This is a genomic window from Staphylococcus sp. HMSC072H03, from assembly GCF_001809305.1.
Classification (GTDB): Bacteria; Bacillota; Bacilli; order Staphylococcales; family Staphylococcaceae; genus Staphylococcus; species Staphylococcus hominis.
In genome coordinates this window covers 303,136-360,806 of record NZ_KV796914.1, presented here as the reverse complement: position 1 = coordinate 360,806, position 57,671 = coordinate 303,136, and the positions used below count along the sequence as shown (strand labels likewise).

Sequence of the window (57,671 nt, the reverse complement as noted above, 5' to 3'; positions counted from 1 at the left end):
GTTATGCTTTAGTGGACCAAGAACAAATTAAAGCAGGGGCACAAGTCGCGACAGACCATAAAATTGGAACGTATTGTATTGTAATGAGTGGACGTGGTCCTTCGAATAAAGAAGTAAATCATATTTGTGATACGGTAGAAGATATTAAAGCTATTCATCCACAACTTAAAATTTGTGCGTGTTTAGGTTTAGTCGATGATGAACAAGCGACACAATTAAAAGAAGCCGGTGTTGATCGCTATAATCATAATTTAAATACAAGTGAACGTTACCATGAGGAAGTTGTTTCAACACATACATATGAAGATAGAGTGAATACGGTTGAAATTATGAAAGAACATAATATTTCACCATGTTCTGGTGTGATTTGTGGCATGGGAGAAACAGATGAAGATATTATCGATATGGCATTTGCGTTAAAAGAGATTGATGCAGACAGTATTCCAGTAAACTTCTTACATCCGATTAAAGGTACCAAGTTTGGTGGGTTAGACTTGTTATCTCCAACAAAGTGTCTACGTATCTTAGCTCTGTTTCGATTGATTAATCCTACTAAAGAAATTCGAATTGCGGGTGGTCGTGAAGTCAATTTACGTTCACTTCAAGCAACTGCACTTCAAGCAGCCAATTCTATCTTTGTAGGCGATTATTTAGTAACAGGCGGACAACCTAATGAGCTTGATTACCAAATGATTGAAGATATGGGATTTGAGATAGACGGGTAGTGAACATATTATAAAACACCTTCTAGCAGTTTTGGTTAGAAGGTGTTTTATTTAATATCTATTTTTCAGTATTTTTTCTTGCTTTATACGCATGAGTTGCTGCTGCACTTGCATTTTGAGAAGCTTCTGCGGCATTTTCATTGGCTGCTCTAGCGCTATGTGCCGCTCTTTCTGCCCATATTGCAGATGCTTGGGAATTGGATGCTGCTAATTCTGACGCGTATTTTGCTGCTTTAGCATCTACACTTGTTTGAGTAACAGTAGAAAGAATTTGTTGTTGTTGTCCTTCCATACGTGCTTGATGTGATTCTGTTTCATATAAATTAATAGCTTCTTTTAAAGTATCAGCGCGTTGGTTATAAAGATAACTAAACATTGAACGTAAAGAATGAATGTGAGTATAAGCTTTTGGAATACGTTGTTGGGCTTTAGAAGCTGCTACAGTGTGGTGTATATCAGTTAATGTGTGTTGATGACGTTGAATATTATGTTGATGCTGTTGAATATCGGGTTGATCTTTCAGCTCTTTTTCAGCTTTTTTATATCCTTTCGATTTAGTAATTGATTTGTTTTCAGGTCTGATATTTTTATTTTTGACGAACCAGACGATAAGTAAAATGAGTCCAATCATCATAAGGCTAGTTGAGTGATAGATAAACAATGATATGAGTATCATCACAAGACTCGGTAATAATAATATTAACATGTTTTTCTTTTTGACTTGTTTTAATGTTAAGTGTTTTATCTCTTGTTCTTCTTGACGAATGAGTTTATTTTGAAACTCTTTTTGATCATGTGCTTTAATTAATAATGCGATATCTGACATTAACTGTTCTTTTGTTTGATACATATATTAACTACTCCTTATTCCATATTGAAATCTGAGAATTTAACTTGTGTAACGTCTTTATCTTTAGGTGAGAGGTCAACGAGTTTTTGATGTTTATTATCTAATTTAATCATTGTATATTTATAATCGTCATCATCCGCATCATCTCCTCTAAGGGCTGAAGGATTTGCTGTAAAGGTTCCAATATACTCTACATTTTTAGTGGGATATTGAGATTGACCTGTTTCAACGCTTGTATAAAACATAAAACTATCTTTGTCGGTAGCGGATTGATTCATCGCCTTACCAATATCATTTTGGAAATCTTTTTTAGAAATGTTATTTGTAGTTAGTAATGTGAATAAAGGTTTTCCGTTATCTGTGGTTAATTCTATATAGCTTTTAACATCTTGATAAGGTGTTTCGTCATAGTCAACGTCTTTACTATCTAGTGTTTTTTTGACTTCGTTGGCATCTAACTTACTAATTAAGCTAGGTGGAATTTCTAAAGAATCATCGAATGCAATCATTTTCATCTTGCCGGCTTTCGTGAGGTATATCCAATCTACTTTTGATTCTCCATTGGAATTACTTACGGTATATAAAAAGTGTTCCTTTTTATCATTAATAATATCTTTAATAGAAATATCTTTTTTATGTTCGATACTTTGGCTACATCCTGTCAGTGAAAAAGTGAATATTGCTAAGCTCATTATGATGAGGAAAGGTTTGAATTTTTTCATAGTAACAGCTCCTTAATAAAATTTTTAAAATGAACATGTAGGATGTATATATTACAACCTACATGTTATGAGGTCATACTTCATTTCTTAGATAAATCATTTGTAGTTTGATAAGTTCTACGGTGAATTGTTTTAATAGATGATCAGGAGAAATCAATCGTAACGAGCGATGATATTGAAAACACAAGTCAATTGCTTCATTAGGATTTAAATTCATTTGAACGTCATATGTTTTATCGTTTTTATTTAAAATTTTAATGTCATCACGTATTTTTAACGTTTCGTATAGCTTAAATGTCACTTCATATGTCACTTGAACACGTAAGTCATCTTGATGTGAATATTTAGGAGAACGTTTAATAAAGTAGCTATTTTTACTTTGTTCAAATTGAATTTGTAACTCAAGATCTGAGTGCAGCGTTGATTCATATAGATAATGTCGAATATTATCTATATCTCGTTGAATCGTTCTAGGATTCACATTAAATTCTGTTGCAAGTTCTAATTTGTTGACTGTTTCATTTTTTAATAATTTATCGTAGATATTTAATACTCTAAATGCTTGTTCCATAGGCGAAAGCTTCCTTTCACAAAACCTAAATTTATTATAAGAAACGACCTTAGACATGATAGGTCATTTCTTTAAAAGTTTTTATTTTATAAAAATTGTATTTTTCGCTTTAAATGGCGTACTATTTAAATTTGAAAATTCAAGTTAGGTATATCGTGTCTAACCTAGTCATTTCCCAGGACATATGAATAAAGAATGAACCATTCTATTAATTCAGATGGATTAGTCGATATGAGTTTTAAATAAGGGCGTAGTGTATGATTTTGATTCAATTTGTGAAAGATTTTAGTGAAATAGCAGTTTAATAATGTTTCATCGTTAGTGCATAATTGACCAAATTCAATACGTTCATATTGAGCGATTATCGTTTGTGGTGTTTCATTTAGATTACTGAGTTCTGTAATGATTTCGTGATATATCATGTCATTCACCTCCATTTCTCACATTGGAAACTAAAGGCGCCTGACAAGGCGACTTCTTTTATTTTTAGACGGGCAAGGAGTTGTAAAAGAGAGAGGTAAGCATAAAGTAAAAAAACGCCCCCTTACCAATTAAGGTAAGGGGGCGCGATATTAAGGGTTGTTTAAAATGATATAAAAAAGTCTCTCGCAACTATGCGAGAGACTTTTTTATAGTTTTTTACATAAATCCAATCAGTTTCATCCATAATGAGCCAATGCCTAACCAAATAACAAGATAAACAAGTCCTAATACGATATTCATGAGCCACCAACGTTTTTGTGTAATGTAACCTGCTGAATAAAGAATTGGGGCAGGACCACTACTATAGTGTGTTGTTGATGCCATTAAGTTACCAAAGAAACCAAGCATGAGTGCACTAAATAATGGTGGTGCGCCAGCTGCAATGGCAACGCCAAGTAATGCTGCGTACATTGCACTGACATGAGCCGTTGAACTTGCAAATAGATAATGTGAATAGAAATAGAAAATCACTAATATCACAAGTACTATAGGCCAACTAAAGCCATGTAAACTATGCGCAATGGTTTTACTTAACCAAGGAATAAATCCGAGTTGATTCAATTGATCTGCCATCATGACAAGTACTGAGAACCATACCAATGTATTCCAAGCGCCAGTTTCATTTAAGATATCTTTCCAATTTAATACGCCAGTTAAAAGTAAAAGTGATAATGCGATAAATGCAGTAAGCGTCGCATCGATACCAATAAAGCTACCAGTTACCCATAGTAATAAGGCAATAGCAAAGATAGCCATCATAAATGCTTCAGCTTTTGAGATATGACCCATCTCAGATAACTCATGTTCCGCCCATTTTTTAGCATTTGGCGTCTCTTTAACTGTAGGTGGATATATTTTATATATAATAAAAGGAACTACAATGAGTGAAATTAAACCAGGAATTAAGGCAGCTATAAACCAATCTGTCCAAGTTAAATGGATATGTGCTGTTTTGGCTGCTAAGTCTTGTGCAAGTGGGTTACCTGCCATTGCAGTTAAGAACATTGCTGCGGTAATTAAATTTCCATGAAATTCTGTAAATATCAAAAATGCACCCATTTTACGTTCGGTACCTTCTTTTGGCGTTGAACCAAAAGAAGTTGATAAGGACCGAATAATTGGGAACATAATACCACCAGCACGTGCAGTATTACTTGGTGTAGCAGGTGCTAAAATTAAGTCTACGCCAACAAGAGAATAGGCTAATCCAAGGGTCTTCTTCCCAAATAATTTAACGAATTGTAAGGCGATACGACGTCCTAGCCCTGTTTTTACAAATCCTCTAGAAATAAAAAATGCCATAGCAATAAGCCAAATACTTGAATTACCAAATCCTTGAACGGCTGTTTTAATATCAACAACGCCGACAAGCACAGTAAGAGTAAATCCGAGTATAGAGACGGCACCAATCGTCATCGGTTGTGTGATACATCCGATAATGGTTGCGACAAAAATCGCAAACATGAACCATGCTTGTATATTTAAAGATTCAGGTCTAAACGGTGCAAGTAAGGCAATAATTCCTCCAACAATAATAGGAAGTATAAATTTTTTATACTTCATTGAATGATCCATATAGTAGCCTTCTTTCTTGAAAACACTTTTATACATGTCTAGAATAGGCCCATTCTTTAAGAATGTACAGACTAATATTTAAAAAAATAAATAGAAGAAAGTAGGGGGGAATTTAAGTGTACTTTAGTCAATTGGGCAGTAATTGGCTAAAGTACACTTAGAATAACTTTAATTATTTTATTCGCTATCTTTAATATCAGTAATGAACATATGGCCTGGCGCATGTGTAATCATAAGTTCTGGTTTAGCATCGAGTGCAACGGATTGTGGAGTTACGCCACATCCCCAAAAGACAGGCACTTCATTAGGATGAATAGTGACGGCTTCTCCATAGTCAGGGACATTAATATTTTGAATGCCAATATGTTCAGGGTTGCCGATATGGATTGGCGTGCCATGTACATGTTTAAAGTGTGAGGTTATCTCAGTAGCTTTAATAGCTTGAGACATAGTCATTGGACGCATGCTGACTGTAATATTTCCTGCAAATTGTCCACTTGGCTGAGCTGGTATAGTTGTTCGATACATTGGTACATTATGTCCTTCTTCAATATGTCGTACGGGAATGTCTGATTCTAACAACGCATGTTCAAACGTAAAACTGCATCCAATTAAGAAGCTCACCATGTCCTCAGTATATAAGTCAGAAATCTCATCACGTTCTTCAATAAATTTGCCTTGTCTATATACACGATAACGTGATACATCAGTGCGAATATCTGCTTGTTGACCATAATAAGGAAATGAAGGTGAACCGACTTCAGATACATCCAATAGTGGACATGTTTTTGGATTTCTAAAACAAAATTTCAAAAAATCATAAGCATATGTAGATGGCAAAATCACGACGTTTGCTTGGATATAGTCTTCAGCCATCCCACTTGTATGATGTGTTAATTGACCTTCACGGATTAATTGGCGTAAGTATTCTGGTGATTGATGTTTGGCATCCATCATGCATACCCCCTTGTTTTTTAAATAGTACAACATATGAGTTTTGAGTAATTGATGAAATGGTCAAATCGATGAATATGAATATATTAATTATTTACCAGTCTGTGACCCATTTGATGTTTCCTCGTCTTTTTCACGTTTTTCAAGAGGAATAGAGTAATCTTTATCGTCATTAACATATGACATTTGGAAATGTTTTGTATGTTCTCGTCGTAACGCACGCATAATAGATATCGTCATCAATAATAAAATAATTGAAAATGGTAAGCCAGTTACAACAGAGGCTGTTTGTAGACTTGTTAGTCCACCTGCAATGGTCATTGCGACTGAAATCGCACCAATTAATAAGCCCCAAATGACTTTGTGTTTTATTTTTGGATTCTCACTGCCTCCAGTAGCCATTCCAGCAACAATATGCGTTGTTGAGTCAGCACTTGTGACAATGAATAAAAAGATTAACAAAATGGCAAGACCGCTTGTAATATCAGATAATGGAAATTTTGATAATAATTCAAATAAAGCAACCGTATAATCTTTATCTACAAGACTAGCAATTTTATCGCCACCCATAGCAATTTTGACAGCCATACCACCGAAGCCACAAATCCAAACGAATGAAATGAGTGGAGGTACTATAAGCACACACATAATAAATTCTCGAATGGTGCGACCGCGTGACACACGTGCAACGAAACCTCCAATAAATGGTGACCAAGAAATAACCCATGCCCAATAGAAAACAGTCCATTGTTGAATCCAAGCATTGTTATTTGTATACGGATCAATACGTAAACTATATTCGACAAAGTGTCTTAAGTAGTCTCCGATAGCAAGTGTGTAAGATTCAAAGATAAATTTTAAATCCCCGAAGATAAGCATGAAGACAAGTAATAAAGCGCCTAATATAATATTAAGGTTACTCAGCCATTTTACGCCTCGTCCTAGACCTGTAATACCAGATCCAATGAAAATAATCATCATTAATACTGTAATCGAAATTTTAGTGATATTGTTATTTGGTACCTGGAAGACATGATTTAACCCCCCACTAATTTGCATAATACCCAGTCCAATTGATGTTGCTATCCCCATTACGGTAGCAATAATTGCTAAGATATCAATGATATTTCGAAAAGGACGTTTATAGGCTTCACCGAAGACAGGTTCCATAGCAGTAGAAATTAAACCATCTCGTTTTTTACGGAATTGAAAGTATGCGACGATAAGCCCAGCCATTGCAAAAATAGACCATTGTGAGATTCCCCAATGAAAAAAGGTATAACCCATAGCAAGACGTGCAGATTCTGGTGATTGATCTGGCACTTTTCCTGGGAAAGGAGAATGAAGATAGTGTGTCAGTGGTTCTGCAACTCCCCAAAAGACAATACCAACACCTAAGCCAGCAGAAAATAACATGCCAATCCATGACATGAAAGAAAATTCAGGTTCTTCATTATCGTCTCCTAATTTGAACCGACCATATCTAGAAGCAGCTAAAGAAATTAGAAAAATATCTAAAATAAATATAATAAGTAAGAAAAGCCAACCAAAAGTATTTGAAATAAAATCGTACATCGTTTGAGCGTGTGTACCAAATGTCTTAGGAAATATACCAGCAATTGCAGTGATAATAATAATAATAGACACTGAAATGATATAAACCAGTCTGTTATTTCTTTTACGTTTGTCATTCATGAATTAATTAAGTCATCCCTTTATAAAATAGTTGTTTTGATTATACATATAATTATGAATATTTTCAAAATTCATTTTAATCGTTTATAAATTAGTTTAAAGAAAGTTAACATTAAATTTGAAAATTTTTTCCAAAAGAAGAAATTGCCTAATGATGACAATATGAAATGATATAATATCTTTGAAATGATAAGAAATTTTATAGAAAAGAAGGGGTATCATGTCTCAATATGTCATTACAAATGGAAGAATTTATACGGAAGCACAAGTTATTGAAAAAGGGTATCTTGTCGTAGAAAATGGCAAAATTAGTGATATTCAAAAAGGTGATTATAAAGGTCATTTAAATCAAATAGATGTAGCAGGAAAGCATGTGTTACCAGGTTTTATCGATATTCATATTCATGGTGGCTATGGAGAAGATGCGATGGATGCATCGTATGATGGCTTAAATCATTTAGCTAAACAATTATTGTCTGAAGGTACAACAACATTTTTAGCAACAACGATGACGCAATCTGATGAGAATATTGAAAAAGCATTGAACAATATTGTCGCTTGTTATGAAAATCAAACGTTAGGTGAAGCGGCTGAAATCGGTGGCGTACATTTAGAAGGACCATTTATTTCTGAACACAAAGTAGGGGCACAAAACCCTAAATATGTACAACGTCCTACTGTTGAAAAAATTCGACATTTTCAAGAGGTAGCGAAAGGATTAATTAAAATCATTACTTTTGCCCCAGAAGTCGAAGGTGCTCATGAGACGTTAAATGAATTGCGTGATGATATCATCTTTTCAATGGGACATACTGTTGCCACATTTGAAGAAGCAAATGAAGCGGTAGAACGAGGTGCGAAACATGTAACGCATCTTTACAACGCTGCAACACCTTTTGAGCATCGTAATCCAGGTGTGTTTGGTGCCGCATGGACCAATCAAAGTTTAAACACTGAAATTATTGGTGATGGGATTCATTCACATCCTGCTGCTGTAGATATTGCATATAAGCAAAAAGGAGCTACTCACATGTATTTAATTACAGATGCCATGCGTGCCAAAGGTATGAAAGATGGTGAGTATGATTTAGGTGGACAAAATGTGATTGTTAAAGGGAAAGAAGCACGTTTAGAAAATGGCACACTTGCAGGCAGTATTTTAAAAATGAATGAAGGACTGCATAATTTAATTCAATTTACGCATGATAGTTTAGACCACTTATGGCGAGTGGCAAGTTTAAATCAAGCCATTGCACTTAATATTGATAAGCAAAAAGGAAGCTTAAGCATAGGAAAAGATGCAGATATCGTAATTGTAGACGACCATATACAAGTAGATACAACGATTAAATCAGGTACCATTCATCATTTTTAAGACTACTCGCATGGTGAAAAATGAATAATTTAGTATCTCTTTATCTTTTTAGGTTTATATATATGAAGTTTAGTGTATATACATAGTAAATCTACATAATATATGAATTCTAAGTAAAGGAGGGATAGATAATGCAAAATGATTTAAGATTTCCAAGTGCAAAAAATTTCTTTACTACTTTAGGATGGTTATCGGTCATTGCTTTATTAGCAGTTGTAGTAGTCAATGCGCTTTATAATAGTTCTTTTAAAAGTTGGTCAGATATCAGTGTGAATTTCACTCAAACGGATTTAATTTTCTTGATTACTTTCGCAATTATTGCGATAGTTTGTATTATTATTTCATTGCTTTTAAAATTATTTAAACATCCATAGGAAGTAAAGTTAATATATTAAAAGGGACAGAACTCGAACGTTCTGTCCTTTTTAGTGGTTTAAATAATTAAATATGACATCATCAATAATAATATCTACATTCGGATGCGTTTGTAAAATAGAGGCAGGTAATGTTTCAGTTTTTGAACCATTCACTAAACGCTCAATAGCTTCTTGTTTACGTTCTCCAAAAGCTAATAAAATGATACGTTTTGCGCGCATAATAGATTGTAATCCCATAGAAATGGCTTGTTTTGGAACATCATCAATCGTATCAAAATGAATACTATTTGCTTTAATCGTAGAATCAGTTAAATCTACAACGCGTGTTTGACTATCAAAAGATGTACCTGGTTCGTTGAAACCGATATGGCCATTTTCTCCAATACCTAATAATTGAATATCGGGTTGTCCTATAGAGAATAGACGCTGTTCATAAGCATATGCTTCGTCTTCAAGATCAGGTGCGTCTCCTCTTGGAATGTAGATATGATCTTCATTCCATTCGTTATGATTAAATAAAAGCTCATGCATATATGTGTAGTAGCTTTGAGGGTGTGATGAATTAAGACCCACATACTCATCTAAGTTAAATGTTTTAATATCATTTAAATTCACACGATTTGCCGTTAATAATTCAGATAATCGTGGATAGATTTCTGTCATCGTATTACCTGTCGCTAATCCAAGAGTAGCTGTCGGCGTACTTTGTATTAACTTTAATAACTCAACTGCTACATAATCACTTGCGATAGATTTGTTTTTTAAATTGATCAATTTCATCATCTAAACGCCTCCATATGTTTATGAATGATTTTTTACTGCTTCAACAAATCGTTCGGTAATTTGTTTAGGTCGTGTGATCGCACCACCAACTACTGTACAATGAACTCCAAGTTCGCTCACTTTTTTATACATTTCAGGTGTGATGACATTACCCTCTGCAATGACTTTTGTGTTTACTTGATTAAGTACTTCTTTTAAAAATTCAAAGTCATTTTCATATAATATGTGACCCTTTGTATAAGATGTATACCCTCTTAGAGTGGTTCCAATATAGTCAAAACCTAATTGATCTGCATAAATAGCTTCTTCAGTCGTTGAGATATCAGCCATAATTTCAATACCAGGCGCTTTTTCTCTAATATATTTCACAAGTTCTTCAAGAGATTCTTTTGGACGTTTTTGTTTAGTGGCATCTAAAGCAATAACTTCACAACCGCTTTCAATGAGTTCATTTACCTCTTTTGACGTTGCAGTTATAAATACACTTGAGTTAGTGTAATCTCGTTTAACAATTCCGATAACTGGTAAATTGATCTCCTTGCGAATAGCTACAATATCTTCTATAGAGTTAGCACGTATACCTACTGCACCGCCTTGATAAGCAGCTAAAGCCATTTTTGACATAATGAACGAAGAATGTAAAGGTTCTTCAGGTAAAGCTTGGCAAGAAACGATTAATCCTTGTGGTAACATATCATTCACTCCGTAACATTTATATTTATAAATAGAATATATCGAGTTTGTGGTTATTTATACAATACTGTTGAATTGATTTACTCATATCATAACATTAAGAAAATTATTATCAATTTAAAATTATAAATTGAAAAATATTTTCATTTATAATAAATTAGATATAAGCTATTTAATTGAGTAAAGAGGATGATTGTAAAATGAAATTTGAAAATAGAGTTCAGCGTTGTCGTCATTTATTAACAAAAACAGATAAACGAATTATAGAATATATACAAAAGCATCCACTTGATGATAGTTTCTCAACAATTAATTCGTTGGCTTATGCAATTGAAACATCGCCAGCTACAATAACGCGTTTCAGTAACAAATTAAATTACGATAATTTTCAAGATATGAAGTTTAGTTTGCAACATGAAAAATCAGAGAAATCTGTAGAAAATGCACCATTAGTACAACTTATACATCGTTATCATCAAAATATCATTCAACAAACTGGAGAGTTTATTTCTGAGGAAAAAATTAAACGCTTAGCACATAATTTAAAAACATGTAGACAGGTGAATTTCGCAGGTTTAGGGAGTTCAGGTTTAACAGCAAGTGAATTTTATTATCGTGCCATGCGTATGGGGATAAAAGGTTTAGTATCCACAGATGCTCATCAAATGAAGATTTCTGCGTCATTATTATCATCGAATGATATGTTTGTAGCAATTTCAAATAGTGGTGAAACAAGTGAGCTTATCGATGCGGCTAAAATAGCACGAAATCAAGGCGCTTATGTTGTTGTAATTACTAATTTTGAAGGAAGCACAATTACTAAAAATGCAGATTTAGTGCTGATTACGTCTGCGCAGTCCAATAATAATGATACAAGATTTATTAATTCACAAATTGCAACTCACTTTTTATTAGATCTTGTGAGTTACATTCTTCTTGGAGATCCTTACATGCATAAACTCTATCAACAAACACGTCAAGTTGTGCTAAACCATGGGAGCAAATAAATAAGAGGACTAGAATGCGTAGTCCTCCATGTTTATAACTACTATTGTATTGCACCGTACAAAGCTGCATTATTACCACTTCGAGTCGTCTGAAGACGTGCTATTCCATAATGAGGCGGAAGGTAATAATGAATTTTAGGCTTAATATATTTTAATAGTGTATCTTTTTGAGAAGAGATACCTCCACCAATCAAGATAAGTTCAGGATCATAGATAATTTGTAATTGAGCGATACCTTCAGCTACTGAATGGCTCCACTCTTCTAAAATATTGATTGCTACAGTGTCATTTTCTTCAGCTAATTCAAATAATTTTGGTACGTTAGTGTCATACTTAAAGTGATGTAATAGCATTAAATCTTTTAGCGCTGAAGTTGAAGCTCTTTGTTCAAATGTTTTGTCATCGGAAGAACGATAAAGCAAATAACCAATTTCATTTGCTCGATGACGTGCACCTTGATAGATTCCAATAGATTTATTATAAAATGCACCGCCAATTCCTGTTCCTAAAGTAAGACAAAAGATGTTATTTTCTTCATAATTATGCAAAGAAAGCTCCCCAAGTAATGCTGCATCTACATCGTTGTAAACAGTTATATTTGAGGACAATTCCTTGAAAACATTTAAAAAATTTGTACCATCAAAATTTTGAATAGTTGGTCCAGTGTAAACAATTTCTCCACGAGTTGAATCTACAACGCCAGCACTTGAGATACCAATGTGAGGATTTTTAAGCTGATATTTTTTTATAAATGCATCAATGATTAAGTATATTTCGTTCGTTATTAAAATGTGAATATTGTCTGGAGTAGCAATTGTTTTATAATCAATAATGTTTAATTCATTGTTAATTACTGCAAGTTTTATATTAGTGCCCCCGATATCAACTGCAATTTTATACATATAAAAAACCTCCTTAGTTTTCTTTATAACTACTATAAATCATTTTTAGTACTCTAGTTTTAATTTGAAAATTATTTTCATCAAATTTAGAATTATTTGTTAATATTTTTCATATAGTATTGTATAAAAATATGATAGCGTTTACAATTCGAAATATAAATAGAATATATTGCTGTTGAATTAATAATAAAATTATAAAAAATTCAGATCATATATTGGAGGATTTCGAATGGAAGAACAATTAAAAGGATTATATGCAGCGTTACTTGTCCCATTTGATGAAAATGGTCAAGTTAAAGAAGAGGGATTAAAACAAATCGCAAAGAATGCAATAGAAGTTGAACAATTAGACGGTTTATATGTAAATGGAAGTTCTGGAGAAAATTTCTTAATTAGTAAAGAACAAAAGAAACAAATCTTTAAAGTTGTAAAAGAAGCGGTTGGAAATGATGTGAAATTAATTGCTCAAGTAGGCTCACTAGATTTAAATGAGGCCATTGAACTTGGGAAGTATGCCACAGATTTAGGATATGACGCATTATCAGCAGTAACACCATTCTATTATCCGTTTTCTTTTGAAGAGATTAAGCAATATTACTTCGATATTATTGAAGCAACGCAAAATAAAATGATAATTTATGCCATCCCAGATTTGACTGGTGTAAATATTAGTATCAACCAATTTAAAGAATTGTTTAATAATGAAAAAATTGTAGGAGTAAAATATACTGCGCCAAATTTCTTCTTACTTGAAAGAATTAGAAAAGCATTTCCAGATAAGTTGATTTTGTCAGGATTTGATGAAATGTTAGTTCAAGCAGTTATTTCTGGAGTAGATGGTGCAATTGGTTCTACATATAATGTGAATGGCCGTCGTGCACGTCAAATTTATGACTTAGCTCGTGAAGGTAAAATTGAAGAAGCTTATAAAATTCAACACGATACTAATAATATTATTGAAACAGTTTTAAGCATGGGTATTTACCCTACTTTAAAAGAAATATTAAAAACACGAGGCATCGATGGTGGAGTACCTAAACGTCCATTTTCACCATTTAATGAAGCAAATCGTAAAGAATTAAATCAATTAATTGAAACTTATAGCTTGTAATTACGACACAATTTAAACGACAGAATATAAACAAGGGGTGATCCTTATGCAACATATAGGATTTGGGTTATGGAATTGGATAGCAGTTATCGTCTATCTTGTAGCAATGTTATTAGTAGGTGCCTATTTTACTAAACGTGCAAGTCAAGATACTGATAGTTTCTTTAAAGCAAGCGGACGTTTACCATCGTGGGCAATTGGCTTTTCTATTTATGCGACTACATTAAGTGCAATTACGTTTATGTCTACACCTGAAAAAGCTTTTTTAACTGATTGGGCCTATATAGCAGGAAATATTGCAATTGTAGCAATCATTCCAATATTAATTGCTTTTTATGTTCCATTCTTTAAAAAATTACATGTAACTTCAGCTTATGAGTATTTAGAAGCACGATTTGGACCAAGTATACGTTTAATTGGATCATTATTATTTATTATTTTTCACTTAGGACGTATTGCAATCGTTATTTATTTACCAACTTTAGCAATAACTGCTGTATCTGATATTAATCCATACATTGTAGCAAGTTTAGTAGGTATTTTATGTATTTTATATACATTTTTAGGTGGATTCGAAGGAGTCGTTTGGAGCGATTTTATCCAAGGTGTCATTTTACTTGGTGGAGCACTGCTTATCATTATCATCGGTGCTTTTGAAATAAAAGGTGGATTTGGCACAATTGTACATGATGCTATTGCGAATAAAAAAATTCTTAGCGCAGATAATTGGAAACTTAACTCAGCAGCAGCGGCGATCCCAATTATTTTCCTGGGAAATATTTTTAATAATTTACATCAATATACAGCGAGCCAAGATGTAGTACAACGTTATCAAGCATCAGAATCTATGGAAGAAACCAAAAAATCATTATGGACAAATGGTGTCTTAGCACTAATTTCAGCGCCTATTTTCTATGGCATGGGTACGATGATGTATTCATTTTATCAGCATCAAGAAACATTGCCTAAAGGTTTTAATACATCATCAATTGTTCCATATTTTATTTTGACTGAAATGCCCCCATTTATTGGTGGATTACTTATTGCAGCAATATTCGCTGCAACACAATCAACAATTTCATCAAGTTTAAATTCAATTTCAGCATGTACTTCTGAAGATATTAAACATCGCTTCTTTGGAAAAAGGGATGATAAATCAGAAGTGAAATTTGCTCGATTAATTATTGTGATAGCAGGTTTATTAAGCTATGGTATTTCGATGTATTTAATTGCAGCAGATTCTAATAATTTATGGGATTTATTCTTACTTATTACTGGATTATTTGGTGTGCCGTTAGCTGGAATATTTGCAGTTGGGATATTCACAAGACGTGCAAATACATTTGGTGTCATTGTCGGACTATTTGCAGGAGTAATTATCGCTTATTTACTTCATGGAATAGGTGGAGGAAACTCACCATTTTACGTATCAATTATTTCATTTTTAGTTGCTTTTATTTTAGGTTATATCGTAAGCTTGCTTGTACCATCTAAAAATGTAAAAGATATTACTGGTTTAACGATTTACGACAAAAATAAAGCTTCTACATATATATCTAAAATAGCAAAAAGAAATTGATTTTTAATATTAAGAGAGTAGGAAAATGAATTCATTGTCAATTCAATCTTACTCTTTTTTCTATGCTATGATAAATTTATATACATCACTTATATTGGAGAATAAAAATGAAAATAATAAAAATTGTTGGTATGTTTCTTTTAGCGATAATCATTATGGTTATTTCTCAAACGATTGCGCTATTATTTGATACATTGATACCATTTTATGGAATTGGAACAATTTTATCGAGTATCACTTATATTTTACTTACATTTTTCATCGTAAGATGGATAATTACTCATGTATTTAAAGAGGCGCTATCTTCATATCGAATTACAAAACCTGTATTTCATCCGATTTATTTGATTTTAGGGATTGCATTACCGTGCGTAGTATATGCGATTTACTTTATTTTTATACCGGGAGATTTTAAGATACATCATTTTAACTCAATCAGTAAGACGATACACGACTTGAGTTACATTATTTTTATGCAAGCTGCAGCTGGTGCTATTGTCGAGGAAATGGTGTGTCGAGGTCTTTTAATGGGCTATATTGAAAAGAAAACGAACATTCGAATCGCAATCGTTGGTACTTCACTGTTTTTTGGCGTGATTCATTTATTGAATGGTGCTCTAAATGTTACAAGTTTCCTTTTATTGTTAGCTAGTGGCACTTTAGTTGGTATGATGTTTGGTATAGCAACATATCGATTTAACACCATTTGGGCGAGTATCACTTTACATTTCTTTTGGAATGTCTTTCAAGTCGTTTATATCACTACAAAAGAAACTGACTATAACGTCTTTCAATATGTTTTACGTTTTAAAAATATGGTGCTTACGGGAGGACAGTTTGGTTTTGAAACATCTATCGTCTCTACCATAGGCTATACCATTGTGATTATTGTTCTGTTAATGTGCCGTAGTCCATATAAAGATAGCAACTTATAACGCATTCAAAAGTAGTCGTAATTGTTCTATACTTAAAGTAAAGATAAATAAACGTAGTTAAGGAGAAAAGTTATGAAAAAGATAGTGGTAGTAATGCTTATTCTCATATTATCTATTGGCTTAGTGGGATGTCATCGATTGTCTAAAGAGGATAGTGACCATTCGGACAAAGCGGATACACAAGAAGAACATTCAACAGAAGACAATAAGAGTTCTGATGATCAAGATATCAGTCTAGAATCAGATACAAAGGTACCGGATCATGTTTTTGAAAAAACATCAGTACGACATGTACAGATTTCTGAGAAAACGATTAAAAAAGATATTAAAAAGTATATTAATATTGACAAAAAGATTAACGATACGATCAATACATATAAAATAAAATTATATTCCAATCAAAAATTATCCAATACAGAAGCAAATAAATTAAAAAAACTTGTTCAATTAGAGAATGAGAATGATACAAATTTTGCACAATACATTCAAAATAATCAGATGCCAAATAATGACTATGCGATCTATACTGATAAAATAAGTCGTTATATTTCAACAGCCAATCGCATAGAGCAAAAAAGTTTAGAAATATCATTAAAATCAGATGATGATACATCTATTTTTAATGATATTGAGCAAGTGAATAAAGATCAAGATATTGTAAATGATCGAGAAAAACAAGATATTACAAATTTCTTGGAAGATAAAAATATTAAAACTGAAGCGTTTAATGAGGATTCAAATCATATTGATATAGATTAATCGAATGAATTAAAAAAGGAGTGGGCCGATGAATTCAAAATGAATTCCGATCCACTCCTTTTTTGGCGAGATAGTTGTCGACTTCATTTAACTGGTATACTTTTTTAGCTAAACATTGCGATAAAGTAACTCACAATAATCACAATACCCGTCACGCCATTATGAATCATATGAACCATCATACTATCTCTAACGTTATGACGACGATGATAAGCGAGATAAAAAATCATCGCCATTGTGATATACATTAAAACAGCTACCCAATTTGAAATACCATGTTGAGAAGCGAAAATAAGTGAAGATAAAATAAATGGTAACCAAAAACTGCTACGTTTAAATAGTGTCTCTTTAAAGATACCTCGATAAATTAATTCTTCTAAATAGGGAGCTACAAACGTAAGGGTAAGTGCAAATACTATGACAGGAAACGCTTGTCCAAGTTGATCGGGAGAAGGTTTCGCGCCTTGAAAGTTACCCAGTAATGCCTTATCATTTTCTGTCTGTGCTTGACCTGTTATTGCCATCATTAGAAAACTCATTCCAATGACAATAACGCGAAGTAATAGTGCCCATCCGATATTAATCATAATATCTTTGCGTTTAAACGGTTTAATTGGCTCATATGTATGCCGTTGATAATAACGTCTAACCAGCCAAATAACGACAGCGGCTAACAGCATAAATAATAATGTTGCTAGTGTTCCACTTGTAACATCCATTTTTGCAGAAAAATTAGTAATAAATAAAATAAGAACAATAGGAATCTGAGCAAGTAACATCCATCCTATAAAAATAAGAACATTTAAGAAGCGATTCCCTTTAGGATAACGTTCATCTTTTTTATGATAATGAGAGTCAAGATTTGAATCTGAATGCATACGTGTTTCTGTAATACCTTGTTGAGTCATGGTTGTATCACCTCTAATGTTTTTATTTGAACTATGTATATTGCAACTTGAACATAACATACTCTGATTTCAACCTACAACTTACTTTATAAAAGAATTGAACTGTTTATGAAAAGAGTGAGACAAAACTCGTTGTCCCACTCTTTATTTTGAATTAACCAATATTTAAATGTTTACCAGGTAAAGCTTGCAATAAATATGAATCATGCGTAATGATAATTAACTGTAAATGTTGAAATTCTCTTAACATTTGTAAGATGATATCTTCGTTCACCATATCTAAATTTGTTGTTGCTTCATCTAAAATCAAGACATCTGGTTCTACAAGCAAAGCTTTTGCTATCCATAGCCTTTGGAATTGGCCACCACTTAAAGTACTCACTTTTTTACCAAGTAATTGTGATTCTAACTTACATTGCAACATGACTTCTTTTATTCTGTCCTCATGTATAGCCTTAGGATAATGAAAATGAATTAAAGGTTGTTTTAATATCCAATGAACTGTTTTATTTGGATCAAGTGTACTCGAATGATATTGAGGCACATATTGGATATGTTTCATCCATTTGTGTTGTGAAATATGGCCAAGTTCTAAATCGTTATATATGAGTGTACCTTGATAATTTGAATCTAATCCTGCAATAATTTGAGCCAAAGTAGACTTTCCGCTTCCACTTACGCCACTTATCAATAAATGATCGTGTGTCTCTAATGTATAATTAAAATTTTTAAATATCTGTTTATTAGAAAAAGCTTTATTTAACTGTTTAATCTGTAACATATTGATATCTCCTATTAGCTAGTTCAATCAATTGCTTCGTGTAAGCATGCTGAGGATCACGTAAAATATCAGAAGCACGCCCTGTTTCTACAATGTTTCCGTTTAGCATGACACTAATATGCGTTGCATAGTTTAAGACTAAGTTTAAATCATGAGTTACAAATAGCACTGTCATATCATGTTCTGTCACTACATGATGTAGTAGAGCCATTAAACTATGACGATTGTGTTGATCTAGCGCACTAGTCGGTTCATCTGTAATTAAAAACTGTGCTTCTCTTACAATAGCCATGACAAGTGCAACTCGTTGTGCCATACCACCACTCAATTCAAAAGGATACTGATAATAAATGGATTCAGGTTGGTCCAATCCGAGATGTTTAAATTGACGTAATACAAATGCTTTTTGCTGATCACGTGTTAATGAAGATGACATAGAGTCAAACAATGCATCAAAGTGGCGGTTGATACGAACATTTTGGAAAAAATTGCGATTCGCATCTTGGAACATTGCATCCGTTTGTGTTAAATCGAGATGAATCTCACCACGATAGGTTAAATCATCTTCTTTCATATTCAGTACAGTACGTGTAAGTAAAGATTTACCACTCCCACTTTCTCCAATTAAACAATGAAAGCTTCCTTTTTCAATCTTTAAATGTATCTGTTTAAGTAATGGTTCATGTTTGTGATAAACAGATACATCATTGATATAAAGGACTGTATCTAATGAATGTGACGACGATTGAGTATTTGACATATGAGTGCGAACCCTCCTAATAAGACACCTGGAAAGATAAATAACCAGGGCGCAGAATAGAAATAACTTTTACCGTCATGTAAAATGGCGCCTAATTCAGGAATAGGGGGTTTTACTCCTAAACCAATAAAGGCGAGACCGGAAATACTTAACATTAACTTACCAAAATCTGCAGTAACAAGTGCCATAATGTCGCTGATGAGATGTGGCACAATGTGATGTATTGTAACTTGGAACTTCGACATCCCACTAAGTGGCGCAAATTTAACGAACGGTTGTGTCATCGTGTCACGTGCTAAATTTCTGAAATACCGCAAATAGCGACCGAGCCAGCCGATGATGAGTGCAAGACATAATCCTACTACAGAATTATTAATAAAACCAAGGACGACAAGCGCGATAATGATAGCTGGTAAAGCGATTAACATATCTGCAAGTGCCATAATGATAGAATCTAACCATTTACCTACTATAGCTGAAATAAGACCAATAATCAGTCCAAGCACGATTGTCCCTATCATAATGAATGCAGTAAGACCAAGTGTAATCAAGCTACCTACAAATAGTCGTGTTAGAAAATCTCTACCCAAATCATCCGTACCAAGTAAATGATGTAAACTTGGGGGACGTAATGCTTGAGATTGATGAATTTGATTTGCTTTATCATATAGGACATAAGCGAGTATAACTAAAATGACTATCGTAATAGGCCATATGAAACGTTTAATCTTCATACGTTACTCGCCCTCCTAACGTTTTCGACATATTCAAACGAGGGTCACTTTTTTCTAGTAAAATATCACCCAGGAAATTCAATATCATAATGATTGTAATCATCATCATTAGAATACCTAGAATGAGTGGATAATCCCGAAGATTAATACTAATAATAAGCAATTTTCCTAACCCTGAAATACTAAAAATGACTTCTAAGATAATGACTCGGCTGAATAAACGAATAAAATTATTAATTGTAATCGTAAGTAATGGCGCTAAGATGTCTTTAACTTGTACGTAAATACGATCTTTTAATTTAAACTGACGTAATGAGGCAAGTTGGTATGCTTCCTTACGAAGTGTACGTTCAAATAGATGACTGCTGAGTAAAACCATATGACTCCCTTCAACTAGGACTAAAATAGCGATAGGTAGAATAAAGTATTCAAAGCTATAACTTCCAACAAATGGTAGAAGATGCCATTTCACACCGAAGTAGTAAATAAAAATAATGGCTAACCAATATTCTGGTAGTGATGTCACCACTTGAGACGCACGTAATATGAATGTAGACCACTTTTTCTTAGGATAATTCCCACAGAGATAGCCAATAATATAGCCAAGTGGAAATAAGATGATAGCTGAGATAAAAATAAGTTTCAAGGTAGGAGCAACGGCTTTAGCAATACGGTCAGTGACAGGCTCGCCGTTACTAAAGCTCGTGCCTAAATCGCCTGTAAATGCATGGCCTAACCATTGTAAATAACGAATAGGCAATGCTTGGCTTAATCCAAGTTTATCTTGAGCCATCTTAATTCGTTCATCTGTGATTTGTGCGACACCATGTTCATGTAGATATTGAATCGCTGGATTTCCAGTTGTATGTTCAAGTAGCACAAATAAGATAAACGAAATAATAATGAAATATAATATAAGTTTAAGTAAATGTTTAATCATACTAATCATGATGAGATACCTTCAATTTATCGTAATTAATGGGTGCATCCGTTTGTCCTGAGAATTCGAATTGCTTAATTTTAGGACTTGTAACAAACACTTCGTTTGGATAAGCAATTGGCACTTCAAGATACTGTTGATTGATGCGATGTGAGATGTGATTAAATGCACGTTGTTGATCATCCTTATTGGTAATGGTTGAGAAGCGGTTAAGCATTGTTGTTAGCTGAACATCGTTTGCGAACATACCGGGCTTATCTCCGTCTTGCTTAAAGCGTGCATTTAAAAAGTTATATGGCATGAGCGCATTCGTATAAGAACGATAGAAAATAAGATCATAATCTTTTCGGATAGTGAGTGTTTCATAATACGTTTGGGCATCTAAAACGTTAATATCCAAATGAATACCTACGTTTTTCAAATCTTGTTGCATAATTTCTGCTTTTGTTTTCCATTCAGGAAATTCATCAGTTTGTAGCGCTAATTTTAAAGAAAGGTCTCGTCCATTTTTTTCAAAGTAGCCCCGATCATTTTTTTTATAGCCTAATTGTTCTAATAAGCGTGTCGCTTGAGTAGGATTATATGAATGGGTGTGTTGATTTGTATCATTCACGAATTCTACGCCGTCTTGGAATAATCCTTTAAGCTGCTTATTTGATGATAAGTGATCAGTATTAATCGCTTTACTGATTACTTCGCGCATCTTTTTATTTTGAAGTAATGAGACCTCTGGATTAAAGGCCATGAACTGTGTTTCTGTACTTGGATATTGTTTTACCTTTAAATCTTGATTACGGTATGATTCCTTGATTTGTTGAGGAGTCAAATGTCCTAGAGATCCCCCAGTAATATCGATAGAGTGACTTTCAATCGCAAGATGTCGTGAATCGCTATCTTCAATAGTTTGAAATATTAAGTCATAATCCAGTGGATGATGGTTGCGATAATATGGATTTGGTTTAAAAGACACAGTCTCATTTGTTGAATTTGCTACTTTGAATGGACCTGTACCAATCGCTTTTTCAAATTGACCTGTCGTTTTACCATCTTTGACGGCATTTGGACTCATGATACGAAGGGGGCGGACTTGTGATAACTCATTTAATACCTGATTAGATGGTGTTTTTAAATGAATGTCTACGGTATAGTTATCTTTAAGAGTGACCGATTTCAGTTTATCCAAGGTTTCCATAGGATTCGTTTTATCGGTTGCTTTCGCACGTTCAATTGAAAATTTGACTGCTTTTGCGTTAAAAGTTGACCCATCATTAAATTTAATGTTGTGTTTTAAATGGAATGTATAATCTTTTCCATTATTAGATACTTCCCAAGATTTAGCTAAACCAGGCTCAATCTTTCCATTTTCTCCATATGTAACAAGAGGTTGATATATTGCACTGTAGACAGGCATCGGAACATCAAACGCTTGTGCATCTAACTGGGTCGGGTTAAATTCTCGTGCAAGAGATACTTTCACTTCTTTGTGTTGATGTTGATCATGTGTACATCCAGTTAATAGTAGGGAGGCACACATTGCGAATGACAAAAGCAGATGCTTTTTCAAATTTAAAACCTCTTTCAATTTATATTCGTCACTTATTAATGATACATGGAAACATTTATTTTGAAAATAAAAATGTCTACAAAATTATATGTTTTGTAGACAAATAAAATCGTTTTAATTATAGAAATTGTATCTTACATATCACTAATCATCTTATTTTCTAATGTGTTTCTCCTAAAGCTACTTTAACATCAGGGTGGTCTGAAATCGCATTGATTGCTGCTGTAAGTCCTTTTGTAATCGTATCTAAAGACATCGAAGGTGTATTAGGTTTATCTATGACTTGTTCTGGAATAAAGGGCACATGGATAAAGCCAAATAGTAAGTTAGGATAATACTTATCTGCAAGGTAGCCTAATTGATAAAGCACATGATTGCAGACAAATGTGCCTGCGGTATTCGATAAACTTGCTGGAACACCCGCTTTTTTAATTGCTTCGGTCATTGCCTTAACAGGAAGATTTGAAAAGTAAGCTGGCGCTCCATCTGGATGAATGGCAACATCAATGGGTTGATGTCCTTTATTATCTGCAATACGTGCATCATCAATATTAATGCCTACACGTTCAGGTGTAATATTGAAACGTCCCCCTGCTTGTCCAATCGATAATACCACGTCGTAATGATGATGTTCTAATTCATGTTGAATCACATCTTTTGATTTGTGAAATACAGTTGGGATTTCTAATGTTGTAATGGTATGTGCCCCAATAGTAGGGTCCAGTTGTCTAACCGCTTCTAATGCCGGATTTACCTTTTCTCCGCCAAACGGATCAAATGCCGTCACTAAAATATTCATAAAGCCTCTCCTTTAATTTTTTACAGTTTAATACGTAAGGTATAAAACACTTATTTCTATCATTAAACAAATGAGGATATAAGGCAACGTAAAAGATATATGAACAGTTTGTGAATAATTTAAAATTAAGAATAAAATTAAACTAGAGGGGTAAAATAATTATGTAAAAGGAGTGGTATTATGACAAAAACAGCAGTCATTACAGGTTCAGCAGCAGGGTTAGGAAAAGGAATTGCTCAACGTTTAGCCAATGATGGGTTTAATATTGTTATTCAAGATATTAATCAAAAAGCTCTAGAAAAAACGGAACAAGAGTTTAAAGAGAATGGATACAACGTGGTAGCATTTCATAGTGACGTATCTAAGAAAAAAGAGCAAGAAGAATTAGTTCAATTTGCAGTGGCAGAATTTGGTCAAATTGATGTATTTGTAAATAATGCTGGTGTAGATGCGGTATCACCTATTTTAGATATTACAGAAGATGAATTGGATAAATTATTCCATATAAATGTATATGGCACGTTATTTGGAATTCAAGCAGCAGCAAAACAGTTTATTAAGCAAAATAGTAAAGGTAAAATCATTAACGCATGCAGTATTGCAGGACATGAATCTTATGAGGTATTAGGTACATACTGTGCTACTAAACATTCAGTACGTTCTCTCACTCAAACTGCAGCGAAAGAATTAGCTGAAAAAGGTATTACGGTGAATGCTTATTGTCCTGGAGTTGCTAAAACTGAAATGTGGGATCGTATTGATGCTGAAATGGTTAAACTAGATAGTAATCTAAAACCAGGTGAAGCATTTGAACAGTTCTCATCAGCAATTAAACTCGGACGTTATCAAGAACCACAAGATGTGGCATCTTTAGTATCATTCTTAGCATCATCAGATTCAGATTATATTACAGGACAAGCCATTTTAACTGATGGTGGACTAGTTTATAGATAAAATAAAGAATGATAAAAGTGAAAAAATAACAAGCCTCTCTTACAATTTGATGTAAGAGAGGTACTTTATTAGATTTAAAAATATGTTATCCATTCACCTTTTCAGTATACAACCCTTTATTCTTTCTCGAAAAGACTACCAAATTGTCACGATTTATTAAGTCATCGGTAAGTTGTAATTCTGTAATGGTATTAGAGTCATAATATTTAATATAGAGTGTTTTTGTCGTTAAATTAAAGACAGTTTGATATAACGTATAATAAAATCCATTGTCAGAAGGGCGAACAGCGCCTTTTGGTACACTCACATGGTCTAAAATTCTAAATGCATCTAAGATAGGATGATCATCGCTATCTGGTAATAAGTGATGAACAAGATAAGCTGCGCGAACAAAACGTTCGTCAGATGTATACCCTCCAGGTAAACCGAATGTGCCATCCATATTCCCTAAGTTAAATTGTTTTGAAAATGTATTATCAATTTTATATGGTGTCACATGCATATAGTGTTTCAAATTTTCATAATGCCAATTTAAATCTGGGTTATTTGTGAGTACGCCAATTGGATTATCAATCACTACGATACGTCCTTCAACAAATGTCACTTCCACAGTGCGCCCTGAAGCATCAGATAAATGATAATGTAAGGGAGGAACTTCGTTAATATCACTATATGAATAGGCTACAACGTTAACATGTTTCGCATTTTCAATAAGTTCTTCAATATTTCTGTTATAGCCGAGCGCCCACACAAGGACTTCTGTTTGCGAAATATTGATATAGCCGTCACGAATGTCTGTCGCATATGACGCATATCCACGATCGTATTGATTTGACATGGCAAGTCCATGTTCATTGACGCCATCTCCAAAAACAAAACCTTCCATATCAGAACCAGCACCTGCAAAGGCATATAACGTTTTCCCTTTATAGTCGACATGCGATTTAAAGGAGTATCCTCGAGGTTGAACTGCAGGAAAGCCATTCAAAGGGTAATCGTAATCCATCGTTCTTCCAAAAATAACATCTCCATTGCTGGCTCGAAATGTAATGCCTGTACACATATCGTCGTCTCCTCGTAAATTAATTTTTAATCGCTGTTTTAAAATATATACCTAAAATAAATGTTAACACATAAGCAACGCCACTAATTACATATGCCCACATCACTCCTTGATGATCTACAACAAGAGAAATACCTAAAGTACCAATTGAGAAAAATACACTGCTTAATAAATTATTCAGTATATAGGTGGAGGTCAGGATGTCTTTTGATACTTCACGTTGTACAACTGAGTTTAAAGAAATATAGCGTGAATCTTCGAAAATCCCCATTAATAATGACATGAGTAAAGCAAGTAACACAGATTTATGTAGGATAAAGCTGACATTAATAAACGCTAATATGAGCGGAATGTAAATAATAACAGGGTAACTTATTTTTGTGAAAAATTGATCTTTACCATTTATCCATAATCCAGCAATAATCGTCCCACTAAAGAAGGCAGCATTGATGAGTCCAAACCAAAAATCATCGACATGTAAAAATGTTCTCGTATATGTAAGAATAATTGCAGCAACCCAAATGGACGTTGCGACAGATTCGAAAATTGTAGATAGATTTAGATATAAACTCAGTTTATTGGAATAGTTATGATGTAATACAGTTTTAAAGCTATTTAATATATTTTCTTTTTCATTATTATAAATATGCCGTTCTGAAAGTTGAATAATAAAGAAGTAGGATAGGATTTCTAGTACAAGCGCAAATAAAAATAAATATTTAGCGCCAATCAGGCTCATCAGAAATCCACCTAATGCCCATGTCGACAATTGAACCATACTACTCATCATATTCATTAAAGCGTTTGCCGACGTTATGTATTCTTTCTTTTCAATAAAAGGAATCATCGCATTCTTAATTGGATTGGTAAAGCCATCAAATAGAGCATTTATAAATAGTAGAATAAAAATAAATATTGGAGATTCCTCGAATATAAGTAGACTTGCGATGATGGATAGACTCACAAGTTTAAGCCCTTGAAAAATCCACAATACTTGTTTTTGAGTAAAATACTGATAAATATAATTTGAAATAAAGCTACTAACAAAGAGTCCGGAAGTAAAAATAATTGGAATCATAGAAGCGGCAGTTGTTTTTGAGGTTATACTATATACTACCGAAATTAAACCGACAACGGTTAACACGTCTCCAGTATTTGCGAATAGCTGACTATAAAAAAGATGGAAGTAATCTTTACTGTGCTTCTTCATAACAAAATCACCTTATGTAAGTTTTAATTTAAGTTATTATAGCACAGTAAGTATGTAAAAGTACCCTTTAAAAGTAGGTTGATACTTATAAAGGGTACATGTCATTATGCGTGAATATGTTCAGGAACATCTTTAAAGTTTTCTAAACGACGATTCCATTCTTCATCACTAATATGGTGTTTTGCAACGTAGCGATTACGCTCATGTTTGGCACAGTCATATGAACATGCGCCAAGATATTTTGCTTCATTTTCTTCGGATACTAAAATTTGTTTATTACATTCTGGATTTGCACAGTTAATATAACGTTCGCATGGTGTGCCATCAAAGTGTTCTTTACCAATCACTGTTTTGTCTACATGGTTCACATCGACACTAATACGTTCATCGAAGACGTACATTTTGCCATCCCAGTACTCACCTTTTGTTTCTGGGTCTTTACCATACGTAGCAATACCGCCATGTAATTGTCCTACATTTTCAAAGCCTTCTTTTACAAGCCAGCCTGAGAATTTTTCACAACGGATACCACCCGTACAATAAGTCACAATGTTTTTACCGTCTAATTTTTCTTTATTTTCACGAATCCAATCTGGTAAATCTCTGAAGCGTGTAATATCTGGACGAATGGCACCGCGGAAATGACCTAAGTCAAATTCATAATCATTACGTGCATCTAAAATAACAGTGTCATCATCTTCTAATGCAGCTTTAAATTCACTAGGTGAGTAATATTTACCAGTTGTCACACGTGGATCAACATCATCTTCTAAACCTAAAGCAACAATTTCTTTTCTAGGACGTACGTGCATTTTTTTGAATGCATGACCCTCAGCTTCATCAATTTTGAAAGTCATATCTTTAAAACGTTCATCTGCATGCATATGTTCAATATATTTATCTGTATCTTCTTTTGTACCAGATAATGTACCGTTGATACCTTCTGTAGATACTAAGATTCTACCTTTTAAGTTATGTTCTTTACAAAATGCTAAATGTTCAGTAGCAAATGTTTCAGGGTCATCAATTGTTGTATATTTGTAATACAATAACACTCTATAATCCATTTTCTGATTCTCCTCTAAAAGTTAATTTATCTGTATGTTAAACGTATCTAAATTGTTATTTATATAAAAATCGACATTATAATATTTTAACAAAATTATAACTTCTTTCAATATTTGCGCTCATAAATCAGCCAAGTGACCTATACAAGGAGAAACATTTTACTTATTGAAATCGATTACATATAGTAAGCTTAAGTTTAGAATATTTCAAGCGTATAATAAACTATGTAAATGAATGACATAAGGAGGCTTATTTAATATGACAAATAATGAATTACCTAAATTAACGTATAGTGGTAAGTCTAAAAGTGTGGTTCCTATTGTTTCTGAAAGTGAATTACAAACAGTTACAGCTGAACCATGGCTAAAAATTTCAGATGAAGGACTTCAACTTGAAGGACTTAATTTTGATAGAGAACATAACTTATTTTTATGTGAAGTATTTGGTGGAAAGATTTTCAAAGTTAATCTACCAAGTAAAGATATTTCTGTAGCGTTTCAATCAGAAAAACAAAATCCAGCTGCAGTAAAAATTCATAAAGATGGACGATTGTTTACATGTTACTTAGGTGACTTTGAATCTACAGGTGGTATTTTTGCAACTGATGAACATGGAGAACACTTTGAAGAGATTATTTCAGAAATCAATACAGATTATTGTATTGATGATATGGTATTTGACAGTAAAGGTGGTTTTTATTTCACCGACTTTAGAGGGTATTCAACGAATCCTAAAGGTGGCGTCTACTACGTTTCTCCTGATTTTAAAACGGTAACACCAGTGATACAAAATATTTCTGTTGCTAATGGTATCGCACTTAGTACTGATGAAAAAGTACTGTGGATAACTGAAACAACGACGAATCGCCTTCACCGTATTCAATTAGAAGATGATGGTGTGACTATTGCACCGTTTGGAGCAACCATACCGTATTATTTTACTGGTCATGAAGGACCTGATTCTGTTTGTATTGATAGTGATGACAACTTATATGTTGCAATGTATGGACAAGGCCGAGTTCTTGTCTTTAATAAAAGAGGGTATCCTATTGGTCAAATCTTGATGCCAGGTCGTGATGAAGGGAAAATGTTGCGTTCTACGCATCCGCAATTTATTCCAGGTACAAATCAATTGTTAATATGTACCAATGATATTGAGAATAATTCAGAAGGTGGATCAATGATTTATACAGTAGAAGGTTTCGCTAAAGGACATGAAAGCTATCAATTTCAATCGTAAATAGCTATAAATTACAATTAAAAACATCCTTACTTATCGTAGTGAGGGTGTTTTTGAATTGTATTATTGTAGATAGGATTTTAATTAAAAAAAGATAAGTATCATGTGAAACATAAATAGATATCGATTATACTAAAGAAAAGAATAGGACATACATCATGTATGAGAGGAGTATTGGATGAAAGACAATTGGATAACACATAAAGCAGATAGTCTCGTAGGAACATTCTATGACCAACAATCATATCAATTTCAACAAGAAGGGTTTGAAACGACACTTTCCTTTGGAACAGCAGGTATTCGTGGTCAATTTGGTTTAGGTCCAGGACGTTTAAATCGATATACCATTCAACGTCTAGCTTTAGGAATTGCATATTATTTACAAGATAATATGGCACAACCTTCCATTGTCATTCATTATGACATTCGTCATTTATCAGCAGAATTTGCAGACATTATCGCACATATTTTAGCAACACATCATATAAAAGTGTATTTATCAGATACATATCAAACAACGCCTCAATTATCCTATGCAGTGAGGTTTCTTCAAACATCTGCAGGCATTATGATTACAGCCAGTCACAATCCTAAAGACTATAATGGCATTAAAGTGTATGGTGCTGATGGAGCACAGCTCGATGATATCGCCTCACTTGAAGTGGCTAATTATATTGAGCAATTAGATGATCCACTTCATTTAGAAATTGAATTAAATGAGGCGTTAATTAAAGAAAATATTTTACCCTTACCAGAAGAGATTAATAAATACTACTTTTCGGAAATTAGCCAATTGATTGGTGACATACCTCCATCAAACTTAAATGTGGTGTATACGAGTTTGCATGGTACAGGAACACCTATTATTCCGAAGGTGCTAAGCCACCTTCACTTTAATAACATTGAACTTGTTGACTCACAATGTAAAATTGATCCTGATTTTAGTTCTGTAAAAAGCGCCAATCCAGAAGAACATGAAGCGTTTGATTTAGCTATCAAACAAGCCCAATACTCTAAAGCTGATTTAATCATTGCGACAGATCCTGATGTGGATCGAATGGGATTCGTTGAACGAGATCATGATGGTCATATTCACTATTTTAATGGTAGTGAGATTGGTGCGTTAATGATTAAATATTTAGTTGATCATACGACGCTTCCTAAATATCCAGTCATGATTCAATCCATTGTAAGTGGTGAACTAGGAAAACGTTTCGCAAAGCAACATGGAGTCACTGTGAAGGAAGTCTTAATTGGTTTTAAATTTATTGCCAAGGCCATTCGCGAATTAAATAACGATGAAGCGTTTATCTTTGCTTACGAGGAAAGTTATGGTTATCTTGCGGGAGATTTTGTGAGAGATAAAGATGCCATTCAAATTGTGCCACTTGTGATCAAATATGCGTCAATTTTAAAAAATGAAGGCAAAACCTTACGCGATGCATTAACTGACATTTACGAAGAAATAGGATATTATTGTGACCAACCTATATCTAAAGTATTTGAAGGGCAAAAAGGTCAACAAGAGATTGCAACGTTAATGGAACATCTTCGTCAACACATTCCAGATACGTTGGGCGGATTAAAAGTGATAGCAGTTGAAGACTATCAAAGTCAAAAGAGAATCAATAAACGGGATGATAAAATTGAAACGATATCTCTGCCAAAGTCAAATGTGATTCGGTTGATCTTTGATGAGGGATTTGTTGCATTACGTCCTTCAGGAACAGAACCTAAACTCAAATTCTATCTTTCACTTAATGTTGACGATTTCGAACAAGTTTCGCATGATATCTATCAATATATATTTAATGATAATAAATAAAATAGAAAAATAAGTATAAAAAAATAACACCTTATATCGAGTCTTTATACTCATGATATAAGGTGTATTTTAATTAATATTTTCTTAAAAAGTCGAGTTGACGATGATACAATTTATCAGCAATATAAGCTTGGACGCGTGTAAGCACTTCTTCAATTTCTTGTGTCAGATTAGATAATACACGTACTGTAAAACCATGTGTAGGTAATTGCGTAATACCAATACGGCAATCGTATTGCTTTGTATAATCTTTAATTTCATCATACACATCTTCAATGAATTTTTGCGTTATATTAGGGTGTATACAATAAGCCGAACCAAGATGTGTATAGTTTTCCATATAGCCAATCGAACTCATTTTTGTTTCACTTGGGTGCATGCGTAAATTATCGTAGGTGATAAGCACATCATCTACATAAATTTCATTAATTAAATGCATGTAGTCGTAAGTGAATGGTGTGTCTTTTTCAGAATAGCCTGGGGTTAAAATATCGGTATAGAACATTGATGCACTTTTATCTAAATTAAAGACGTTATGTTGGAAAAACTTTGCTCTTTCATAAGCAATAATAGGATCTCCTACATATTCCATATAACCATCTTTTGCTATATTGAATGTTTGGTATTGTTTCACGCAATCGTTTAACGTCTTATATATTTTAGTTGCACCTTGAGAGGTCAAAGTGACTTTAGCATCTTCTTCAACATTAATATCCATACGATAACGATCGCCATCTAAATAACCACCGCCAACATTTACGATATAAAATGTTGGAATCGTAGAAAAATTTAAATAAATTGGACGAATAACCTTTAACGCTTTTTCGAAAAAGATATTACGGGCAACAGAACGCTCACCATTATTAAAAACAGTGAGATTCAATTGTCCAGTCCAAGAAGGTTTTGAATCGAATTGATGTTGTACCATTAAGCTAATCCTTTAAGTAATGCATCGCGTTCAATCCATTCAATGACATTATCTAAACCCTCGTCGGTTTTTAAATTTGTAAATGTGAAGGGACGATTGCCACGAAATGTTTTAGTATCTTCTGCCATTTGGTCAAGTGATGCACCAACAAATTCTGCTAAATCTGTTTTATTAATGATAAAGTAATCAGATTTAATCATACCTTGTCCACCTTTACGTGGAATTTTTTCACCTTGAGCTACATCGATGATATAAATAGAGAAATCTACTAATTCAGGACTGAAAGTAGCAGCTAAGTTATCGCCACCTGATTCGATGAAAATAAGTTCAATATCCTCATGACGATCTAATAATTCATCGATTGCAGCAAAGTTCATTGATGCATCTTCACGAATTGCTGTATGTGGACAGCCACCCGTTTCCACACCGATAATTCTATCTTCTGGTAAAACACCAGTATTCACTAAGATTTTTTGGTCTTCTTTTGTGTAAATATCGTTTGTAATCACGCCAATACTCATATCTTTTGATAGACGACGTACAAGTTTTTCAATTAATTGTGTTTTACCTGCACCTACAGGACCGCCTACACCAATTTTAATTGGATTTGCCATGTATATTACCTCCTATGAAATAAAGATTCTCACGTTTACGTTTTCATGCTCCATTTGATTCAGTTCTAAGCCAGGAGCTGTTAAACCGAAATCTTCTTCGCTTAATGTGAGAATGTGTTGTCGTGTCCGTTCGATATGTGGAATCATCTCCGTCACAACTTGTTGTCCTATTGTTTGACCTAAGGGAATTGCACGTACTGCATTTTGCGTTAAACTGGAAACATTCTGATATAGATAGTAATCAATAATCGTTTCAATATCGACGCCTAAATAATGTCCTAGCATTGTAAAACAAATAGCTGGATGCAGTTTTGCACGTTTATCTTTCATTTGTTGATGATACCAATTAATCCATGGACTATCATAAAGTTCTATAGCAAGTTTTACCATACGTGTACCCATTTGTTTAGTACCTACACGTGTTTCTCTTGGTAAACTTTGGACATAAATTAATTGATCAAGGTGTAATACTTTTTCTGTATCACCATTATTTAAAGCGTTATAAACTAAACGCATTGCAAGGCCATCTGAATAGGTTAACTGCTCATTTAGAAAGAGTTCTAACCATTCTCTAAATGATGTAGCATCATGAACTGTCTGACGTTGAATATACGTTTCTAGTCCAAATGAATGACTAAATGCGCCAGTAGGGAATTGTGAATCACAGAACTGAAATAGTCGTAAATGTGAATGATTAATCATGTGAGTGACCTATATGTCTGAAGGCTTTATTCACTTTTCGATCTTCATGGCTATAGGGAATACCTAGCGTTTTTAATAAATCTTCTACTAGGTAGTCATATTGTACAAGCATTTCAGTTTCTGTGAATTGCGCAGGTAAATGACGATTACCTAATTGATGCGCAATATCTCCCATTTCTTGTATGTTACGCGGCTTAATGACAAGTAAATCTTCCGAGTTTACATCTACTACAATCATATTGTTGTCATCTTGATATAAAATATCGCCATATTGTAAATCGATAGGTTGTTTTAAACGAATACCGATTTCATTACCGTGATCTGTTGTGACACGTTGAATACGTTTAACCAGATCAGAGTTTTCAAGATATACTTTTTCTACATGCTTTTGTTTTTCCTCTGCAGAAAGGTTAGCGATATTGCCTTGAATGTCTTCTACTATCATCTGAGTACCTCCTAGAATAAGAAGTATCTTTGTGCTAATGGTAATTCAGTTGCTGGTTCACTTGTGATTTTTTCACCATCTACAAATACTTCATATGTTTGTGGATCAACATCTAATTTAGGTGTTGCATCGTTATTTTTCATATCTTTTTTAGTAAGATTACGGATACCATGGACTGGTCGAACCATACGTTCTAAGTTTAGTTGGTTATAAATACCATTTTCGTATGCTGTTTTAGAAACGAATGTAATCGCAGTGTGTTGTTTATTTGCACCATATTGACCATACATTTTACGATATTTCATAGGCTCTGATGTTGGAATAGAAGCATTTGCATCACCATTCACAGCTGAGTTAATCAATCCACCTTTAACAACAAGTTCAGGTTTTATACCGAAGAAAGCTGGATTCCATAGAACTAAGTCAGCTAATTTACCTTTTTCGATTGATCCAACATAGTCAGAAATACCATGTGTAATCGCAGGGTTAATTGTATATTTTGCGATATAACGTTTAATACGATTGTTATCGTTATAGTCAGTATCACCTTCTAGAGCACCACGTTGTTCTTTCATACGATGAGCTACTTGCCATGTACGTGTAATGACTTCACCCACACGTCCCATAGCTTGAGAGTCAGAACTTACCATGCTAAATACACCCATATCTTGTAATACGTCTTCAGCTGCAATCGTTTCTTTACGAATACGTGAGTCTGCGAAAGCAATATCTTCAGGGATAGATGCATTTAAATGGTGTGTAATCATAACCATATCTAAATGTTCATCTACAGTATTATGTGTGTAAGGTAATGTTGGGTTTGTAGATGAAGGTAAAATATTCGGATACGATGCAGATTTAATTAAATCTGGCGCATGTCCACCGCCAGCACCTTCTGTATGGTACATGTGTAAAACACGGTCTTTTACAGCGGCCATTGTATCTTCCATGAACCCTGCTTCATTTAATGTATCAGCATGTAGAGCAATTTGTACATCAAATTCATCTGCTACATCCAATGCATGACTTAACGCTGAAGGAGTTGCACCCCAGTCTTCATGTACTTTTAAACCGATCACACCAGCATGAATTTGTTCAATTAATGCAGTGTGGTTTACAGCTTGTCCTTTACCAGTGAAACCAACATTAATTGGTAAATCTTCAGCAGCTTCTAGCATACGATGGATATGCCAAGGTCCAGGTGTAACGGTTGTAGCTTTTGCACCTTCTGATGCACCCGTACCACCACCGATATGTGTTGTCACACCACTTTCAAGCGCAACTTCTGCTTGTTCGGGGTTAATAAAGTGAACATGTGTATCGATACCACCAGCTGTTACGATTTTACCTTCAGCAGAGATAATATCAGTTGTTGAACCAATAATAATATCTACGTTATCCATGATATCAGGGTTACCTGCTTTACCAATGGCAAAGATATAACCATTTTTAACACCGATATCTGCTTTAACAATTTTGTCATAATCTATAATTAATGCATTTGTTAATACTAAGTCAGCCACTTTGCGGTCATCACGTGTAACGTTAGGGTTTTGAGCCATGCCATCACGAATAGATTTACCGCCACCAAACGTTGCTTCTTCACCGTAATTTGCATAATCTTTTTCAACAGTTGCAAATAAGTTAGTGTCACCTAGTCGTACTGCATCGCCAACAGTTGGACCATATAAACTTGTATACTGAGATTGAGTCATTTTAAAGCTCATTACTGTTTACCTCCCATTTTGTTCACATTTTTTTCGCCATTATCACCTTTTGGCGCAGCATATTCATCATTTTCACCAGTTGGACGATAAACGCGATCTTCGTCAATTTCACCGTTAACTAAACCTCTGAAACCATAAATTTTACGGTTACCAGCATATTCAACGAGTTGAACTTTTTTCTCATCACCAGGTTCAAAACGAACAGCAGCACCAGCAGGAATATCTAAGTGTTTCCCATATGCTTTTTCTCGATCAAATTTTAAACCTTCATTGGCTTCAAAGAAATGGAAATGTGAACCAACTTGAATTGGACGGTCTCCAGTATTTTTAACATTGATCACTGTTTCAAAATGACCTTGATTAATTTCAACTTCTGTATTTTTTATTTTAATTTCACCAGGTTTCATTTAAAAATCCTCCTTACACGATTGGATGATGAATAGTGATTAATTTAGTTCCATCTGGGAATGTTGCTTCAATTTCAATATCAGTCAACATGCTATCAACGCCTTCCATGACATCATCTTTATTTAAAATTTGTTTACCGTAACTCATTAAATCAGCTACAGTTTTACCATCACGTGCACCTTCTAGTAATTCATCACTAATAAGTGCTAATGCTTCTGGATAATTTAATTTTAAGCCACGTGCTTTACGTCGACGCGCTACTTCAGCAGCTACCACGATCATTAATTTATCTTGTTCCCGTTGAGTAAAATGCACTGTTATACCTTCTTTCTTTTAAAAATAAGTACTGCAACATTAATCATAAAACTGTAGAATATTTTTAACAAGTAATTTATCTTTTAAATTTATTTAAAATCACTTTTTAAATTAAATTTGTATATATTTTTAATGTTACAAAAGTGTTTAAAAGGTATAATAATTAGAAAGGAAATGAATAAAATAATAAAGGTGAGTTTATGAAATATGTAGAGATTTTCTTAAAAAATATTGCTCAAGTCGTATTTATGAATAATAAATGGTCAGGGCTGTGTATTCTTATAGGATTATTTATTGCAAATTGGAAAGTTGGATTAGGGGCAGCAGTGGGAAGTCTCATTGCACTTGTTCTAGCGCCGTACTTTAATTATAGTGAGGATGAAATCCATGATGGATTAGCTGGATACAATTCAGTATTAACAGCAATCGGGTTAGCATTATTCTTAGAAGTATCTTTAATGAACTGGATTGTACTTATTGTGGCGACCACTCTTACTTTACCAGTTGGAGCTGCAATCCGAGAAATTTTAAAACCATATGGTCTACCCATGTTAACTTTTCCATTTGTCTTTATGACTTGGTTAATTTTAGCAATGGGCATGCAATTTTCAAAAATGCATATCACAATAGATATTTTGCCTACTAAAATTAAACATCCAGACATCAGTCATTCACATGTGAATTTTATTAGCGGTATGATTACAAACTTTAGTGAAATTTTCTTAGTGACATCAATGATGGGTAGTCTGTTAATTATTATTGGCATTTTTATTGGTTCAGTAAAAGGCGGTATCTATGCGATAGTATCAAGTATTTTAGCAGTGGTATGTATCACATTACTAGGTGGAGACTATCCCACTATTACGGATGGATTGTACGGCTATAACTCAATATTAACGGGTATTGCGTTGGGTGCAACATTTAAAACAAAATTCAATCCGATCCTTGCAGTGATTACTGGCTTATTATTAACAGTAGTGATGCATGGTGCATTAGCTACAACATTAGCCCCAATTGGTCTTCCTATTTTCACTGCTCCATTTATTTTTGCAACGTGGCTTGTGATGTTTGCTGGTAAAGAGCAGCATGAAGTTAAAATCTAGAACATATTATTGAGAGTGAGATCGCATTTATTTTTGAATGTGTTATCTCACTCTTTTTTATTATTTATGCTAATTTAGATATGATATGGATGAGAAAGAAAAAGGAGAGGGTTAGTATGAAACGTATTTATGTTGTGGGAAGTATGTCGATGGATTTGGTTGTGTCGACTGACCAAGTGCCAAGTAAAGGTGAAACCGTATTAGGAAATACATTTTTCACTACACCAGGTGGTAAAGGCGCGAATCAAGCAGTGGCAGCAGCAAGGTTAGGTGACCATGTTCACATGGTAGGGTGTATTGGCGATGATACGTTAGGTAAACAAATTCTTGAAAATCTAAAGCATAATTATGTAAATGTTGAATATGTAAAAAAAGTAGAAGGACCTTCAGGTACTGCTCACATTACCCTAGCTGATAATGACAATAGTATTATTGTTGTCCCTTCAGCAAATCATAAAGTGACAGTTTCTTTGGTAGACTCAGCTTTGTCAAAAGCAAATAAAGGAGATATTGTGTTACTTCAACAAGAGATTCCAGCTGACGTTGTCGCTCACGCTGTTCATTATTGCTATGAACATGAACTCACTTCTATTTTAAATCCAGCTCCATATAGAGACATTTCAGATGATATATTGGAACAAGTGACATACTTAACACCAAATGAAACTGAAAGTGAAAATATGTTTGAAGGAGACATTGAACAAGCTTTAGAACGTTATCCTGATAAACTGATTGTGACACAAGGTGCATTGGGCGCTGTATTTTACGATGGTATAGAACAAGTTGAAATTCAAGGTATTGAACGAGAAGTAAAAGATACAACAGGGGCAGGGGATACATTTAATGGTGCGCTTGCAGTCGGATTACAAAAAGACTATTCACTTGCTAAAGCTATTGCATTTGCTAATGTCGCCGCTAGTCATTCAGTTACAGCACTTGGCGCACAAGGTGGTATGCCCACAATAAATGATATAGCTCAAGATTTAGATATGTAGGTTTTGTATATAAACGTGTTAAGTCTATTTTAAAATAAGCGTATTCAAAAGTTGAAACACATCTATTATAAATAATATAAAATTATTATATAATGTTGGAAGGTATTATAATATTTCTATAAATTAAAGGAGTAACTATATGACTAAGACATATTTACTTAGCACGCTTATTGTTTTAATATCTATATTTTTATGTGCATGTCAATTTTCAACATTGTCATCATCAAAGAAAGACACTAACAAAGATAAAGAAAACATTGCAAATATGTATACGAAAAAAAGTACTCAGAATAAAAAAGATTGGCAAGTGTATCAAGGTGATATTGCACATGTATTTTATCATCCAGTGATTACTGAACCTAAAGTCGCTTTTACACAAGAGAAGAATCAAGCTAAGGGTAATTTTGATTGGATGATTACAGCTGATGAGTTTAAGCGTTCATTAAATGAACTTTATAAACACCATTACATATTAATAAATCCACATGAGGCTTATGATTTAAAAGGGAAGACAGTTACTAGAAAAGAATTAAAATTACCTAAGGGTAAGAAACCATTAATTTTATCCATTGATGATATGAATTATTATGAGTACATGAGAGGTCATGGATATGCAGATCGTTTAGTGCTAGATCAGAAACAACACGTCGTTTCTGAAACTAAAGATAAAAATGGTAAGGTAACAACAAGTGAAACAAATGATATTGTACCTATATTGAATCAATTCGTGAAAGACCATCCTGACTTTTCACTCAATGGTCAAAAAGGCGTCGTTGCGCTAACAGGATATAATGGCGTGTTAGGTTATCGAACAAATGAGTTAAATAATAAAGATTACCCAAAACGTAAAAAAGAGGCTGAAAAAGTAGTCAAAGCAATGAAACGAGATGGTTGGACATTTGCAAGTCATTCATGGGGACATATCGATTTTGCAAATAGCTCATATCATCAAATTGTTCGTGACACGAAACGTTGGAAAAAAGAAGTAGAGCCAATTATAGGAAAAACAGATTTATTTATATATCCACACGGTGCTCAAGATAGAGGTTCTAAAGCATATCAATATCTTGTTCATGATGAAGGATTTAAATTTTTAGCAGGTGTAGGACCAAATAATTTTACAGATATCGTCAATGATAGTGTCTATCAAGATCGTGTTGCGATTGATGGGTTAAATTTATATGATTTTAAATATAAATTAAAGCCATTTTTAGATCCGAGTAAGGTGTATAGTGAGAAAGATCGTCAATATTTTAAAGGAGATAAATCCTATCAATAGTATGCTATAAACAAAAGAGTTGGACAAACTTCGTAAGACCATTTGTTCAACTCTTCTTTATTTTATAATTAAAGGATATATATTAGATACTTAGTTGTAATTCGCCTATAAAGTTGTTATAAAATATATTATACAATATTATAAAAATAAAAAGTAGGTAATATAATGTTTTTGAAAGTAACACAAAGTATTGGAATACTTAGTTTATTTACATTATTAGGAACTTCAATCTCTCATGCAGCAGAAACACCTGTTGATATTACAAATAAAGAAAGTAATGTCGCAGTAAGTTCAAATTATGAACCTGATGGTGTAACGCTTACGACACAACAAGGCCAAATATTATATAATTTCCAAGGAAATAAAGAAGCGGATCCTGCTTCTTTGTCTAAAATGATGACCATCTATTTAACATTAGAAGCAGTTCATCAAGGAAAACTTAAGTTAGACGATAAAGTTAAAATCACGAGCGCATATGATCAATTATCTAAAAAGCCAAATTTAACGTCTGTCCCTTTAAATCAAGGTCAAATATATACTATTAAAGATTTATTAGTACAGGCAGCCTTACCTTCAAGCAATTCAGCTGCGATGATTTTAGGAGAACAAGTGAGTGGCAATACGTCAACGTTCACAGACAAAATGAATGCGCAAGCTAAGGCTTTTCATATGAAGCATACATATTTTGTGAACCCAGCAGGTGCTGCTAATGATTTACTTGGACAACAAGCACCAAAGAAATATAAACAGGATATTTATCCTAAAAGTACGGCAGAAGATATTGCGATATTATCTCATCACTTAATCGCCAAACATCCAAAAATTTTAAACATAACGCAACTTAGTCAAGATACTCAAAAAGGTTATACTTTTAACAATACTAATTTATCAATTAAACATAAGCCACTTTACTTAAAAGGTACAGATGGATTGAAAACGGGTACGAGTGATAAAGGATATAATATTGCTTTAACTAATCAACAGAATTACCTTCGACTCAATGAAGTGGTTATGAATGTGGCACCGTATATGGATAATAATGCCAAATACAATCGTAATCGAATAGGGAATGCGATTTTTAAACATTATCGTAAAGAATATGAATACAAAAAAGTGTTATCTAAAGGAGAACATAAGATTGACGGTAAGACATATAAAGTAGATAAAAATTTATATGATACCGTTCCTAAAGATAATAAAAAATGGGATATACGAATCAATAAAGATGGAAAAGCCTATGTGCACTATAAACGTGATTTCTTACCAGAAACGACTTATCCGCGAGTAAATGCTAAAAAAGTATGGAAATGGTTCTAAATAAAAGCGGGATACACTTTAACGTACTATTAAATGTGAGATTAATATCAAACAATTTAATAAGTCAGTACGATATTTGTTTCCCGCTCTTGTTTTATTTTAATAACTTTAAATGAACTTCTCTCGCTCCACAAATCATGGTAACGATATCTGAAGACACTTCATCAATGGATTGTTGGCCATACTGAATCCAGTTTAGAATAACGCTTAAAATGCCTCCAGTTAGAAATTCTCCATAAATGAACTCATCTATATAAAATTGTCCAATTTGTTTATCAAATTCAATTTGTCGTTTAACCACTGCATAAATTTGATTATATAAAATTTGATAAACTTCACTATAAATATTGATAGAAATGACACTTTTTACCATTGCTTTGTTATCACTAATGAAAAGTAAAATATCTTTCATAAATTTATTGAAAAATTGTCTCGGATCTTTTGGATCAATTTCAGGCAAATGTAACGTTCGAAAATATTCAATTAATGTACCAACAATATGATTAAGTAAATCATACTTATCATTGAAATGACGGTAAAATGTAGAACGACGTACATTTGCTTTTTCGCATAAATCTTGAATGGTGATATTGTCAAAAGATTTCGTTTCAAGCAAATCTGAGAACGTAGTAATGAGTGCTTTTTTTGTTCGTTGTACACGTAAATCTTGATTATTCATGCTGTTCACCTCTTATTTAGGACATTTTATCAAAAATGTCACTTAAGTTACATTTTTGCTTAACTGACTCACAATAATATTTTATAAAATGATTATAATATAAGAGAAGGGTAGATTAATTTCTAAAGCATTTACTTATAGTTTACTACTTTTCATAGATTACTTAAAAATATAAATAAAATGGGAAGTGAATCATATGTACTATAGTAATGGAAATTATGAAGCATTTGCATGTCCGAAAAAACCTGAATATGTTGCACAAAAATCTGCTTATCTTATTGGCTCTGGATTAGCATCTTTAGCTGCTGCATGTTTTTTAATTAGAGATGGGCAAATGGATGGGTCAAACATTCACATTTTAGAAGAATTATCTAAATCTGGTGGAAGTTTGGATGGTACTGAACTTCCAATGAAAGGCTACGTTATGCGTGGTGGTAGAGAAATGGAAAATCATTTTGAGTGTTTATGGGATTTGTTCCGCTCCATCCCATCACTTGAAATTGAAGATGCTTCAGTTTTAGATGAGTTTTATTGGTTAAATAAAGAAGATCCAAACTACTCAAGATGTCGTGTTATTGAAGAAAGGGGTCAACGATTACCTACAGATGGAGACTTTACTTTAACTAAACAAGCCATGAAAGACATACTCCATTTATGTATGATGAAAGAAGAAGATTTAAATGATGTGAAAATTTCAGATGTCTTGTCAGAGGATTTCATGAATTCAAACTTTTGGATTTATTGGAAGACGATGTTCGCTTTTGAACCTTGGCATTCTGCAATGGAAATGCGTCGTTATTTAATGAGATTTGTGCATCACATTGGAGGTTTAGCTGATTTTAGTGCCTTGAAATTTACTAAATACAATCAATATGAATCACTCGTACGCCCTATGATTGCATACTTAACGTCTCATGGTGTGCAATTTGAATACAATGTTCAAGTGCTTGATGTTAAAGTAGATGTGACTACCAAAGACAAAGTTGCTAAAACAATTGAACTAAAACGAAATGGTAATAAAGAAACAATTCAACTCACACCCGATGATCTTGTATTTATTACGAATGGTAGTATCACAGAAAGTTCAACTTATGGCGATAATCACACACCCGCGCCTCCTACAAAAGACATTGGCGGAAGTTGGAATTTATGGCGGAACTTAGCTAAACAAAGCCCTGAGTTTGGCAATCCCGAAAAATTCTATAAAGATTTGCCAGATAAAAGTTGGTTCGTCTCAGCAACGGTAACGACAAATAACAAGACGGTCATTGAAGCTATCGAACGTTTATGTAAACGGGATCCATTAGCTGGAAAAACAGTTACAGGTGGGATTATCACAGTGAACGATTCTAAATGGCAAATGAGTTTTACTGTGAATCGTCAACAACAATTCAAACAACAACCTAAAGATGAAGTGAGTGTATGGGTATACGCTTTATATTCAGATGAGAAGGGCGATTATATCCATAAACCGATTGTTGAATGTAGTGGTCATGAAATATGTCAAGAATGGTTATATCATATGGGATTACCTATTGATCAAATAGAATGCCTCGCAACACAACATTGTAATACGATTCCTGTATATATGCCTTATATTTGTTCATATTTCATGCCAAGAGCGATTGGCGATCGACCACTTGTTGTCCCTCAGCACTCTCGTAACTTAGCCTTCATTGGTAACTTCGCAGAGACAGAAAGAGATACAGTGTTTACTACAGAATATTCTGTAAGAACAGCGATGGAAGCAGTTTATCAATTACTGGACATAGATAGAGGTGTTCCAGAAGTCATGGCGACAGAATTTGATATTCGTGTCTTATTAGATGCGATGTATGAACTTAATGATCGTAAAGACTTGAAAACATTAGCCGAGCAAAATAAAATACAACAAGTTGCATTACACACGTTCTTGAAAAAAATAAAAGGTACGTTTGTAGAAGAACTCTTGACGCAACATAAATTATTATAATAGTGTGTAGGTAAATGTTAACCCCCGCGTGTTTGAGAGCATGCGGGGGTTAAATCATTATTATTCAATATATCGTCTTAAATGTTTTGCTGTAACAGAGTTGTTAATATCTAGGAGTCCTTTAGGTTCTCCAGCATACAATAATTGTCCTCCATGTTTACCAGCAAATGGTCCAATGTCAATAACCCATCTGCTTCTGTCATCATTGTTAAATTATGCTCGATTAAAATGACAGTATTCCCTTCATCAATCAAATGATTAAAGCATTCAATGAGAATAGGTAAATCGTCTTCATGAAGTCCTGTTGTAGGTTCATCAAAGATAAATATTTTTTAAGTTATTTTGTTTTGCACCAATAATTTCGATATCGGACATAGTTTTTACCTCATTGTTGTTATTACCCGACAATAGTAGATTTATTTACTTTTCTAAAGGAAGAATAGCAACGTCAAGATTAAAATAGGTCTTAAAAAAATCTTTATAATTTTCACGTGTGATAGCGAACTGCTCTTTTTTATATCTTTTAGTAAGAGTAAGGTGATTATAAGACATTGTAGCTCGACCGAAATGTTGTGGCTTTGTAATCATGAGTTGCTTTACAAATATAGATTCAGGATGTGAGGTATTGTAGTTAATCATTTCATCAAAATCATGAATATCATGAGAAATAAACTCTGCTTTATAACGTGTTACCCACATTGTTTCTTCCAGTTTTTGAAGAAGATACGTCGCAGGGGTTTCAAAAATGGCACGAAATTGACCTGTCTTTTCAAACACAGTTTGTGTTGCTTCAATTGAAGTTATTGGGAGTGCTTGTAACGGTAAATCGCCAAATCCCACATCAGCAATATAGTAAACGTTGTTAATAAGAACAACTAGTGATAAATGAGATCCTTTAGGACTGTAGTTGCCATTAGGCTGATGAACGGTTGCTGACATTCGAAACACTTTAAAACCTTTAGCTTCTAAGTAGCTACCGAAAAAGTGGTTCATTTCATAGCAAAACCCACCACGATGTTGATATATAAATTTATTAAATAAATGATCTAAATCGACTGAAATCTTTTCTTTATTTTGAACACTAATATTTTCAAAAGGAACGGTTAGCATAAAACGTTCCATGTAATAGTTAAGTGCATCTAAAGTAGGGTGAGGATAACGTTGAGACTCAATATTTAAATAATCTTCAATTGCTTTAATATCCATAATTTTTCCTCCTTAATCGTTATGTACCAAAATATAAAATAGAACAAACGTGTGTTCTTCAATGAACACACGTTTGTGATTATAGTTCTTGTTTCTTAAAAATAGATAGTGATGAAAAATAAGAAATGACAAAAATAATAAAGCCAAGCAATGCATAACTACCAGTTGCTACTAGAACGAGTGGATTTGAAGCAATTTTACTCATTGAACCGGCTTGTACAAGTATTGGCATAATAGCAAAGAACCACATGGATAAAAATAATGCAACAGCAACAACTGCTGTAGTAAGCATAATGACATTTGAATTCTCAGGACCAAATTTAAATGTGAGTGGAAACATTAATGCATACGTACAAGCCATCCCAATACCTATGAATGCTGAAAATAATGTAACCATAATATCTTGAGTCACGATAAGACAAATGATGGCGCCAATTATCAAACCAAGTAAAATGAGTAAACCATAAAAGGCAAAGTATGCTTTTACATAAGTATGTCTATGTGTAGGAAGGGTAGACACATAGTACATCCATTTAGAATCTTTTTCACGTTTTAAGTTATCTGATACGGGAGATAATAACATGACCATTAGCATGAAACAACACATCATTGGACTAAAAAATGCAAACACAATACTTAATACGATACCAATAATTAAATAGGTTATGAGCGATTTTTTAGAAGCATAAAAACTACTAAGTATAAGTCCTTTCATTATTTATCACCTCGCATAATTAATTTTGTAGCATCATCAATACTTTGAAGCGGGCGTGCTTGTTCAAAGTGTTGACGTTGCTTGACTAACGTTTGACGTTGACCATGACGTATTCGTGAAGCAATGATTACCTCTTGAGGTAAGTCTAAAGGGGAAGTTTCATCTGTTTCGATAATGCCATAATCAGTTAGTAATATATGTTTGTCTTCTTGTAAAAGAATATGACCATCGCGCATAAAAATAAGTTTTGTAGCAAGTTGTTCCATATCCTCTGAAATATGAGATGAAAGTAAAATACCATGCCCTTTTGATACATAATCTTCGAGAATTTCTAACACTTCTTCTCGTCCTGAAACATCCATACCAGCTGTTGCTTCATCTAAGATTAATAATTTTGTCTCATGAGAAAGTGCGATGGCTAATGCTGCTTTCATGCGCATCCCTCTAGAAAAAGTAGAAATTTGATTATTTTTAGGTAATTCAAATGATTGAATAAGATTGAAAAATTGATCACTATTCCAATGTTTAAAAATATTTAAAAATACTTTATCAATCTCTGTTATTGTCAATTTATTCGGTACACGTAAATCATCAAAAACGACACCCACGTGTTCTTTATAATCTTTATCTTTTTCGGAAATAATTTGATTGAAAAAAGAAATCTCTCCTGAATCTTTAAATCGATTACCCACTAATGTGTTAATAAGTGTGGATTTACCTGATCCATTTTTACCAATTAAGCCAATGACCTCACCTGGATTTAAAGTAAATGAAATATCATTTAATTCGAAATTTGAATTCTTATACGATTTATTAAGTTGTTGTACTTGAAGTAAATGTGTCATCTAATGATCCTTTCTTTATAGAAATGAAAACTATGAATGATAAAATTTATATGTTTTTAATAAATGACTAAATCCATTATAAATAAACAAAATGATTAAAATAAAGATCCCTAATGTTTGGGAATGGCCAGTTTCTAATGAATAAAAGCCTAAAAATATTGCACCAATCATAATTAAAGATAGGTTAATATAGAATGTTTTGAACAAGGAGTTAAAGTAAATATGTCGTTCTCCTTCATCTAAAATATTAATTAATTTCTCAGCATAATTTTTTTCTCCTAATTTGGGATAGCGAGAATCAAATTTACGATAAAATAATCCTGTAATTACCGAGGAAATAATCGTTGTCATAAAAGGAAGTAATGCCCAACTGCTAGCACTAGAATTTCCATTTCCTAAGACAATGATAAAAAGAGCAATAAAGCTAATTGTTAATTCTAGATAATAAATAAATGAATTTTGCATATATGCTAAATTAGCTTTCTTATCATATGAATCTGCCTCATCTTCATCAATATGTGTTTCGGATAAACGTTTGTAATGAACGGCCTTTTTTTGAATAATAATTAAATACATACTTAAGACTAGAATAAGCGCCACACAGATTAATGAGATTAAAATGACATTCGAATGTGTAGCATAATGATAATTTCCAAAGAAGTGAAAAGTATGGTTGTAGTTAATGAATAGAGCTATACATCCTCCAACCAGTCCACCCATTAACAAAGTGATTATAAAACGACCTATTTTCATAAATCTTCCTCCTCAATCATAAAGATAGATTCAACAGGTTCATTAAAAATACGAGCTATTTTCATAGCAGTTAAAATAGAAGGTGTAAAGTCATTTCTTTCAATGAGAGATACAGTTTGACGTGAGATGCCTGCTTTTTTAGCAAGTTGCGTTTGATTATAACCTTCTCTCGCTCGTAATTCTTTCAATCGATTTCGCAATCATCATCATCTCCTCACAATTAGTGTAAATTATTATAGTCATTTTGACAAATATATTTGTCAAAATGTATTTAAAGTAAATTATGGGTAAGACTAACGATTGTCTGATGTTAGACATCCGGATGTCTAAAGCGTCTTACTATTTAATCTTATCCACTGTGTAATGTCTTCAAGATTATAAAGCTTGATAATATCTTGATATATATCGTCTAAATTTATATTAGAAAGTGTAGAAATCAATGTATGTTCAATATGATTTAAAGATATACTGATGTTACATTGTTGTGCTTTGTGTCCTTCTTTTTCTCCTAAAAAGTTGGTAAGTAAATGTTGACTTGAGAAGATATTGCCACGACCTTCAATAGCTAAAAAGACATCGTAAAAAGTAATATCTTTGAGTTTTTTTCTAAGTGTAAATCCTCCATTTTTACCAGTTGTTGAATATACCAAATTTTCTTTTACTAATGCTTTTACTATTTTTTTTTAAGTAAGAATCAGAAACTTTAAGTCGCTTGCTTAAAGCGGTAGATGTCATTACTGACTGACGAGGGAGTTGGTTTAAAATTAATAAGACATATATGGCTTGTTCCCAACCGGTAGATAATTTCATATATAAGCCTCCTATCAAACTTATTATATAATATTTTTATATTATATTTAAAAAATAAAGTAGTTCCTATATAATTGTATTTAAAGACAAAATATATCTCAATTATCTTTAATTAAAAATAGGGAGACAACAGCAGTGAAAAAACATTTAAATACTTCAATAACATTTTATATGTCCATTCTTTTTACGACTATTTTTATGGGATCATCTTTTCCAACTGGCAAATATTTAATTTCAAATGAACATGTTCCACCTATGCTTCTTGGTGGATGGCGATTTGTTATCGCAGGATGTATGATGTTAATCCTTACATTTATGAGAAATGGGGAAAGGGGCATTCTACCCACAAGTAAAGGGAATAGTTATAAAGGATTTATATTAGTGTTCGTTATTGGATTTTTACAAACAGCAGGGACGATGGGATTATTAAATTTTGCAATGGCATTTGGCGTGTCTTCTTCTATATCATCTATTCTATTATTTACGAACCCGCTATGGCTGGCCTTTTTAGCCCATTTTATTTTAGATGAAAGGTTAACAAAAATTAAAATTACTTCACTTATACTTGGTGTGTTTGGAGTAGGATTATGTCTCGGATTAGATGAAACATTATTTGGATGGGGAACGCTTTTTGCACTAGCTGGTTCATTATGTTGGTCAATCAATACAATAGTGACAAAAAAGGTAGTGTTTGATAAAGGGCCCTGGGTTTTAACAGGATGGCAACTATTATTCGGTGGTATGTTTATGCTGATAATGAGTCTCGTTTTAAAAGAACATTATACATTTAGTTCTCTTAATCATTGGGGATGGATATGGTTCTTTTGGCTTATTATTCCAGCTTCTGTAGGTTCATTTGGATTATGGTTTTATAGCTTAAGCCAACGAGGGGCAACTACGGCGAGTAGTTTCTTATTTTTAGTACCACTATTTTCGACACTATTTTCAATTATAGGGTTAAGAGAGCCCTTAACGCTTCATTTAATTTTAGGAGGTTTATGCGTTGTTGTGGCATTAATGTTAATTCATCGTCAACCGAGGAAAAATATTTTATAAAATACAATATTCAGTACATTGAATATAAATACATATATTAATAGAAATTAGGTTATATAAAACGTTAGTTAAGTCTTTTGAAGTTGTCTTAATTTTAACATAATGAAAAAATATGAAAACTTGTCATTACTATATTTTTGAGAAATAAAAAATTTAAAAAAACCTCTTCACAGAGAATGTGATTTTGTGTAGTATATCTTTCATATGATTTTTAGAGAGAAAAAGGAGGAAACAATAATGAAAGATAACAGAATGATGTTCTTCATATTTATGTTAGGTACATTTACAGTTGGAATGGCAGAATATGTTGTTACAGGATTATTGACTCAAATTGCAGGAGATATGAAAGTATCTATTTCGAGTGCAGGGTTACTTATTAGTGTGTATGCTATTAGTGTCGCATTAATCGGTCCGTTAATGCGTATATTTACTTTAAAAGTACGCGCACAACGTTTACTCCCAGTATTGATGGCCATTTTTATTATAAGTAATATAATAGGGATGTTAGCACCGAATTTTCCAATACTACTGTTATCTCGATTATTGTCAGCCTCTATGCACGCACCGTTCTTTGGCGTATGTATGAGTGTGGCGGCAGCCGTTGCGCCACAGGGTAAAAAACCACAAGCGATTGCTCTAGTTCAAGCTGGATTAACAATTGCAGTGATGATTGGCGTGCCATTCGGTTCATTTTTAGGTGGATTTGCGAATTGGCGCTTTGTCTTTGGCGTCATGATTTTGTTAGCTGTCATTACTATGTTAGGAATGATGAAGTTTGTACCTCATGTCGCTTTGAGTACAGAAGCGAGTGTGAAAAAAGAATTAAAACTATTTAAAAATCCACATATCTTAATTGTAATGGCAATTATTGTCTTTGGTTATTCAGGCGTATTCACAACTTATACGTTTATGGAGCCAATGATTCATAAATATGCACCATTTGGAATTGTTGGTTTAACTGTATGTTTATTTATGTTTGGCCTTGGCGGTGTGGTTGGTAACTTGCTTACAGGTAATGTACCAGAACATAAACTTACCCAGTACTTGTTCTATACCTTTGTGTTATTGTTTATAACGATTGTTTTATTTGTAACAGCAGTGCATAGTGCGATTTTAGCAATTATTATTTGTTTCTTATTTGGTTTCGGCACTTTCGGTACAACGCCTCTATTAAATAGTAAAGTGATTTTAAGTGCACATGAGGCACCATTACTTGCAAGTACACTTGCAGCTTCAGTCTTTAATATTGCTAACTTTTTAGGTGCCATTGTGGGATCAATACTATTATCAATGGGATTCCCATATCTTACGATTACATTTGTATCAGGCGGGATTATTATCTTAGGAATTATAATTAATACAATTAATCATTTGTATGAAAAAAAGTATGTTACATTTGATTATTAATCAAAAGCGTTCTAAATTGAGTGAATTCAATTTAGAACGCTTTTTTACAAAATGTAAAATGAATGTTAAATAATTACCTTAAAATTGACAACTTGAGGAATATAAGATACGTTGTGTTGCGTCATATAATCAATTAATACTTGTGCGCCTTCCTCTTGAATATCTTTAACGACTGGCGCTTCTGCAAACATTTTATAATCTCCGCCTCCAACTGCACGATAGTTGTTCACACATATGGTATACGTTTTTGTGTCTTCTAAAGGTGAAGCGCCGACTTTAATATCTGAAACACGTTGTCCTACAGGTGCACCAGCATGAATGGTATAAGAGATTCCTCCATACATATCATAATTAAAATGTTGAGGTTTTGGAGATAAAAATGTGTCACTGACTGTGATTTCATTATTGTCATTTACACTAAAATAACTTGCTGATTTTTCTAAAGCAGCTTTAATTCCTTTGCCATTAAGTTCTAAAACTTGGAATGTATTAGGAAAAGGATAGTTATTAATGATATCTCGCATTGTGACTTGTTGATTAAAGCCTTTAGCTGAATCAAATAGCGCAGTGCTTGCTATATCTGCACCACTTTTTTCTAACAAAATATAATTTATCAGATTAATAAGTGAATGAGGGTGTGTTCGAGCTTCGAACTGATGAGTGACTAGCATTGGTTCTGATAATGTTGTAATGTCTGTATCAAGCCAATCTTCAAGTTTATTTAAAAGTGAATGATCGTTGTTAGATAATGTTAATGAAAGATGAGAAGGCACAGATACAAGAGTGCTCTGTTTATCTGTAATTCGATGTTCATAATCCAAAGTTAATGTCACCTTACCAAATTCTGTACCTCGTGTACCTGGTTGGATAATAGCGGTATCATTTTTTATCATTGCAATATCACGATGTTGGTGTCCTGTTATAAGCACGTCAATATCTTTATGGAAACGTTCTAGTATATCAGATCCTTCATTTTCTCCAGTTAATTCTTCAGTAGGTATATCAGTATCAAGACTTCTTTCAAAACCGCCATGATAAGACACAACGACAACATCTGATTTTTTACGAACGTCTGGTAAAATACATTTTAATGTTTCAACTGCACTGTTGAACGTTAATCCTTTAATATGGGCAGGTTGTTCCCAATTTGGAATGAATTGTGTTGTTAATCCAATGACGCCAATAGTTATATCGCCACGTTTAAAATAATTTACGCCTTGACCAGTCAAAGGTGCGTTATTGTGATCAAAAATATTTGCACACAAGATAGGGTGATGAAGATGGTTTAAAGTATTTTGTAAATAAGGTAATCCATAATTAAATTCATGATTACCTAATGTACCAAAGTCAAAATTAAGACGATTATAAATATCAGTAAGAGGTTGACTTGATTGTTCTTCAGTTGCTAGGTAATGGCATAAAGGAGAACCTTGTAAAAAATCACCATTATCAATTTTAAAACTATAGTCATCGTGTTGACGTTCTTGTTCGATAAGTTGATTTACTTTTAATAGTCCCATAGGAAGATTTTGGTTTCTTTTTGAAAAGTCAGTGGGAAAAATATAGCCATGTATATCACTTACGATATAAAAAGAGAGTTGTGTCATAGGTCATTTCCTTTCATAAATAAAGAGATAAAAAGGGAAGTAGTTTATTGAACGCCACATACCTTTATTATCTCTTATGTGTTGTATTACTATTATAAATTATTGAATTGAACCTGTAGCAAGCGTTTTACTACCTTGTTTTAAACGAATATTCGCACCCGAAATAGATTCAGATGTTTTAGCTGTAAAAGTTAACGTTGCGTTACCTTGGTCGTCAGTGGTTACACTTTGTTCTTGACTATAGCCTACCGTATCATAATTTTGCCCATCTTGAGAAAAACTTGCAAGCTGTCTACCACCATCTTGATAAACACCTAATTTTAAATGATCAATAGTTGTGTTTTTAGCCATGTTTGTTAATTCAACTTGAATATTAAATGGTTGATTTACTGATACATTATCTGGTAAATGGAATTGAATATTATTGCTAGAAATCATTGAATTAGAAGTAGTTGTATCTTGAGAAGACTGTGATGTATTTGTATCCTCTTGTGAATGATTATTTTCAGTCGTATTATCTTCTGTACTATTCGCTTTGTTATTACCATTATGGCTACCATGATTTTTATGATTACTATTTAGTTGTGATGATGTACTGCCATAACTACCTAGTTTAAATGTTGAACGATCATACCATTTATATCCAGAAGGTGGTTGTGACCATGGTTCTTTTTCAGGTTCAGTTGAATATTGTGGTTGTTCAAAATTAAGAAGTGGCGTAGGTTGATCTAACTTAATACCTGTTTCTTTTAAATTCGGTGTATTATCTTGTTTTCCAAACCAAGTTGTAATATTTTTAAGTAATTTACTATTATCTTGTTCTTTAAATCCATCATACGTTTTCTTAGTTCTTCCATTATCTTCACGTACATATTTAGGTGTACTATCTTCGACTAATGATGAATCTCCAATGAAGGCTGCCTTTCCTTTACCTACTTTTGAGATAGCAACATAAGGACCCTCTGCTATACCACCGCCATTGTAAATACCTTGATCGACTGCATGAGACCAACGTTGTTTTTGAGATAAGTGTTCTGGTAAGAAAATGATACCTTTTGCTTTTGTAGGATCTGTAATTACAAGAGTTGAACCAGCATGCATTGATACAGAATGTACACCTTCAGTAATACCAAAGCTGTCACTAGATGACACAATATTTTGAGTGTTTAAATCACCTAAAGCGTTGTAACGGAAACGTACGCCGAAGTGTTCAGAAAGCCAATCTGAACTTTTAACATTGCGCATAGCTTTAGAATGTTTTTCCTCATTTGTTAAATCTTTGGTGATATCTTGATATGCACCACGACGATAACCATTCATCACTTCTGAAGAATCGAAACGATTTAAGTTTCTGTCGGCATTATAATGATCAGCGATAAAGATGATATTGCCACCTTTTTCAACAAAATTAAGCATAGCTTGTTGCTCTCTCTTTTTAAAAGGAATATTGGCTTCTGGAAGAACGAGAATATTGATGCCACGTAGTGTATTAGGTGTAATATTAGATTCTCCATCGATTTGTTTCACAGTATAGCCTTGTTGACGCATTGAATCAGCATAATCGGAAAAACCACCATCAATGACCCAATCAGCAGCTCCTGCCGTTTGGCCGTGTGAAGCGTCAAAAGCGACAGTTTGAGTGGTAGTTTGATTTGGTGCAGCATGACTGATTGGCGTTGCAGATAATGTAATTGCTGAAGCTAAAATAGTACTACTTAATACTTTTATCCATTTCATATTTTTATCTCCCAAATATATTTTTAAATGATTTATAGAAAAAGTATAATAAAAAAATAAGTTGATAATAGATTATTTAGAGAATGTTTAAATAAATTTTACAATTCTTTAACAGTGTAAAACAATTCTATAAAAAATTCACACATAATAAATATTATTTTGGTTAATATTGTGCTACTCTTAGTATTGTCAAATGAAATGCGTTGACAAATTAAATGAATGTATACATAGCGAACGGGGGCAATATGTTATGAAGCAATTGAAGTACCTTTTAGTATTAGCGCTATCAGTTATTATTTTTGCAGCAGCATGTGGAAATAATAGCTCGTTAGACAATAATAAAAGTAGTAATTCGGATGGTGGATCAAGTTCAAGTAAAGATGGCTACACACCTAAAGAATTAACTGTACAATTCGTACCATCACAAAATGCAGATACACTTGAAGCAAAAGCAAAACCGCTTGAAAAATTATTATCTAAGAAATTAGGTATTCCAGTAAAAGTTTCTGTATCAACAAATTACAATACAATTGTTGAAGCAATGAAATCTAAAAAAGTAGATGTTGGTTTCTTACCACCAACTGCATACACTTTAGCACATGATCAAAAAGCAGCTGATTTATTATTACAAGCACAACGTTATGGTGTGAATGAAGATGGTTCTAGTAACAAAAAACTTGTAAAAGATTATAAATCAGAAATCTTAGTTAAAAAGAATTCAGGTATTAATAGCTTAAAAGATTTAAAAGGTAAAAAAATCGCATTACAAGATGTAACTTCAACAGCAGGTTACACATTCCCAATTGCAACAATTAAAAAAGATACTGGTATTGACGCTACTAAAGATATGAAAATCGTAAACATGAAAGGTCATGACCAAGCTGTTATTTCATTATTAAATGGCGATGTTGACGCTGCAGCTGTATTCCAAGATGCACGTAACATTGTTAAAAAAGATCAACCCAACGTATTTAAAGATACTAAAATTCTTAAACTAACAAAACCAATTCCTAACGATACGATTTCAGTTCGTCCTGATATGAACAAAGACTTCCAAGATAAACTTAAAAAAGCATTTAAAGATATCTCTAAAACAAAAGAAGGACATAAAATTATTAGTGAAGTATACTCTCACGAAGGCTATACAGATGCTAAAGACTCAGACTTCGATATCGTAAGAAAATATGAAAAAGAAGTTCAAGATATGAAATAATTTTCACATAGATAGAACTAAATAAGTGATAAAGAGAAGAGGCTAGGGCAATTGAGTCATATAAGAAATGCATATATCATTTCTTATGATCTTGTCCCGACCTCTTTCTCTGTATTAAAAAGAAGGGTGTAAACATACATGAGTCAGATAGAGTTTAAAAATGTGAGCAAGATTTATCCTAATGGTCATGTGGGGTTAAAAGATATCAATTTAAACATTGAAAAAGGTGACTTTGCTGTTATCGTAGGTTTATCAGGTGCGGGGAAATCTACATTATTACGATCTGTTAATCGTCTACATGATATTACTTCGGGAGATATTACAATTGAAGGTAAATCGATTACGAAAGCGAAAGGTAAAGAATTATTAATGATGCGTCGTAATATAGGAATGATTTTCCAACATTTTAATTTAGTCAAACGATCTACTGTGTTGAGAAATGTATTAAGTGGTCGTGTCGGTTATCATCCAACTTGGAAAATGATATTAGGATTATTTCCAAAAGAAGACAAAATTAAAGCAATGGATGCGTTAGAACGTGTGAATATTTTGGATAAATATGACCAACGTTCAGATGAACTGTCTGGAGGTCAACAGCAACGTATTTCAATTGCACGCGCCTTAGCGCAAGAGCCAGCGATTATTTTAGCAGATGAGCCTGTTGCATCTTTAGACCCCCTCACTACTAAACAAGTTATGGATGACTTGAAAAAAATCAATGAAGAATTAGGCATTACCATTTTAATTAACCTACATTTTGTTGATTTAGCTTTAGAATATGGAACACGTATTATTGGTTTACGTGCAGGAGAACTGGTTTATGATGGTCCAGCAAGTGAAGCGAATGAAGATGTATTTAATGAAATTTATGGTCGTAAACTTAATGACGATGAGAAGCTAGGGGTGGAGTAATATGGCAACACCTACTACAGGTAAATATGATCAATATTTAAATAAAAAATTCTCTTTCAAAACTAGTTTAACCCTATTTTTAGTGATTGCGCTCGTCGTGTGGAGTTTTTTATACACTGGCTTTAACTTTAGTGACTTAATGGTAGGGATTCCACAAATCGGTTCTTTCTTTGGACAAATGGTTCCACCAGATTGGAGTTACTTAAGTACCATTACAAAACCTATGTTAGACACAATTCGCATGGCGATTGTAGGAACATTCTTAGGATCCATCGTATCAATTCCAGTTGCATTGCTCTGTGCAAGTAATATTGTAAAAACAAAGTGGATTACGATTCCATCACGTTTTATTTTAAATATTGTACGTACCATTCCTGATTTATTATTAGCTGCTGTCTTTGTTGCAGTTTTTGGTATCGGACAAATTCCAGGGGTATTGGCATTATTTATTTTAACAATATGTGTTATTGCGAAATTGTTCTATGAATCGCTTGAAACAATTGATCCAGGTCCAATGGAAGCGATGACGGCCGTAGGTGCAAATAAAATAAAATGGATTATGTTTGGAGTAGTTCCACAAACAATGTCTACATTTTTATCATATGTATTATTTGCATTTGAGATTAATATTCGTGCCTCAGCAGTTCTTGGATTAGTAGGTGCTGGTGGTATCGGTTTATTCTACGACTCAACTTTAGGATTATTCCAATATCCAAAAACAGCGATGATTATTCTGTTCACTTTAGTCATTGTTGTCATTATTGACTATGTCAGCTCGAAAGTGAGGGAAAGACTCGCATGACACAAGAACAGCATCAGTTAGAAAAGAAATATCCAGTGAGATCAAAGGAACACAAACAAAGAATGATTAAACATTGGCTGATTACCATTGTTGTTTTAGCTATCATTGTTTGGGGTTTTGCAGGTATGCCTGCTTTAGAATTAAAATCTAAATCAATTGAAATTCTTAAATCTATTTTTAATGGATTATTCCACCCCGATTGGGATTACGTTTATATTCCAGCTGGAGAAGATTTGCTTCGTGGTTTACTTGAAACGTTTGCCATTGCTGTTATTGGTACATTTATCGCAGCAGTGATTTGTATACCATTCGCATTTTTAGGTGCACGTAATTTAGTAAAAGTTCGACCAGTCACAGGGATTACTAAATTCATTCTTAGTGTCATTCGTGTATTCCCTGAAATTGTTATGGCGTTAATTTTTATAAAAGCAGTAGGTCCTGGTTCATTTTCAGGGGTACTTGCATTAGGTATTCATTCAGTAGGGATGTTAGGTAAATTATTTATAGAGGATATTGAAAGTTTAGACTTCTCTTCAGCCGAGGCTTTAAAAGCAAGTGGTGCGAATAAAACTAAAACACTTGTCTTTGCGGTGATTCCTCAAATTTTACCTTCATTCTTATCCCTTATTTTATATCGTTTTGAATTAAACTTACGTTCAGCATCTATTTTAGGTTTAATCGGTGCTGGTGGTATTGGTACACCACTTATCTTTGCACTTCAAACACGTTCATGGGATCGCGTAGGTATTATATTAATCGGATTAGTTATTATGGTAGCCATTGTTGACTTTATCTCGGGAGCTATTCGTAAACGTATTGTGTAATAGAAGATATAATTTAAACGTTTTTATAAATAAATAGAGCTATTGCCAGGACTTAGAAAACTGGACAATAGCTCTTTTGCTATGCATGAAAGAAATGTTGTTACAGTATTAGTAACAGATACTTAGAAAAATACAGTTAATGTTTTTTAGGAATAACGCGTCTAAAGCTAATACTTCTAAGGCTAGTATAAGAGTGAATATGCTAAAATCATTATATTTTGAAGTATTAGTGTCAAATTCTTTAGTAAGGGGCGTTACTAAAGAATATGTAACGTTATTTAAGGAGTGTGAATGATGATAACTAAGTGTAGGTTCTGTTTTTAAATAATGCGGCGGTTCATTGATGTGTGATTCGATAC

60 protein-coding genes and 1 pseudogene (2 of these 61 only partly in view) are annotated in these 57,671 nt (G+C 33.3%); 22 read left to right on the top strand and 39 right to left on the bottom strand.

The features are described 5' to 3' along the window. Positions 1-725, top strand: partial view of a biotin synthase BioB gene (gene bioB, locus HMPREF2578_RS10460; RefSeq protein WP_017175586.1) — the 3' portion only. 241 nt of this gene lie to the left of the window's left edge; the window shows 725 of its 966 coding nt (coding positions 242-966); the start codon falls outside the window, past its left edge; the stop codon is at positions 723-725. A 58-nt stretch (positions 726-783) separates the two neighbouring features. Here the strand turns inward: bioB and HMPREF2578_RS10455 are convergent, their stop codons facing one another. The 7 genes from HMPREF2578_RS10455 to HMPREF2578_RS10425 all read right to left on the bottom strand — a co-directional run bounded on the left by HMPREF2578_RS10455 (position 784) and on the right by HMPREF2578_RS10425 (position 7,575). Further along, positions 784-1,575: a hypothetical protein gene (locus HMPREF2578_RS10455; protein ID WP_017175587.1), complete on the bottom strand. Its 792-nt coding sequence runs from the start codon at positions 1,573-1,575 to the stop codon at positions 784-786. Positions 1,576-1,589: 14 nt separating this feature from the next. Further along, on the bottom strand, positions 1,590-2,297 hold the full coding sequence (locus HMPREF2578_RS10450) for a hypothetical protein (protein ID WP_017175588.1): 708 nt from the start codon (positions 2,295-2,297) through the stop codon (positions 1,590-1,592). A 73-nt stretch (positions 2,298-2,370) separates the two neighbouring features. Then, the gene (locus tag HMPREF2578_RS10445; protein WP_017175589.1) at positions 2,371-2,868 is read right to left on the bottom strand and encodes an HTH domain-containing protein; all 498 of its coding nucleotides are present in this window, start codon (positions 2,866-2,868) and stop codon (positions 2,371-2,373) included. A 164-nt stretch (positions 2,869-3,032) separates the two neighbouring features. Continuing rightward, positions 3,033-3,290: a hypothetical protein gene (locus HMPREF2578_RS10440; RefSeq protein ID WP_070508472.1), complete on the bottom strand. Its 258-nt coding sequence runs from the start codon at positions 3,288-3,290 to the stop codon at positions 3,033-3,035. Between the two features lie 217 nt (positions 3,291-3,507). Next, positions 3,508-4,926, bottom strand: a complete 1,419-nt coding sequence (locus tag HMPREF2578_RS10435) for an anion permease (protein ID WP_070436818.1) — start codon at positions 4,924-4,926, stop codon at positions 3,508-3,510. 177 nt (positions 4,927-5,103) lie between these two features. Further along, positions 5,104-5,880, bottom strand: a complete 777-nt coding sequence (locus HMPREF2578_RS10430; protein ID WP_070508471.1) for a putative hydro-lyase — start codon at positions 5,878-5,880, stop codon at positions 5,104-5,106. A 90-nt stretch (positions 5,881-5,970) separates the two neighbouring features. Beyond that, positions 5,971-7,575 carry a BCCT family transporter gene (locus HMPREF2578_RS10425; RefSeq protein ID WP_070508470.1) on the bottom strand — a complete coding sequence of 535 codons (1,605 nt, stop codon included), beginning with the start codon at positions 7,573-7,575 and terminating at the stop codon, positions 5,971-5,973. Positions 7,576-7,795: 220 nt separating this feature from the next. On the opposite strand from HMPREF2578_RS10425, the gene nagA reads away from it, so the two are divergent. Together nagA and HMPREF2578_RS10415 are read left to right on the top strand one after the other, a co-directional pair. Continuing rightward, positions 7,796-8,950 carry an N-acetylglucosamine-6-phosphate deacetylase gene (nagA, locus tag HMPREF2578_RS10420; protein ID WP_017175591.1) on the top strand — a complete coding sequence of 385 codons (1,155 nt, stop codon included), beginning with the start codon at positions 7,796-7,798 and terminating at the stop codon, positions 8,948-8,950. 131 nt (positions 8,951-9,081) lie between these two features. After that, on the top strand, positions 9,082-9,324 hold the full coding sequence (locus HMPREF2578_RS10415) for a hypothetical protein (RefSeq protein WP_017175592.1): 243 nt from the start codon (positions 9,082-9,084) through the stop codon (positions 9,322-9,324). Positions 9,325-9,375: 51 nt separating this feature from the next. Here HMPREF2578_RS10415 and nagB read toward each other — a convergent pair whose 3' ends face one another. Both nagB and HMPREF2578_RS10405 read right to left on the bottom strand, forming a co-directional pair. Continuing rightward, positions 9,376-10,107 (bottom strand): glucosamine-6-phosphate deaminase, encoded by a 732-nt coding sequence (gene nagB, locus HMPREF2578_RS10410; protein ID WP_029376794.1) that lies wholly within the window; start codon positions 10,105-10,107, stop codon positions 9,376-9,378. A gap of 21 nt (positions 10,108-10,128) precedes the next feature. Beyond that, positions 10,129-10,803, bottom strand: coding sequence for an N-acetylmannosamine-6-phosphate 2-epimerase (locus HMPREF2578_RS10405; RefSeq protein ID WP_017175533.1), 675 nt, complete (start codon positions 10,801-10,803; stop codon positions 10,129-10,131). A 200-nt stretch (positions 10,804-11,003) separates the two neighbouring features. Between HMPREF2578_RS10405 and HMPREF2578_RS10400 the strand changes: the two genes are divergently transcribed. After that, complete coding sequence (locus tag HMPREF2578_RS10400; protein ID WP_002454700.1) at positions 11,004-11,810, top strand: MurR/RpiR family transcriptional regulator; 807 nt, start codon at positions 11,004-11,006, stop codon at positions 11,808-11,810. Between the two features lie 41 nt (positions 11,811-11,851). On the opposite strand, the gene HMPREF2578_RS10395 is transcribed toward HMPREF2578_RS10400, so the two are convergent. Further along, entirely contained in the window at positions 11,852-12,712 is an 861-nt protein-coding gene (locus HMPREF2578_RS10395) for an ROK family protein (RefSeq protein WP_002454701.1), read from the bottom strand. A gap of 229 nt (positions 12,713-12,941) precedes the next feature. On the opposite strand from HMPREF2578_RS10395, the gene HMPREF2578_RS10390 reads away from it, so the two are divergent. From HMPREF2578_RS10390 to HMPREF2578_RS10375, 4 genes are all read left to right on the top strand, one after another. Then, positions 12,942-13,823, top strand: coding sequence for an N-acetylneuraminate lyase (locus tag HMPREF2578_RS10390; RefSeq protein ID WP_017175530.1), 882 nt, complete (start codon positions 12,942-12,944; stop codon positions 13,821-13,823). 46 nt (positions 13,824-13,869) lie between these two features. Further along, on the top strand, positions 13,870-15,402 hold the full coding sequence (locus HMPREF2578_RS10385; RefSeq protein ID WP_070508469.1) for a sodium:solute symporter family protein: 1,533 nt from the start codon (positions 13,870-13,872) through the stop codon (positions 15,400-15,402). Between the two features lie 107 nt (positions 15,403-15,509). Beyond that, complete coding sequence (locus tag HMPREF2578_RS10380; RefSeq protein ID WP_061544125.1) at positions 15,510-16,337, top strand: CPBP family intramembrane glutamic endopeptidase; 828 nt, start codon at positions 15,510-15,512, stop codon at positions 16,335-16,337. Between the two features lie 72 nt (positions 16,338-16,409). Next, positions 16,410-17,096 (top strand): NDxxF motif lipoprotein, encoded by a 687-nt coding sequence (locus HMPREF2578_RS10375; protein WP_061544124.1) that lies wholly within the window; start codon positions 16,410-16,412, stop codon positions 17,094-17,096. Between the two features lie 104 nt (positions 17,097-17,200). On the opposite strand, the gene HMPREF2578_RS10370 is transcribed toward HMPREF2578_RS10375, so the two are convergent. From HMPREF2578_RS10370 to pcp, 7 genes are all read right to left on the bottom strand, one after another. Continuing rightward, the gene (locus HMPREF2578_RS10370; protein ID WP_061544123.1) at positions 17,201-18,004 is read right to left on the bottom strand and encodes a CPBP family intramembrane glutamic endopeptidase; all 804 of its coding nucleotides are present in this window, start codon (positions 18,002-18,004) and stop codon (positions 17,201-17,203) included. Between the two features lie 154 nt (positions 18,005-18,158). Then, positions 18,159-18,785, bottom strand: coding sequence for an ATP-binding cassette domain-containing protein (locus tag HMPREF2578_RS10365; protein ID WP_061544120.1), 627 nt, complete (start codon positions 18,783-18,785; stop codon positions 18,159-18,161). Next, positions 18,772-19,545 (bottom strand): ATP-binding cassette domain-containing protein, encoded by a 774-nt coding sequence (locus HMPREF2578_RS10360; protein ID WP_061544119.1) that lies wholly within the window; start codon positions 19,543-19,545, stop codon positions 18,772-18,774. Before HMPREF2578_RS10360 ends, HMPREF2578_RS10365 begins: the two co-directional genes overlap by 14 nt. Continuing rightward, entirely contained in the window at positions 19,512-20,279 is a 768-nt protein-coding gene (locus HMPREF2578_RS10355; RefSeq protein WP_061544117.1) for an ABC transporter permease, read from the bottom strand. Before HMPREF2578_RS10355 ends, HMPREF2578_RS10360 begins: the two co-directional genes overlap by 34 nt. After that, the gene (locus HMPREF2578_RS10350; RefSeq protein ID WP_017175527.1) at positions 20,269-21,228 is read right to left on the bottom strand and encodes an ABC transporter permease; all 960 of its coding nucleotides are present in this window, start codon (positions 21,226-21,228) and stop codon (positions 20,269-20,271) included. Before HMPREF2578_RS10350 ends, HMPREF2578_RS10355 begins: the two co-directional genes overlap by 11 nt. Then, positions 21,221-22,783 carry a nickel ABC transporter substrate-binding protein gene (locus HMPREF2578_RS10345; protein ID WP_061544116.1) on the bottom strand — a complete coding sequence of 521 codons (1,563 nt, stop codon included), beginning with the start codon at positions 22,781-22,783 and terminating at the stop codon, positions 21,221-21,223. Before HMPREF2578_RS10345 ends, HMPREF2578_RS10350 begins: the two co-directional genes overlap by 8 nt. 160 nt (positions 22,784-22,943) lie before the next feature. Next, positions 22,944-23,582 (bottom strand): pyroglutamyl-peptidase I, encoded by a 639-nt coding sequence (gene pcp, locus HMPREF2578_RS10340; protein ID WP_049419677.1) that lies wholly within the window; start codon positions 23,580-23,582, stop codon positions 22,944-22,946. 180 nt (positions 23,583-23,762) lie between these two features. Here pcp and HMPREF2578_RS10335 point away from each other — a divergent pair, with 180 nt between their 5' ends. Further along, positions 23,763-24,536, top strand: a complete 774-nt coding sequence (locus HMPREF2578_RS10335) for an acetoin reductase (RefSeq protein ID WP_002449443.1) — start codon at positions 23,763-23,765, stop codon at positions 24,534-24,536. A gap of 85 nt (positions 24,537-24,621) precedes the next feature. On the opposite strand, the gene HMPREF2578_RS10330 is transcribed toward HMPREF2578_RS10335, so the two are convergent. The 3 genes from HMPREF2578_RS10330 to HMPREF2578_RS10320 all read right to left on the bottom strand — a co-directional run bounded on the left by HMPREF2578_RS10330 (position 24,622) and on the right by HMPREF2578_RS10320 (position 27,876). Next, the gene (locus tag HMPREF2578_RS10330; protein WP_061544114.1) at positions 24,622-25,599 is read right to left on the bottom strand and encodes a choloylglycine hydrolase family protein; all 978 of its coding nucleotides are present in this window, start codon (positions 25,597-25,599) and stop codon (positions 24,622-24,624) included. A 19-nt stretch (positions 25,600-25,618) separates the two neighbouring features. Beyond that, on the bottom strand, positions 25,619-26,809 hold the full coding sequence (locus HMPREF2578_RS10325; RefSeq protein WP_061544113.1) for an MFS transporter: 1,191 nt from the start codon (positions 26,807-26,809) through the stop codon (positions 25,619-25,621). A gap of 104 nt (positions 26,810-26,913) precedes the next feature. Next, positions 26,914-27,876: an oxygen-dependent tRNA uridine(34) hydroxylase TrhO gene (locus HMPREF2578_RS10320; RefSeq protein ID WP_061544112.1), complete on the bottom strand. Its 963-nt coding sequence runs from the start codon at positions 27,874-27,876 to the stop codon at positions 26,914-26,916. 259 nt (positions 27,877-28,135) lie between these two features. Here HMPREF2578_RS10320 and HMPREF2578_RS10315 point away from each other — a divergent pair, with 259 nt between their 5' ends. Together HMPREF2578_RS10315 and HMPREF2578_RS10310 are read left to right on the top strand one after the other, a co-directional pair. Beyond that, positions 28,136-29,116: an SMP-30/gluconolactonase/LRE family protein gene (locus HMPREF2578_RS10315; protein ID WP_061544111.1), complete on the top strand. Its 981-nt coding sequence runs from the start codon at positions 28,136-28,138 to the stop codon at positions 29,114-29,116. A gap of 178 nt (positions 29,117-29,294) precedes the next feature. After that, on the top strand, positions 29,295-30,941 hold the full coding sequence (locus tag HMPREF2578_RS10310; protein WP_048761906.1) for a phospho-sugar mutase: 1,647 nt from the start codon (positions 29,295-29,297) through the stop codon (positions 30,939-30,941). A 73-nt stretch (positions 30,942-31,014) separates the two neighbouring features. Here HMPREF2578_RS10310 and HMPREF2578_RS10305 read toward each other — a convergent pair whose 3' ends face one another. From HMPREF2578_RS10305 to HMPREF2578_RS10275, 7 genes are read right to left on the bottom strand one after another with little or no spacing between them, the layout of a single operon-like run. Beyond that, complete coding sequence (locus HMPREF2578_RS10305) at positions 31,015-31,869, bottom strand: urease accessory protein UreD (protein WP_017175519.1); 855 nt, start codon at positions 31,867-31,869, stop codon at positions 31,015-31,017. Next, positions 31,869-32,483 (bottom strand): urease accessory protein UreG, encoded by a 615-nt coding sequence (gene ureG / locus HMPREF2578_RS10300; RefSeq protein ID WP_017175518.1) that lies wholly within the window; start codon positions 32,481-32,483, stop codon positions 31,869-31,871. The genes HMPREF2578_RS10305 and ureG overlap by 1 nt, the downstream gene beginning before the upstream one ends. Before the next feature lie 12 nt (positions 32,484-32,495). Continuing rightward, on the bottom strand, positions 32,496-33,185 hold the full coding sequence (locus HMPREF2578_RS10295) for an urease accessory protein UreF (protein ID WP_017175517.1): 690 nt from the start codon (positions 33,183-33,185) through the stop codon (positions 32,496-32,498). Further along, complete coding sequence (gene ureE, locus HMPREF2578_RS10290) at positions 33,178-33,630, bottom strand: urease accessory protein UreE (RefSeq protein ID WP_002449547.1); 453 nt, start codon at positions 33,628-33,630, stop codon at positions 33,178-33,180. The genes HMPREF2578_RS10295 and ureE overlap by 8 nt, the downstream gene beginning before the upstream one ends. Positions 33,631-33,641: 11 nt before the next feature. Further along, positions 33,642-35,357: an urease subunit alpha gene (gene ureC / locus HMPREF2578_RS10285; protein WP_017175516.1), complete on the bottom strand. Its 1,716-nt coding sequence runs from the start codon at positions 35,355-35,357 to the stop codon at positions 33,642-33,644. After that, positions 35,357-35,764, bottom strand: a complete 408-nt coding sequence (locus HMPREF2578_RS10280; protein WP_017175515.1) for an urease subunit beta — start codon at positions 35,762-35,764, stop codon at positions 35,357-35,359. Before HMPREF2578_RS10280 ends, ureC begins: the two co-directional genes overlap by 1 nt. A gap of 13 nt (positions 35,765-35,777) precedes the next feature. Then, positions 35,778-36,080 carry an urease subunit gamma gene (locus tag HMPREF2578_RS10275; protein ID WP_002449337.1) on the bottom strand — a complete coding sequence of 101 codons (303 nt, stop codon included), beginning with the start codon at positions 36,078-36,080 and terminating at the stop codon, positions 35,778-35,780. Between the two features lie 200 nt (positions 36,081-36,280). Between HMPREF2578_RS10275 and yut the strand changes: the two genes are divergently transcribed. From yut to pbp4, 4 genes are all read left to right on the top strand, one after another. Further along, a complete protein-coding gene (gene yut / locus HMPREF2578_RS10270) occupies positions 36,281-37,183 on the top strand; it encodes an urea transporter (protein WP_048683235.1) in 903 nt (300 codons plus the stop codon). 116 nt (positions 37,184-37,299) lie between these two features. Next, complete coding sequence (locus HMPREF2578_RS10265) at positions 37,300-38,178, top strand: ribokinase (RefSeq protein WP_048683236.1); 879 nt, start codon at positions 37,300-37,302, stop codon at positions 38,176-38,178. A 139-nt stretch (positions 38,179-38,317) separates the two neighbouring features. Then, entirely contained in the window at positions 38,318-39,457 is a 1,140-nt protein-coding gene (locus HMPREF2578_RS10260; RefSeq protein ID WP_049379393.1) for a polysaccharide deacetylase family protein, read from the top strand. A 165-nt stretch (positions 39,458-39,622) separates the two neighbouring features. Then, entirely contained in the window at positions 39,623-40,774 is a 1,152-nt protein-coding gene (pbp4, locus tag HMPREF2578_RS10255) for a penicillin-binding protein PBP4 (protein ID WP_049379394.1), read from the top strand. Between the two features lie 94 nt (positions 40,775-40,868). Here pbp4 and HMPREF2578_RS10250 read toward each other — a convergent pair whose 3' ends face one another. After that, positions 40,869-41,453 (bottom strand): TetR/AcrR family transcriptional regulator, encoded by a 585-nt coding sequence (locus HMPREF2578_RS10250; protein WP_048761900.1) that lies wholly within the window; start codon positions 41,451-41,453, stop codon positions 40,869-40,871. Between the two features lie 196 nt (positions 41,454-41,649). Between HMPREF2578_RS10250 and HMPREF2578_RS10245 the strand changes: the two genes are divergently transcribed. Continuing rightward, a complete protein-coding gene (locus tag HMPREF2578_RS10245) occupies positions 41,650-43,425 on the top strand; it encodes an oleate hydratase (protein WP_049379395.1) in 1,776 nt (591 codons plus the stop codon). 60 nt (positions 43,426-43,485) lie between these two features. Here the strand turns inward: HMPREF2578_RS10245 and HMPREF2578_RS11410 are convergent. The 8 genes and pseudogenes from HMPREF2578_RS11410 to HMPREF2578_RS11405 all read right to left on the bottom strand — a co-directional run. Beyond that, positions 43,486-43,754 (bottom strand): annotated as a pseudogene (locus HMPREF2578_RS11410) (excinuclease ABC subunit UvrA); the annotation flags it as partial. A gap of 91 nt (positions 43,755-43,845) precedes the next feature. After that, on the bottom strand, positions 43,846-44,631 hold the full coding sequence (locus HMPREF2578_RS10235) for an arylamine N-acetyltransferase (protein ID WP_061544110.1): 786 nt from the start codon (positions 44,629-44,631) through the stop codon (positions 43,846-43,848). 79 nt (positions 44,632-44,710) lie between these two features. Further along, a complete protein-coding gene (locus tag HMPREF2578_RS10230; protein ID WP_070508468.1) occupies positions 44,711-45,346 on the bottom strand; it encodes an ABC-2 transporter permease in 636 nt (211 codons plus the stop codon). Continuing rightward, complete coding sequence (locus HMPREF2578_RS10225) at positions 45,346-46,191, bottom strand: ABC transporter ATP-binding protein (RefSeq protein ID WP_002449350.1); 846 nt, start codon at positions 46,189-46,191, stop codon at positions 45,346-45,348. Before HMPREF2578_RS10225 ends, HMPREF2578_RS10230 begins: the two co-directional genes overlap by 1 nt. Before the next feature lie 30 nt (positions 46,192-46,221). Then, a complete protein-coding gene (locus HMPREF2578_RS10220; RefSeq protein WP_061544109.1) occupies positions 46,222-46,944 on the bottom strand; it encodes a DUF3169 family protein in 723 nt (240 codons plus the stop codon). Further along, on the bottom strand, positions 46,941-47,144 hold the full coding sequence (locus tag HMPREF2578_RS10215) for a helix-turn-helix transcriptional regulator (RefSeq protein WP_049334900.1): 204 nt from the start codon (positions 47,142-47,144) through the stop codon (positions 46,941-46,943). The genes HMPREF2578_RS10220 and HMPREF2578_RS10215 overlap by 4 nt, the downstream gene beginning before the upstream one ends. Before the next feature lie 126 nt (positions 47,145-47,270). Next, positions 47,271-47,594, bottom strand: coding sequence for an Rrf2 family transcriptional regulator (locus HMPREF2578_RS10210; RefSeq protein ID WP_256275864.1), 324 nt, complete (start codon positions 47,592-47,594; stop codon positions 47,271-47,273). Then, positions 47,572-47,754 (bottom strand): hypothetical protein, encoded by a 183-nt coding sequence (locus HMPREF2578_RS11405; RefSeq protein ID WP_256275863.1) that lies wholly within the window; start codon positions 47,752-47,754, stop codon positions 47,572-47,574. The genes HMPREF2578_RS10210 and HMPREF2578_RS11405 overlap by 23 nt, the downstream gene beginning before the upstream one ends. A 135-nt stretch (positions 47,755-47,889) precedes the next feature. Between HMPREF2578_RS11405 and HMPREF2578_RS10205 the strand changes: the two genes are divergently transcribed. Further along, positions 47,890-48,810 (top strand): DMT family transporter, encoded by a 921-nt coding sequence (locus HMPREF2578_RS10205; protein ID WP_061544108.1) that lies wholly within the window; start codon positions 47,890-47,892, stop codon positions 48,808-48,810. Between the two features lie 237 nt (positions 48,811-49,047). Next, entirely contained in the window at positions 49,048-50,217 is a 1,170-nt protein-coding gene (locus HMPREF2578_RS10200; protein WP_061544107.1) for an MFS transporter, read from the top strand. 65 nt (positions 50,218-50,282) lie between these two features. Here HMPREF2578_RS10200 and HMPREF2578_RS10195 read toward each other — a convergent pair whose 3' ends face one another. After that, positions 50,283-51,824 carry a bifunctional metallophosphatase/5'-nucleotidase gene (locus HMPREF2578_RS10195; protein WP_049420273.1) on the bottom strand — a complete coding sequence of 514 codons (1,542 nt, stop codon included), beginning with the start codon at positions 51,822-51,824 and terminating at the stop codon, positions 50,283-50,285. A 99-nt stretch (positions 51,825-51,923) separates the two neighbouring features. Next, positions 51,924-53,561, bottom strand: coding sequence for a motility-associated ABC transporter substrate-binding family protein (locus HMPREF2578_RS10190; RefSeq protein WP_019834755.1), 1,638 nt, complete (start codon positions 53,559-53,561; stop codon positions 51,924-51,926). A gap of 250 nt (positions 53,562-53,811) precedes the next feature. On the opposite strand from HMPREF2578_RS10190, the gene HMPREF2578_RS10185 reads away from it, so the two are divergent. The 4 genes from HMPREF2578_RS10185 (at position 53,812) to phnE (HMPREF2578_RS10170) (ending at position 57,312) form a co-directional block, all read left to right on the top strand. Then, positions 53,812-54,774, top strand: coding sequence for a phosphate/phosphite/phosphonate ABC transporter substrate-binding protein (locus HMPREF2578_RS10185; RefSeq protein WP_054105640.1), 963 nt, complete (start codon positions 53,812-53,814; stop codon positions 54,772-54,774). A 138-nt stretch (positions 54,775-54,912) separates the two neighbouring features. Next, on the top strand, positions 54,913-55,686 hold the full coding sequence (phnC, locus tag HMPREF2578_RS10180; RefSeq protein ID WP_002449541.1) for a phosphonate ABC transporter ATP-binding protein: 774 nt from the start codon (positions 54,913-54,915) through the stop codon (positions 55,684-55,686). Between the two features lies 1 nt (position 55,687). Beyond that, positions 55,688-56,488 (top strand): phosphonate ABC transporter, permease protein PhnE, encoded by an 801-nt coding sequence (phnE, locus tag HMPREF2578_RS10175; RefSeq protein WP_017175497.1) that lies wholly within the window; start codon positions 55,688-55,690, stop codon positions 56,486-56,488. Further along, entirely contained in the window at positions 56,485-57,312 is an 828-nt protein-coding gene (gene phnE / locus HMPREF2578_RS10170; protein ID WP_017175496.1) for a phosphonate ABC transporter, permease protein PhnE, read from the top strand. The genes phnE (HMPREF2578_RS10175) and phnE (HMPREF2578_RS10170) overlap by 4 nt, the downstream gene beginning before the upstream one ends. Positions 57,313-57,632: 320 nt before the next feature. On the opposite strand, the gene HMPREF2578_RS11400 is transcribed toward phnE (HMPREF2578_RS10170), so the two are convergent. Continuing rightward, positions 57,633-57,671 carry the 3' end of a hypothetical protein gene (locus tag HMPREF2578_RS11400; protein WP_255200576.1) on the bottom strand. Its footprint extends 87 nt past the window's final position, so the window shows 39 of its 126 coding nt (coding positions 88-126); the start codon falls outside the window, past its right edge; the stop codon is at positions 57,633-57,635.

Coding starts and splice junctions, on each gene's coding strand:
- HMPREF2578_RS10235 (WP_061544110.1), bottom strand. CDS start 44,631: ATGGATATTAAAGCAATTGAAGATTATTTAAATATTGAGTCTCAACGT.
- phnE (WP_017175496.1), top strand. CDS start 56,485: ATGACACAAGAACAGCATCAGTTAGAAAAGAAATATCCAGTGAGATCA.
- HMPREF2578_RS10230 (WP_070508468.1), bottom strand. CDS start 45,346: ATGAAAGGACTTATACTTAGTAGTTTTTATGCTTCTAAAAAATCGCTC.
- ureE (WP_002449547.1), bottom strand. CDS start 33,630: ATGATAGTAGAAGACATTCAAGGCAATATCGCTAACCTTTCTGCAGAG.
- HMPREF2578_RS10250 (WP_048761900.1), bottom strand. CDS start 41,453: ATGAATAATCAAGATTTACGTGTACAACGAACAAAAAAAGCACTCATT.
- HMPREF2578_RS10450 (WP_017175588.1), bottom strand. CDS start 2,297: ATGAAAAAATTCAAACCTTTCCTCATCATAATGAGCTTAGCAATATTC.
- HMPREF2578_RS10330 (WP_061544114.1), bottom strand. CDS start 25,599: ATGTGTACAGGCATTACATTTCGAGCCAGCAATGGAGATGTTATTTTT.
- HMPREF2578_RS10365 (WP_061544120.1), bottom strand. CDS start 18,785: ATGTTACAGATTAAACAGTTAAATAAAGCTTTTTCTAATAAACAGATA.
- HMPREF2578_RS10455 (WP_017175587.1), bottom strand. CDS start 1,575: ATGTATCAAACAAAAGAACAGTTAATGTCAGATATCGCATTATTAATT.
- HMPREF2578_RS10440 (WP_070508472.1), bottom strand. CDS start 3,290: ATGATATATCACGAAATCATTACAGAACTCAGTAATCTAAATGAAACA.
- HMPREF2578_RS10380 (WP_061544125.1), top strand. CDS start 15,510: ATGAAAATAATAAAAATTGTTGGTATGTTTCTTTTAGCGATAATCATT.
- HMPREF2578_RS10190 (WP_019834755.1), bottom strand. CDS start 53,561: ATGAAATGGATAAAAGTATTAAGTAGTACTATTTTAGCTTCAGCAATT.
- HMPREF2578_RS10195 (WP_049420273.1), bottom strand. CDS start 51,824: ATGACACAACTCTCTTTTTATATCGTAAGTGATATACATGGCTATATT.
- HMPREF2578_RS10295 (WP_017175517.1), bottom strand. CDS start 33,185: ATGATTAATCATTCACATTTACGACTATTTCAGTTCTGTGATTCACAA.
- phnE (WP_017175497.1), top strand. CDS start 55,688: ATGGCAACACCTACTACAGGTAAATATGATCAATATTTAAATAAAAAA.
- HMPREF2578_RS10390 (WP_017175530.1), top strand. CDS start 12,942: ATGGAAGAACAATTAAAAGGATTATATGCAGCGTTACTTGTCCCATTT.
- HMPREF2578_RS10400 (WP_002454700.1), top strand. CDS start 11,004: ATGAAATTTGAAAATAGAGTTCAGCGTTGTCGTCATTTATTAACAAAA.
- HMPREF2578_RS10430 (WP_070508471.1), bottom strand. CDS start 5,880: ATGGATGCCAAACATCAATCACCAGAATACTTACGCCAATTAATCCGT.
- HMPREF2578_RS10385 (WP_070508469.1), top strand. CDS start 13,870: ATGCAACATATAGGATTTGGGTTATGGAATTGGATAGCAGTTATCGTC.
- HMPREF2578_RS10310 (WP_048761906.1), top strand. CDS start 29,295: ATGAAAGACAATTGGATAACACATAAAGCAGATAGTCTCGTAGGAACA.
- HMPREF2578_RS10370 (WP_061544123.1), bottom strand. CDS start 18,004: ATGACTCAACAAGGTATTACAGAAACACGTATGCATTCAGATTCAAAT.
- HMPREF2578_RS10435 (WP_070436818.1), bottom strand. CDS start 4,926: ATGGATCATTCAATGAAGTATAAAAAATTTATACTTCCTATTATTGTT.
- HMPREF2578_RS10220 (WP_061544109.1), bottom strand. CDS start 46,944: ATGAAAATAGGTCGTTTTATAATCACTTTGTTAATGGGTGGACTGGTT.
- HMPREF2578_RS10315 (WP_061544111.1), top strand. CDS start 28,136: ATGACAAATAATGAATTACCTAAATTAACGTATAGTGGTAAGTCTAAA.
- HMPREF2578_RS10225 (WP_002449350.1), bottom strand. CDS start 46,191: ATGACACATTTACTTCAAGTACAACAACTTAATAAATCGTATAAGAAT.
- HMPREF2578_RS10335 (WP_002449443.1), top strand. CDS start 23,763: ATGACAAAAACAGCAGTCATTACAGGTTCAGCAGCAGGGTTAGGAAAA.
- HMPREF2578_RS10305 (WP_017175519.1), bottom strand. CDS start 31,869: ATGGTACAACATCAATTCGATTCAAAACCTTCTTGGACTGGACAATTG.
- HMPREF2578_RS10425 (WP_070508470.1), bottom strand. CDS start 7,575: ATGAATGACAAACGTAAAAGAAATAACAGACTGGTTTATATCATTTCA.
- ureC (WP_017175516.1), bottom strand. CDS start 35,357: ATGAGCTTTAAAATGACTCAATCTCAGTATACAAGTTTATATGGTCCA.
- HMPREF2578_RS10360 (WP_061544119.1), bottom strand. CDS start 19,545: ATGTCAAATACTCAATCGTCGTCACATTCATTAGATACAGTCCTTTAT.
- nagB (WP_029376794.1), bottom strand. CDS start 10,107: ATGAAATTGATCAATTTAAAAAACAAATCTATCGCAAGTGATTATGTA.
- HMPREF2578_RS10245 (WP_049379395.1), top strand. CDS start 41,650: ATGTACTATAGTAATGGAAATTATGAAGCATTTGCATGTCCGAAAAAA.
- HMPREF2578_RS10415 (WP_017175592.1), top strand. CDS start 9,082: ATGCAAAATGATTTAAGATTTCCAAGTGCAAAAAATTTCTTTACTACT.
- HMPREF2578_RS10350 (WP_017175527.1), bottom strand. CDS start 21,228: ATGATTAGTATGATTAAACATTTACTTAAACTTATATTATATTTCATT.
- HMPREF2578_RS10325 (WP_061544113.1), bottom strand. CDS start 26,809: ATGAAGAAGCACAGTAAAGATTACTTCCATCTTTTTTATAGTCAGCTA.
- nagA (WP_017175591.1), top strand. CDS start 7,796: ATGTCTCAATATGTCATTACAAATGGAAGAATTTATACGGAAGCACAA.
- ureG (WP_017175518.1), bottom strand. CDS start 32,483: ATGGCAAATCCAATTAAAATTGGTGTAGGCGGTCCTGTAGGTGCAGGT.
- phnC (WP_002449541.1), top strand. CDS start 54,913: ATGAGTCAGATAGAGTTTAAAAATGTGAGCAAGATTTATCCTAATGGT.
- HMPREF2578_RS10445 (WP_017175589.1), bottom strand. CDS start 2,868: ATGGAACAAGCATTTAGAGTATTAAATATCTACGATAAATTATTAAAA.
- yut (WP_048683235.1), top strand. CDS start 36,281: ATGAAATATGTAGAGATTTTCTTAAAAAATATTGCTCAAGTCGTATTT.
- HMPREF2578_RS10260 (WP_049379393.1), top strand. CDS start 38,318: ATGACTAAGACATATTTACTTAGCACGCTTATTGTTTTAATATCTATA.
- HMPREF2578_RS10200 (WP_061544107.1), top strand. CDS start 49,048: ATGAAAGATAACAGAATGATGTTCTTCATATTTATGTTAGGTACATTT.
- HMPREF2578_RS10405 (WP_017175533.1), bottom strand. CDS start 10,803: ATGTTACCACAAGGATTAATCGTTTCTTGCCAAGCTTTACCTGAAGAA.
- HMPREF2578_RS10265 (WP_048683236.1), top strand. CDS start 37,300: ATGAAACGTATTTATGTTGTGGGAAGTATGTCGATGGATTTGGTTGTG.
- HMPREF2578_RS10320 (WP_061544112.1), bottom strand. CDS start 27,876: ATGGATTATAGAGTGTTATTGTATTACAAATATACAACAATTGATGAC.
- HMPREF2578_RS11405 (WP_256275863.1), bottom strand. CDS start 47,754: ATGAAATTATCTACCGGTTGGGAACAAGCCATATATGTCTTATTAATT.
- HMPREF2578_RS10280 (WP_017175515.1), bottom strand. CDS start 35,764: ATGAAACCTGGTGAAATTAAAATAAAAAATACAGAAGTTGAAATTAAT.
- HMPREF2578_RS10375 (WP_061544124.1), top strand. CDS start 16,410: ATGAAAAAGATAGTGGTAGTAATGCTTATTCTCATATTATCTATTGGC.
- HMPREF2578_RS10395 (WP_002454701.1), bottom strand. CDS start 12,712: ATGTATAAAATTGCAGTTGATATCGGGGGCACTAATATAAAACTTGCA.
- pbp4 (WP_049379394.1), top strand. CDS start 39,623: ATGTTTTTGAAAGTAACACAAAGTATTGGAATACTTAGTTTATTTACA.
- pcp (WP_049419677.1), bottom strand. CDS start 23,582: ATGAATATTTTAGTGACGGCATTTGATCCGTTTGGCGGAGAAAAGGTA.
- HMPREF2578_RS10185 (WP_054105640.1), top strand. CDS start 53,812: ATGAAGCAATTGAAGTACCTTTTAGTATTAGCGCTATCAGTTATTATT.
- HMPREF2578_RS10355 (WP_061544117.1), bottom strand. CDS start 20,279: ATGAAGATTAAACGTTTCATATGGCCTATTACGATAGTCATTTTAGTT.